The 55361-nt window shown below is 62.8% G+C and carries 53 protein-coding genes and 1 pseudogene (2 of these 54 cut by a window edge); 23 read left to right on the top strand and 31 right to left on the bottom strand.

The window, feature by feature from the left end:
* From AC1RCO_RS28130 to minC, 5 genes are all read right to left on the bottom strand, one after another.
* Window positions 1-251, bottom strand: the 5' end (the start) of a protein-coding gene (locus AC1RCO_RS28130; protein ID WP_041119454.1) for a M18 family aminopeptidase. 1039 nt of this gene lie to the left of the window's left edge; the window shows 251 of its 1290 coding nt (coding positions 1-251); it begins with the start codon at window positions 249-251; the stop codon falls past the left edge of the window.
* Window positions 252-375: 124 nt separating this feature from the next.
* Complete coding sequence (locus AC1RCO_RS28125) at window positions 376-1011, bottom strand: RluA family pseudouridine synthase (protein WP_492618255.1); 636 nt, start codon at window positions 1009-1011, stop codon at window positions 376-378.
* Between the two features lie 92 nt (window positions 1012-1103).
* Window positions 1104-1358: a cell division topological specificity factor MinE gene (gene minE, locus AC1RCO_RS28120; RefSeq protein WP_007898843.1), complete on the bottom strand. Its 255-nt coding sequence runs from the start codon at window positions 1356-1358 to the stop codon at window positions 1104-1106.
* Window positions 1358-2170, bottom strand: a complete 813-nt coding sequence (gene minD / locus AC1RCO_RS28115) for a septum site-determining protein MinD (RefSeq protein ID WP_011062650.1) — start codon at window positions 2168-2170, stop codon at window positions 1358-1360. The genes minE and minD overlap by 1 nt, the downstream gene beginning before the upstream one ends.
* Window positions 2171-2370: 200 nt before the next feature.
* Complete coding sequence (minC, locus tag AC1RCO_RS28110; protein WP_011062649.1) at window positions 2371-3105, bottom strand: septum site-determining protein MinC; 735 nt, start codon at window positions 3103-3105, stop codon at window positions 2371-2373.
* A gap of 122 nt (window positions 3106-3227) precedes the next feature.
* Between minC and AC1RCO_RS28105 the strand changes: the two genes are divergently transcribed.
* The 3 genes from AC1RCO_RS28105 (at window position 3228) to AC1RCO_RS28095 (ending at window position 8823) form a co-directional block, all read left to right on the top strand.
* Window positions 3228-4160 carry a lipid A biosynthesis lauroyl acyltransferase gene (locus tag AC1RCO_RS28105; protein WP_492618254.1) on the top strand — a complete coding sequence of 311 codons (933 nt, stop codon included), beginning with the start codon at window positions 3228-3230 and terminating at the stop codon, window positions 4158-4160.
* Between the two features lie 50 nt (window positions 4161-4210).
* A complete protein-coding gene (locus AC1RCO_RS28100) occupies window positions 4211-5377 on the top strand; it encodes a patatin-like phospholipase family protein (protein ID WP_103289471.1) in 1167 nt (388 codons plus the stop codon).
* 254 nt (window positions 5378-5631) lie between these two features.
* Window positions 5632-8823 carry an autotransporter family protein gene (locus AC1RCO_RS28095; RefSeq protein ID WP_492618253.1) on the top strand — a complete coding sequence of 1064 codons (3192 nt, stop codon included), beginning with the start codon at window positions 5632-5634 and terminating at the stop codon, window positions 8821-8823.
* A gap of 76 nt (window positions 8824-8899) precedes the next feature.
* On the opposite strand, the gene denD is transcribed toward AC1RCO_RS28095, so the two are convergent.
* Both denD and AC1RCO_RS28085 read right to left on the bottom strand, forming a co-directional pair.
* Window positions 8900-9874, bottom strand: coding sequence for a D-erythronate dehydrogenase (gene denD, locus AC1RCO_RS28090; RefSeq protein ID WP_011062645.1), 975 nt, complete (start codon window positions 9872-9874; stop codon window positions 8900-8902).
* A 15-nt stretch (window positions 9875-9889) separates the two neighbouring features.
* Complete coding sequence (locus tag AC1RCO_RS28085) at window positions 9890-11200, bottom strand: MFS transporter (protein ID WP_401334550.1); 1311 nt, start codon at window positions 11198-11200, stop codon at window positions 9890-9892.
* A gap of 160 nt (window positions 11201-11360) precedes the next feature.
* On the opposite strand from AC1RCO_RS28085, the gene AC1RCO_RS28080 reads away from it, so the two are divergent.
* Window positions 11361-12146, top strand: coding sequence for a FadR/GntR family transcriptional regulator (locus tag AC1RCO_RS28080; RefSeq protein ID WP_019093447.1), 786 nt, complete (start codon window positions 11361-11363; stop codon window positions 12144-12146).
* Window positions 12147-12202: 56 nt separating this feature from the next.
* Here AC1RCO_RS28080 and AC1RCO_RS28075 read toward each other — a convergent pair whose 3' ends face one another.
* The 7 genes and pseudogenes from AC1RCO_RS28075 to puuE form a co-directional block, all read right to left on the bottom strand.
* Window positions 12203-12988 carry an outer membrane protein OmpK gene (locus tag AC1RCO_RS28075; RefSeq protein WP_011062642.1) on the bottom strand — a complete coding sequence of 262 codons (786 nt, stop codon included), beginning with the start codon at window positions 12986-12988 and terminating at the stop codon, window positions 12203-12205.
* Window positions 12989-13594: 606 nt separating this feature from the next.
* Window positions 13595-14985 (bottom strand): annotated as a pseudogene (locus AC1RCO_RS28070) (nucleobase:cation symporter-2 family protein).
* Between the two features lie 168 nt (window positions 14986-15153).
* Entirely contained in the window at window positions 15154-16482 is a 1329-nt protein-coding gene (locus AC1RCO_RS28065) for a urate hydroxylase PuuD (RefSeq protein WP_019093449.1), read from the bottom strand.
* Window positions 16483-16533: 51 nt separating this feature from the next.
* Complete coding sequence (locus AC1RCO_RS28060) at window positions 16534-17037, bottom strand: ureidoglycolate lyase (RefSeq protein ID WP_492618252.1); 504 nt, start codon at window positions 17035-17037, stop codon at window positions 16534-16536.
* Window positions 17038-17120: 83 nt separating this feature from the next.
* Window positions 17121-18116 carry an allantoicase gene (gene alc, locus AC1RCO_RS28055; protein WP_492618251.1) on the bottom strand — a complete coding sequence of 332 codons (996 nt, stop codon included), beginning with the start codon at window positions 18114-18116 and terminating at the stop codon, window positions 17121-17123.
* A 95-nt stretch (window positions 18117-18211) separates the two neighbouring features.
* Window positions 18212-18727: a 2-oxo-4-hydroxy-4-carboxy-5-ureidoimidazoline decarboxylase gene (gene uraD, locus AC1RCO_RS28050; RefSeq protein WP_011062637.1), complete on the bottom strand. Its 516-nt coding sequence runs from the start codon at window positions 18725-18727 to the stop codon at window positions 18212-18214.
* The gene (gene puuE, locus AC1RCO_RS28045) at window positions 18724-19650 is read right to left on the bottom strand and encodes an allantoinase PuuE (protein ID WP_011062636.1); all 927 of its coding nucleotides are present in this window, start codon (window positions 19648-19650) and stop codon (window positions 18724-18726) included. Before puuE ends, uraD begins: the two co-directional genes overlap by 4 nt.
* A 423-nt stretch (window positions 19651-20073) precedes the next feature.
* On the opposite strand from puuE, the gene uraH reads away from it, so the two are divergent.
* The gene (gene uraH, locus AC1RCO_RS28040; protein ID WP_011062635.1) at window positions 20074-20427 is read left to right on the top strand and encodes a hydroxyisourate hydrolase; all 354 of its coding nucleotides are present in this window, start codon (window positions 20074-20076) and stop codon (window positions 20425-20427) included.
* Between the two features lie 237 nt (window positions 20428-20664).
* Here uraH and AC1RCO_RS28035 read toward each other — a convergent pair whose 3' ends face one another.
* Together AC1RCO_RS28035 and AC1RCO_RS28030 are read right to left on the bottom strand one after the other, a co-directional pair.
* The gene (locus tag AC1RCO_RS28035; RefSeq protein ID WP_207239741.1) at window positions 20665-22014 is read right to left on the bottom strand and encodes an NCS2 family permease; all 1350 of its coding nucleotides are present in this window, start codon (window positions 22012-22014) and stop codon (window positions 20665-20667) included.
* Window positions 22015-22301: 287 nt separating this feature from the next.
* Complete coding sequence (locus tag AC1RCO_RS28030; RefSeq protein WP_011062633.1) at window positions 22302-22745, bottom strand: MarR family transcriptional regulator; 444 nt, start codon at window positions 22743-22745, stop codon at window positions 22302-22304.
* 82 nt (window positions 22746-22827) lie between these two features.
* Between AC1RCO_RS28030 and AC1RCO_RS28025 the strand changes: the two genes are divergently transcribed.
* Window positions 22828-23994, top strand: coding sequence for an aminotransferase-like domain-containing protein (locus AC1RCO_RS28025; protein ID WP_103289607.1), 1167 nt, complete (start codon window positions 22828-22830; stop codon window positions 23992-23994).
* Window positions 23995-24004: 10 nt separating this feature from the next.
* Entirely contained in the window at window positions 24005-24607 is a 603-nt protein-coding gene (locus AC1RCO_RS28020) for a glutathione S-transferase family protein (protein ID WP_011062631.1), read from the top strand.
* Between the two features lie 60 nt (window positions 24608-24667).
* On the opposite strand, the gene AC1RCO_RS28015 is transcribed toward AC1RCO_RS28020, so the two are convergent.
* A complete protein-coding gene (locus AC1RCO_RS28015) occupies window positions 24668-25561 on the bottom strand; it encodes a LysR family transcriptional regulator (protein ID WP_125062987.1) in 894 nt (297 codons plus the stop codon).
* Window positions 25562-25692: 131 nt separating this feature from the next.
* Between AC1RCO_RS28015 and AC1RCO_RS28010 the strand changes: the two genes are divergently transcribed.
* The 3 genes from AC1RCO_RS28010 to AC1RCO_RS28000 are packed head-to-tail and all read left to right on the top strand — an operon-like array spanning window position 25693 to window position 28671.
* Complete coding sequence (locus AC1RCO_RS28010; protein ID WP_011062629.1) at window positions 25693-26988, top strand: CitMHS family transporter; 1296 nt, start codon at window positions 25693-25695, stop codon at window positions 26986-26988.
* Window position 26989: 1 nt separating this feature from the next.
* Window positions 26990-28348, top strand: a complete 1359-nt coding sequence (locus tag AC1RCO_RS28005; protein ID WP_207239742.1) for an acyclic terpene utilization AtuA family protein — start codon at window positions 26990-26992, stop codon at window positions 28346-28348.
* A complete protein-coding gene (locus AC1RCO_RS28000) occupies window positions 28345-28671 on the top strand; it encodes an AtuA-related protein (RefSeq protein ID WP_011062627.1) in 327 nt (108 codons plus the stop codon). The genes AC1RCO_RS28005 and AC1RCO_RS28000 overlap by 4 nt, the downstream gene beginning before the upstream one ends.
* 18 nt (window positions 28672-28689) lie before the next feature.
* Here the strand turns inward: AC1RCO_RS28000 and AC1RCO_RS27995 are convergent, their stop codons facing one another.
* The 5 genes from AC1RCO_RS27995 to AC1RCO_RS27975 form a co-directional block, all read right to left on the bottom strand.
* Window positions 28690-29061, bottom strand: coding sequence for a glutathione S-transferase N-terminal domain-containing protein (locus AC1RCO_RS27995; protein WP_011062626.1), 372 nt, complete (start codon window positions 29059-29061; stop codon window positions 28690-28692).
* A 103-nt stretch (window positions 29062-29164) separates the two neighbouring features.
* On the bottom strand, window positions 29165-29710 hold the full coding sequence (gene folE, locus AC1RCO_RS27990; protein ID WP_011062625.1) for a GTP cyclohydrolase I FolE: 546 nt from the start codon (window positions 29708-29710) through the stop codon (window positions 29165-29167).
* A gap of 77 nt (window positions 29711-29787) precedes the next feature.
* Window positions 29788-30345, bottom strand: a complete 558-nt coding sequence (locus tag AC1RCO_RS27985) for a Smr/MutS family protein (RefSeq protein ID WP_011062624.1) — start codon at window positions 30343-30345, stop codon at window positions 29788-29790.
* 75 nt (window positions 30346-30420) lie between these two features.
* Entirely contained in the window at window positions 30421-30741 is a 321-nt protein-coding gene (locus AC1RCO_RS27980; RefSeq protein WP_011062623.1) for a hypothetical protein, read from the bottom strand.
* Between the two features lie 129 nt (window positions 30742-30870).
* Window positions 30871-31461, bottom strand: coding sequence for a cysteine hydrolase family protein (locus AC1RCO_RS27975; protein ID WP_011062622.1), 591 nt, complete (start codon window positions 31459-31461; stop codon window positions 30871-30873).
* A gap of 240 nt (window positions 31462-31701) precedes the next feature.
* On the opposite strand from AC1RCO_RS27975, the gene prmB reads away from it, so the two are divergent.
* Window positions 31702-32610, top strand: coding sequence for a 50S ribosomal protein L3 N(5)-glutamine methyltransferase (prmB, locus tag AC1RCO_RS27970; RefSeq protein ID WP_041119437.1), 909 nt, complete (start codon window positions 31702-31704; stop codon window positions 32608-32610).
* A 51-nt stretch (window positions 32611-32661) separates the two neighbouring features.
* On the opposite strand, the gene AC1RCO_RS27965 is transcribed toward prmB, so the two are convergent.
* Window positions 32662-33453: a hypothetical protein gene (locus tag AC1RCO_RS27965; RefSeq protein ID WP_065365443.1), complete on the bottom strand. Its 792-nt coding sequence runs from the start codon at window positions 33451-33453 to the stop codon at window positions 32662-32664.
* Between the two features lie 99 nt (window positions 33454-33552).
* Window positions 33553-34506 carry an alpha/beta hydrolase gene (locus AC1RCO_RS27960; RefSeq protein ID WP_015636592.1) on the bottom strand — a complete coding sequence of 318 codons (954 nt, stop codon included), beginning with the start codon at window positions 34504-34506 and terminating at the stop codon, window positions 33553-33555.
* A gap of 141 nt (window positions 34507-34647) precedes the next feature.
* Between AC1RCO_RS27960 and aroC the strand changes: the two genes are divergently transcribed.
* From aroC to AC1RCO_RS27945, 3 genes are read left to right on the top strand one after another with little or no spacing between them, the layout of a single operon-like run.
* Window positions 34648-35739 (top strand): chorismate synthase, encoded by a 1092-nt coding sequence (aroC, locus tag AC1RCO_RS27955; RefSeq protein ID WP_065365444.1) that lies wholly within the window; start codon window positions 34648-34650, stop codon window positions 35737-35739.
* Between the two features lie 34 nt (window positions 35740-35773).
* Window positions 35774-36922, top strand: coding sequence for an MFS transporter (locus AC1RCO_RS27950; protein ID WP_207239743.1), 1149 nt, complete (start codon window positions 35774-35776; stop codon window positions 36920-36922).
* A complete protein-coding gene (locus AC1RCO_RS27945) occupies window positions 36922-37467 on the top strand; it encodes a 1,2-dihydroxy-3-keto-5-methylthiopentene dioxygenase (protein WP_065365446.1) in 546 nt (181 codons plus the stop codon). Before AC1RCO_RS27950 ends, AC1RCO_RS27945 begins: the two co-directional genes overlap by 1 nt.
* 73 nt (window positions 37468-37540) lie before the next feature.
* On the opposite strand, the gene AC1RCO_RS27940 is transcribed toward AC1RCO_RS27945, so the two are convergent.
* Window positions 37541-37819 (bottom strand): DUF3509 domain-containing protein, encoded by a 279-nt coding sequence (locus AC1RCO_RS27940; protein ID WP_019093389.1) that lies wholly within the window; start codon window positions 37817-37819, stop codon window positions 37541-37543.
* A 681-nt stretch (window positions 37820-38500) separates the two neighbouring features.
* Here AC1RCO_RS27940 and AC1RCO_RS27935 point away from each other — a divergent pair.
* The 5 genes from AC1RCO_RS27935 to AC1RCO_RS27915 all read left to right on the top strand — a co-directional run bounded on the left by AC1RCO_RS27935 (window position 38501) and on the right by AC1RCO_RS27915 (window position 44277).
* Entirely contained in the window at window positions 38501-40339 is a 1839-nt protein-coding gene (locus AC1RCO_RS27935; protein WP_207239744.1) for a long-chain-acyl-CoA synthetase, read from the top strand.
* Between the two features lie 97 nt (window positions 40340-40436).
* Window positions 40437-40955 carry an ankyrin repeat domain-containing protein gene (locus AC1RCO_RS27930; RefSeq protein WP_011062613.1) on the top strand — a complete coding sequence of 173 codons (519 nt, stop codon included), beginning with the start codon at window positions 40437-40439 and terminating at the stop codon, window positions 40953-40955.
* Window positions 40956-41064: 109 nt separating this feature from the next.
* Window positions 41065-41595, top strand: coding sequence for a hypothetical protein (locus AC1RCO_RS27925; protein ID WP_015636586.1), 531 nt, complete (start codon window positions 41065-41067; stop codon window positions 41593-41595).
* Window positions 41596-41680: 85 nt separating this feature from the next.
* Window positions 41681-41872, top strand: a complete 192-nt coding sequence (locus AC1RCO_RS27920) for a PLDc N-terminal domain-containing protein (RefSeq protein ID WP_011062611.1) — start codon at window positions 41681-41683, stop codon at window positions 41870-41872.
* Between the two features lie 317 nt (window positions 41873-42189).
* Window positions 42190-44277 (top strand): LTA synthase family protein, encoded by a 2088-nt coding sequence (locus AC1RCO_RS27915; protein ID WP_011062610.1) that lies wholly within the window; start codon window positions 42190-42192, stop codon window positions 44275-44277.
* Window positions 44278-44439: 162 nt separating this feature from the next.
* On the opposite strand, the gene AC1RCO_RS27910 is transcribed toward AC1RCO_RS27915, so the two are convergent.
* A complete protein-coding gene (locus AC1RCO_RS27910) occupies window positions 44440-44592 on the bottom strand; it encodes a DUF3309 family protein (RefSeq protein WP_007945780.1) in 153 nt (50 codons plus the stop codon).
* A 307-nt stretch (window positions 44593-44899) separates the two neighbouring features.
* Between AC1RCO_RS27910 and AC1RCO_RS27905 the strand changes: the two genes are divergently transcribed.
* Window positions 44900-45715: an SDR family oxidoreductase gene (locus tag AC1RCO_RS27905; RefSeq protein WP_011062608.1), complete on the top strand. Its 816-nt coding sequence runs from the start codon at window positions 44900-44902 to the stop codon at window positions 45713-45715.
* 65 nt (window positions 45716-45780) lie between these two features.
* A complete protein-coding gene (locus AC1RCO_RS27900; RefSeq protein WP_011062607.1) occupies window positions 45781-46113 on the top strand; it encodes a YnfA family protein in 333 nt (110 codons plus the stop codon).
* 36 nt (window positions 46114-46149) lie between these two features.
* Here the strand turns inward: AC1RCO_RS27900 and AC1RCO_RS27895 are convergent, their stop codons facing one another.
* From AC1RCO_RS27895 to mnmC, 5 genes are all read right to left on the bottom strand, one after another.
* Window positions 46150-46377 (bottom strand): YheU family protein, encoded by a 228-nt coding sequence (locus AC1RCO_RS27895; RefSeq protein WP_207239745.1) that lies wholly within the window; start codon window positions 46375-46377, stop codon window positions 46150-46152.
* 84 nt (window positions 46378-46461) lie between these two features.
* A complete protein-coding gene (locus AC1RCO_RS27890; protein ID WP_207239746.1) occupies window positions 46462-47646 on the bottom strand; it encodes an osmoprotectant NAGGN system M42 family peptidase in 1185 nt (394 codons plus the stop codon).
* A gap of 125 nt (window positions 47647-47771) precedes the next feature.
* Window positions 47772-49517: an N-acetylglutaminylglutamine synthetase gene (gene ngg, locus AC1RCO_RS27885; RefSeq protein ID WP_492618250.1), complete on the bottom strand. Its 1746-nt coding sequence runs from the start codon at window positions 49515-49517 to the stop codon at window positions 47772-47774.
* Window positions 49518-49520: 3 nt separating this feature from the next.
* Window positions 49521-51293, bottom strand: a complete 1773-nt coding sequence (locus tag AC1RCO_RS27880) for an N-acetylglutaminylglutamine amidotransferase (protein WP_207239748.1) — start codon at window positions 51291-51293, stop codon at window positions 49521-49523.
* Between the two features lie 203 nt (window positions 51294-51496).
* Window positions 51497-53473, bottom strand: coding sequence for a bifunctional tRNA (5-methylaminomethyl-2-thiouridine)(34)-methyltransferase MnmC2/FAD-dependent 5-carboxymethylaminomethyl-2-thiouridine(34) oxidoreductase MnmC1 (mnmC, locus tag AC1RCO_RS27875; protein ID WP_207239749.1), 1977 nt, complete (start codon window positions 53471-53473; stop codon window positions 51497-51499).
* A 148-nt stretch (window positions 53474-53621) separates the two neighbouring features.
* Here mnmC and pap point away from each other — a divergent pair, with 148 nt between their 5' ends.
* On the top strand, window positions 53622-55136 hold the full coding sequence (gene pap, locus AC1RCO_RS27870; protein WP_011062601.1) for a polyphosphate:AMP phosphotransferase: 1515 nt from the start codon (window positions 53622-53624) through the stop codon (window positions 55134-55136).
* Between the two features lie 102 nt (window positions 55137-55238).
* Window positions 55239-55361, top strand: the 5' portion of a protein-coding gene (locus AC1RCO_RS27865) for a thiolase family protein (protein ID WP_207239750.1). It continues 1062 nt past the right edge of the window; only the first 123 of its 1185 coding nucleotides appear in the window; the start codon lies at window positions 55239-55241; its stop codon lies off the right edge, out of view.

The raw sequence follows: 55361 nt of genomic DNA, 5'->3' as shown, positions 1-55361 counted from the left end.
TCGGTGTGGGCGCCTACCAGGCGGATGCCGCCTTGCAGGGGCGAATGCCGGCCCAGTTTGAAGGCGACGATGGAGGAGTCGTTACGGGTGACGTAGTAGCGGCCGTTGGCTTCGGTGGTCCATGGCTCGCGCTCGTCGAGGCGCTGGTAACCCGCCGCTTCCAGGCGTTGAACGAGGCTGGCAGTGGCATGGAAAGGGGTAGGGGAGGCCTTGAGAAAGTCGATCAGGCCTTGGTTCAACTCTTCGCGCATAAGTAGCTCCAGACAGCAGTGGCGCGAGTTTAACGTATAGGAGTGCCTTGTAGGAGCCGGCTTGCCGGCGAACAAGGGCCGCTGGGGCGGCCTTTGCCCGCAAGCCGGCTTGGGCGGCGTGCGCTCAGAACGGCGCGGGGCAGTCGAAGCGCAGGCGCTCGCCGGTCTGGGGGTGGGTGAAGCTGAGCATGCTGGCGTGCAGGCACAGGCGTGGCCAGGCCGCCAGCGCCTGGGGATGGGCGTACAGGCCATCGCCCAGCAGCGGGTGGCCGATAGACAGCATGTGTACCCGCAACTGATGGGAGCGGCCGGTGATGGGGGTCAATTCGACCCGGCACCAATCGCCGCAGCGTTCCAGGACGCGCCAGAAGGTCAGGGCATGCTTGCCGAATTCGTGGTCCACCACGTGCCGGGGCTTGGTGGGCGGGTCGTAGCGCAGGGGCAGGTCAATGCTGCCGCTGTCCAGTTCCGGCTGGCCCCAGCAGAGTGCGGCGTAGGCTTTTTCCGTTTCGCGGTCATGAAACTGTCGGGACAGTTCGCGATGAGTGTCTGCGTCCCGAGCCAGCAGAATGATCCCCGAGGTTTCCCAGTCCAGGCGGTGGACGATGCGGGCTTCCGGGTAGCCGTTTTCCTGCAGGCGGGTAATCAGGCAATCCTTGTTGTCGTCGGCGCGGCCGGGGACGGAGAGCAGCAGGGTGGGTTTGTTCACCACCAGGACGGCGGCGTCCTGATGCAGGATGTGGATATTCGACAACGGCATTGAAACAGCCTCGTAACAAACGCCAACGGCGGCTCGCCGACCTCGATGCAATGCATGAGGCCCGCGAGCCGCCGTGGCTCCCGTCGGATCAATCAGCGATCAGGCAGGGTGATATTGAGTTCCAGGATCGAGCAGCTGCCCTGGTTTTCCAGAGCGACGTGCACGTCGTCGGACCCGATATTGACGTACTTGCGGATCACTTCCACCAGTTCCTTCTGCAAGGCGGGCAAGTAATCAGGGGTGCTGCGCTGGCCGCGTTCATGCGCCACGATGATCTGTAGACGCTCTTTCGCTACCGACGCGGTGCTGACCTTTTTGCTGGCACGAAAGAAGTCAAAAAGATTCATTATCTACCTCCAAACAGGCGCTCGAAGAATCCCTTCTTCTCGACATCAAGGAACCGGTGCTCCACGGTTTTGCCCAGCAGGCGGTCAACCGCATCGCTGTAGGCCTGGCCAGCATCACTCTGGTCGTCGAGAATCACCGGCACGCCCTGGTTGGAAGCCTTGAGCACTGCCTGGGATTCCGGAATGACGCCGAGCAGGGTCACTGCCAGAATTTCTTTGACGTCTTCAACACCGAGCATTTCGCCATTGCTGACACGCTCCGGGTTGTAGCGGGTCAACAGCAGGTGTTCCTTGATCGCGTCCTCGCCCTTTTCGGCGCGACGGGATTTGCTGGCCAGCAGGCCGAGCATACGGTCGGAGTCACGCACCGAAGACACTTCAGGGTTGGTCACGACAATCGCTTCGTCGGCGAAGTACATGGCCAGGTGCGCGCCTTTCTCGATACCGGCCGGGGAGTCGCAGACCACGAACTCGAAGGTTTCCTTGAGTTCCATCAGGACCTTTTCCACGCCTTCCAGGGTCAGCGCGTCTTTGTCGCGGGTCTGGCTGGCGGCCAGTACGTAGAGGTTTTCCAGGCGCTTGTCTTTGATCAGGGCTTGCTGCAGGTTGGCTTCGCCGTTGACCACGTTGACGAAGTCATACACCACGCGACGCTCGCAGCCCATGATCAGGTCGAGGTTACGCAGGCCGACGTCGAAGTCGACGATCACTGTTTTGTGGCCGCGCAGAGCGAGGCCGGTACCGATAGCGGCGCTGGTGGTGGTTTTACCCACACCACCCTTGCCGGATGTAACCACGAGAATCTTGGCCAAGGTGTTTCACCCCTAAGGAAAAAGGACTTTTAGCCCCTGAAAAACATCTCTTGAAAACTACTGCAGTCGGACAGCCTTGGCTGGAGCTCGGTCAGCGGCAGGGTTTATCGTCGATAAACACTGCTGATTGCCAATTTCCTACTTCGTTTGAGCCGTTTTCGCTACGTTTTAGAGATGCTTGGAAAATGCGGCAGTATCCGTTAAAGACGTGTGATGTTCAACACGTCACCCGACAGGCTGACCTGGACTCCGGAGCCCCACAGCGGGTCGCGTCGCAGGTCCTCGGAAACCTTGTACTGGCCTGCGATGGAGATCAGTTCAGCGCTCAATTGCTGACAGAAAATCCGCGCCTTGGTGTCACCCTTGACTCCGGCCAGGGCGCGACCGCGCATGGGGCCGTATACATGGATATTGCCATCGGCGAGAAGTTCCGCACCGGGGCTGACCGAGGACACCACTACCAGATCGCCACCCTGGGCATAGATCTGCTGCCCGCCGCGTACGGGCGAGGTGATGATGCGAGTGGGTTTGATGGTGGGTTCCGGCGGTTTTTCCGGCTTCTTGATTTCACTTTCCGGTGGCTCCAGCGGCCGCTCCCGGGCGCCGGAAGGCGGCAGCACCGGCAGGTCGACGGCAATCGCCGCGGCAATGTCTTCGATGCGGCTGGCGCGGATCGCCAGGGTCCGCAGGCCGTGCTGGCGGCAGACGCGCATCAGCCCGGGCAGATCCACCGAGCCTTCGCCAGCAGGCAGCTTGTCCAGGGCCAGTACCAGCGGGGCGTTGCTGAAGAAGTTCGGCGCCTGGGCGACTTTCGCGGCCAGTTGGCGATCGAGGCCTTCGAGGTCGTTGCGGGCCAGTTCCAGCACGGTGATGGCGAGCATGCTGCCCTTTAACTGGAACACAGGATCTTGGTCTAGCGATTCGGTTTGGCTCATGGTCTGCAGAAGGCGGCTTGTCACTAAAAGTGCCGAGACTTATAACGAGATCGCCCGCGCCCCGCAAGCCAGGTCGAACCGATGTAGAATGCGCGACCTTGTTGTCTGTCCCGGAATCTGTAATGGATCGCCCGCGTTTTCGAGCTGCATTCTTGTCTCCACGTTTCTGGCCGCTGTGGCTGGGGCTTGGTGTGTTATGGCTGATCGTCCAGTTGCCCTATGCCGCACTGCTGCTCATCGGTCGCGCCCTCGGGGCGCTGATGTACCGGGTGGCCGGTGAGCGCCGGCGGATTGCCAAGCGCAACCTGGAACTGTGTTTCCCGGAAAAATCCGCCGCGGAACGCAAACGCCTGCTCAAGGAGAACTTCGCCTCCACCGGGATCGCCTTCTTCGAGATGGCCATGAGCTGGTGGTGGTCCAAGCCGCGGCTGGCTCGGCTGGCCCATGTCGAAGGGCTGGACTATCTCAAGCAGGCCCAGCGCGACGGTCATGGGGTGATTCTCATGGCCCTGCACTTCACCACCCTGGAGATCGGCGCGGCGCTGCTGGGCCAGCAACACACCATCGATGGCATGTACCGCGAACACAAGAACCCACTGTTCGACTTCATCCAGCGCCGCGGGCGCGAGCGCCACAACCTCGATTCCCTGGCCGTGGAGCGCGACGACGTGCGCGGCATGCTCAAGCTGCTGCGGTCCGGGCGGGCGATCTGGTATGCGCCGGACCAGGACTATGGCGCCAAGCAGAGCGTTTTCGTGCCGCTGTTCGGTATCCAGGCCGCGACGGTCACCGCTACCAGCAAGTTCGCCCGCCTGGGCAAGGCGCTGGTGGTGCCTTTCACCCAGGAACGCCTGGCCGATGGCAGTGGGTACCGTCTGGTGATCCATGCCCCCCTGACGGATTTTCCCGGCGCCACCGAAGAGGAGGATTGCCTGCGGATCAATCAGTGGGTGGAAACTGCCTTGCGCGCCTGCCCCGAGCAGTACCTCTGGGCTCACCGTCGCTTCAAGAGCCGGCCGCCAGGCGAGCCCAAGCTCTATAAGAAGCGCGGTTGACCCTCTGGCCTTGATGAGCGGCCCTGGTACGCCATGGATGGAGTGAAGCAATGAGTGCTGGACCGGTAACAGGTTTGATTCTTTCCGGCGGTGGTGCCCGGGCCGCTTATCAAGTCGGCGTGCTGGCGGCGATTGCCGAGTTGCTGGGCCCGGGGGCGCGCAACCCGTTCCCGGTGATCGTCGGCACTTCAGCGGGGGCCATCAATGCCGTCAGCCTGGCCAGTGGCGCCGTGGACTTTTCTGCGGCGATCCAGCGCCTCACGGCGTTCTGGCGCAACTTTCGCAGTGATCAGGTAATGCGCAGCGACTGGCCCGGGGTCATTCGCCAGGCCAGCCGCTTTGTCGGCCACAGCCTGCTGGGGCTGGGTGCCCAGGTGCCGGTGGCGCTGATCAACAACTCGCCGCTGCGCGAGCTGCTCAACGAACACATGCACCTGTCGGGCATCAACGACGCGATTGCCCAGGGCCAATTGCACGCTGTGGCGGTAACCGCGTTCGGCTACGAATCCGGCCAGGCGGTGACCTTCTATCAAGGGGGCGGGGTGATCGATCCCTGGCTGCGGCATCGACGGATCGGCATTCCCACCCATCTGACGGTGGATCACTTGCTGGCCAGTTCGGCGATCCCCTTGCTGTTCGCGCCGGTGAAGCTCGACCAGGAGTATTTCGGCGATGGGGCGGTGCGCCAGTCGGCGCCCATCAGCCCGGCCCTGCACCTGGGGGCCAGCCGTGTGCTGGTGGTGGGCGTCAGCGGCAACCCGCGGGGCAACGATCCGGAGAGCGCCGGGCAGCGGACCTACACCGGTCAGGAGCCGACCCTGGCGCAGATTGGCGGGCACATGCTCAACAGCACCTTCATTGACAGCCTGGAAAGCGATATCGAATTGCTGGAGCGGCTCAATCATTTCAGCCGGTTGCTGCCCGGCAGCGCGGCCGACCGCGCCCTGGGCATTGCTCCAGTGGAAGTACTGGTGATTGCCCCCAGCCAGCCCATCGACGAGATTGCCGCTCGTCATCGGCATGAGCTGCCGGCAGCGTTGCGTGTATTCCTGCGTGGGCCCGGGGCGACCCGCACCAGCGGCGCAGGGGTCTTGAGCTATCTGCTGTTCGAAGCGGCCTACTGCAACGAGCTGATCGAGCTGGGACGCAGTGACGCCCTGGCCAAGCGCGAGGAGCTGGCGCGCTTCCTTGGGCTGGCGCGCGCGCCACGGGCCTGAATCCGCTTGGGAGCATGCACGCGCCTGCGTGCGGAACAATGCGCGCAGCCCTTCCTGCTCTCTATTGCCGGCGCTGCCGAGTGCCGGTGCAGTCTTTTAAGATCAATCTGATTACAAAGGTTCGGGATCGCTTGGATGATGGTGGAGATCAATGTCGATCATCATCGCGGTTCCTCCTGCTTTCTACGGCCATTTGCTGTCAATTGTGGACATTGTCTTGAGGAGCCTGCGACGCAAATGTGGTAGGTAGTCTCATGCAACGATTGGTCCGCTCGACGCTGTCGGGCCTTTTTACGATGTCCCTCGTGGCTGTGTCGATCCAGGCGCGAGCTGCTGAGTACGGCCAGATTGATCTCTCCAATCCGGCTGGCGGTGATTCGATGAACCTGCATCCGGGCGACTCCGTGATCTATGACGGCCCGGGGGCGGCGATCAACATTTCGGCCAAGGGCAATAACCTGAATGCCGAAGGGGTTGATATCCAGGCCGGTTCCCCGGGCGGCAACTTCACGGTCGGGGTCAGCGCCAGCGATGGTGGACACGTGACTCTGGTGGATAGCCAGGTACTGAGCCACCGCACTTACGCGCTCGAGGCCCGTGGTCCTGGCAGTGAAATCGTCGCCACCGGCACCTCGCTCACTTCCCGGCAATCATTTGGTGCCTACGCGTACGGTGGGGGCCGTATCACGCTTGACGGTGGCAGCATTACCACCCTCGGCATCTATGGCCATGGCGTGGTCGCCTCGGGTGCGGGAACGGCTCTGGACGCTCGTAACCTGAGCATCTCTACCAGTAATGCCAGCGGATATGGCGCCGAGGTGTCCCAGCGCGCCTCAATGACGCTGGAGGCGGTCACCATCAATACGGCGGGCGAGGACGCTTCGGTTCTGTATGTCAGGGGGGCCGGGTCAAGCCTGGCCTTCATCGACAGCCATGGCACTTCTGCCAGTTACTCCGGCGCCCGACTTTATGGTGGCAAATTCTCGATGCTTGGCGGCAGCCTCACCGCCCACGAGGACGCAGTATTTCTGGGGTACGACTTCGACGGCGTTGGCTCGTCAGCCGATATTCGCGATGCAACGCTGAGCTCCAGCAATGGCTATGGGCTCAACCTCAATGGCGACGCCGCCAGCGCCACGTTGAATAACGTCCGCATCAGCTCCTCTGGAGCTCAAGCAGGCGGAATATGGATGTTCATGCCCGAGACGAAGCTGGTGGCCGATCGCTTCAGCATCGACACCTACGGCGCCCAGTCTGCCCACGGGCTGGATAACCGGGCCGGCCAGGCGACGCTGAGCAACGGCAGCATCACCACTCACGGTGCGAATTCGCTGGGTTTGTACCTGTACAACCAGTTCGACAGCGATGCCAGCATTGAGGCGAGCAATATCAGGATTGAAACCTTCGGCGCCGGATCCTTCGGCGCCCTGGCACAAACTACGGGAGCCGACCTGCGCCTGGCACAGTCTGAGGTCGTCACCCATGGGCAAGCGGCCCATGGCCTGTACGTGCGGGCGGACGATGTACGTCTGGCCGCCAGTAGCACCGAGGTCATCACCAACGGCAACGGTGCGTTCGCCCTGGCACTGGGCAATGGTGCGGTGGCAACTTTGGAGAACTCCCGGCTGGCCACTCACGGGGACCTGGCGTCTGGCGTCTGGAGTTATGTCAACAGCGGGACGGCGAGCAATAGCCTTTCGCTGACCGGCAGTCAGATCAGTACCCAGGATGGCGCAGGCTTGCTGGCCAGTGGCGGCGATCATCAGTTCACCCTGATGAACTCGAGCATTGTTGCGCGTGCCGATGGGCAGGAGGCCCGGGGCATCTTTCTGCAGACCCGCCAGGCAATGTTGAACAATGTTCCCGTCGATACCGGCCAGGTCAGTGTCGAGGCCAGCGGCTCGACGCTGGTGGGCGATGTCCTTGCCCAGAACGGCAGTGTGGACCTGAGCCTCAGCGCCGGCTCGGAATTGACGGGGGCTCTGCGGGCCGAGAGCGGGGGGCGGATCAACAGCCTGCTGCTCGATGACAGCAGCCGCTGGAACATACGCAGTGACTCGACACTGGGCACCTTGACCAACAACGGTACGCTGGTGTTCGGCGCAGCCGGTTTCCAGACCCTGACCGTTAACGACTACATCGGTAATGGCACGATGGTATTCAACACCCACCTGGGCGGAGACACGTCCCCCAGCGACCGGCTGGTCATCGATAGTGGAACGGCCAGTGGCCGAACCGCAGTGCGAGTGCTCAACGCTGGCGGTAAGGGGGGGCTGACGCAGGAGGGGATCCCCCTGGTGCAGGCGATCAATGGCGGAACCATCGCAGCCGACGCCTTCTACCTGGACACGGGCTCCAGCGGTTATCGTTGGAGCGTCGGCAGCCTTTCGATCAATGGCTATGAGTACAGCCTGGTGCAAGGTGGCATCTCGGGCAACACGAATGACTGGTACCTGACCTCAGAAGCCAGCCAGGTGGCACCGGAAGGCGGGGCATATATCGGCACGCAGCAGGCCACCAGGACAATGTTCGACCATGGCCTGCAGGACCGTGCAAGCAAGCGCAGCCTGGGGGCCGACCGCCAGGATTCGGGACTCTGGATGCGGGCCCAGGGGCGGCATGACAAGGGCATGCGCATGGCCGAAGGCAAGGTCGATATCGATTCCAGCAGCGATGTGGTGCAGATGGGCGGGGCGTTGCTGCGCCGGCCGGTGGGCGCGCAAGGCGCGCTCTATGCCGGGCTCATGGCGGGCTATGGCGACGCGCGCATCGACTCGACCTCCACATTGATGCGCCGCGACACCAATACTGCTGTTCGCGCGAAGGCCCATGGCAAGGTCTCGGGTTATTCGGCGGGCGTGTATGGCACTTTCTATGCGGATGACGTGAACCGGCTGGGCGCCTATGTCGACACCTGGTTGCAGTACGGTCGCTATACCAACCGGCTGAGCAGTGAACTGGGGTCCGCCGATTATGATTCGAACCTATGGTCGGCCTCCCTGGAGTCCGGGTATGCATTGGCGCCATTTGCCGCTGATTCTCCCTTCCGGGCCTGGGTGGTGGAGCCTCGCGGGCAGCTGATCTATAGCCGTTATACCGCCAGCGCCGCAGACTTGCGGGATACGCGGTTGCGCAATGGCACTGCCGATGCCTGGCGTTCCAGTATTGGCGTGCGGCTCTACCAGCAGCCTGGTCAGGCAGCCGATGAATCGGTGCTGCGACCCTTTGTCGAAACCAACTGGCTGCATAGCGAGGCGGTGCCGTCGGTACGGATGGGGAGCAACAGCTTCGATGCCAGGCCATCGCGGGATGCTCTGGAATTGAAGGTAGGAGCCCAGGTGCGGGTCGCTCGGGATGTGGAGCTATCCAGTCATCTATTCGGCCATTCGGGAAGCGCCAGCGAGCACGGTTACGGCGGGCAGTTGAACCTGAGCTACAGCTGGTAGTGCTTGCAGGTCTTGTGGCAAACCCAGCGAGGACGGCCTCCAGCTCAAGGAGGCCATCCTGGGGGCGGTCCGTTGTTCAACGATGCAGATAATCCCTGATGAACTGTCGGATCACGCTGGCAAAGTCCGGGTCCGCGGTGAAGCCCAGTTGGTTTGCATAAGGTGTGCTGAACGCTCCCGGCCAAGAGCCGACGATGCGCTCGATGGCTGCATCCGGCCGCAATTGAACCTGCCGGGCCACTGCGTCACCGGCCACCTCGCGCAGCGCATCGATCATCTGCTCCACTGTCTGTGACAAACCGGGCATGTTGATCACTCGGCCCTGGTTCAAGCGCTCGGCGGCCAGCTCATGACCGTGAACCAGGTTGGCAATGGCCTGTGCCGGTGACATCAGCCATAGCCGGGTGTTCAAGGGCACCGGGCAGACACTGGCCTGACCGTTGAGGGGCTCACGGATGATGCCGCTGGCAAAGCTTGATGCCGCCAGATTCGGCTTGCCCGGGCGCACGACGATGGTGGGCATGCGCAGGCTGCGGCCATCGACGAAGCCGCGCCGGCTATAGTCGGCCAGCAGCAGGTCGTTCATGGCTTTCTGGGTGCCATAGGAACTCTGGGGTGACCAGACTTGATCATCGCCGACGGTGTCCGGCAGTTGTCCACCGAAGACGGCCACCGAGCTGGTCATCACCCACTTCGGGCAAGTACCCAACTGTCGCGCGCGTTCCAGCAGTCCCTGGGTGGCGCTGAAGTTGACGCGCATGCCCAGATCGAAATCGCTTTCTGCCTGGCTGGAGACCACTGCGGCCAGGTGAAAGATGCCCTGGGTGTTGGCGTCGATCAGGTTCGCCAGGACCTGGGGATCGGTGATATCCCCACCCTTGACCTGGACCCGAGGGTCGTCGAGGCCTTGCACGGGGTCGCGGTCGAACGCGGTAATCCGCTGAATGGGGTGCAACTGGCCGTGACGGTCGGTGAGTGAGCCGCGCTCGAGCAGGGCCTGGATCAGGCGGCGTCCGAGAAACCCGGCGGCGCCGGTGACAAGAATATTCATGAGTGACTCCAACTATCAGCGATTGACCAGTTTTCCGGGGATCTTGAAGACCAGCAGGGCTCCGACGAACAGCGCACTGGCCATCACGTACATGCCGATGGTGGTGCTCTGGGTCAGGTCCTTGAGAAAGCCCATCAGGTAGGGTGAAACGAACCCGGCGAGGTTGCCCCAGGAGTTGATCAGGGCAATCCCGGCTGCCGCTGCGGTGCCGCCGAGAAAGGCAGTGGGCAGGCTCCAGAACAGTGGCAGGGTGCTGAAGGCGCCCATGGCCCCCAGGGTCAGGCCGATCATCGACACTGTGAAGTTGTCGCTCCAGGTGGCGGAAATCATCAGCCCCACCCCACCCAGAACCGCGGTCAGCGCCAGGTGCCAGCGACGTTCGCGCAGGCGGTCGGCACTGCGGGATATCAGCACCATGGTCAGCGCCGCTGCGGCATAGGGAATCGCGGTGAGCATGCCGACCTGGAAGACGTCGCTGACGCCTGCCTGGCGAATCAAGGAGGGCAGCCAGAAACCGACGGTGTAGAAGCCGGCGATCATGCAGAAGTAGATGGCGGTCAGCAGCCAGATCCGCGGCTGCCCGAACACTTGGCGCACGCTGTGTACCTGGTGGCCGTCGGTTTCGGCCTCGATCCTGCTCTGCAGCAGGGTCTTCTGTTCCCGGGTCAGCCAGCCGGCGTCGGCGATCCGGTCGCTGAGGCAGTAGATCACCAGGCCGCCCACCAGAATCGAGGGCAAGCCTTCGAGAAAGAACATCCACTGCCAGCCGGCGAATCCCTGATGGCCATTGAGGGCGCTCATGATCCAGCCGGATAGCGGTGCGCCGATCAGCCCCGAAAGCGGCACGGCGGTAGCGAACAATGCGTACATCTTGCCGCGGCGGTTGGAGGGGAACCAGTACGACAGGTAGAGGATCACCCCCGGGTAGAACCCGGCCTCGGCGATGCCCAGCAGAAAGCGCATGACATAGAAGGAAGTGGGGGTGCTGACGAAGGCCATGCACGAGGAAATGAGGCCCCAGCTGATCATGATGCGCGCGATCCACAGCCGCGCGCCGACTCGATGCAGGATCAGGTTGCTGGGGATCTCCACCAGAAAGTAGGCAATGAAGAAGATCCCGGCGCCCAGGCCATAGACCGCTTCGGAAAACTGCAGGTCTTCGGACATCTGCAGCTTGGCGAAGCCGACGTTGACCCGGTCCAGATAGGCCACCAGGTAGCACAGCAACAATAGCGGCAGGATGCGCCAGGCGACTTTACGGTAGGCCAGGTCCTCGAAGGAGGCGGTGACCGGGGCCGAGGCGGTTTGCGACAGTGATTCAGGCATGTCTTTACCCATCCTTGTTTCTTGTATTTGGGTGATTTTGTTTTTATCGGACTTGCTGACATGGCTTAGATAACATAATACATCATACGAATTCAATGGCAGGCTTCGGGCAGGACGGCGTGCCTGAAATGCAGTACCGTTAGCCAATTTGACTACCGAGATGCCCATGTCCAAGCCTGATAACGCTTTCCCCGCCGCCGATTCCCTGGCGACGCTCAAGGATTCGGCCAAGGGCACGCTGGCGGACCAGGTGACTGCGGCGCTCAAGGCACACATCGCCAATGGCGAAGTCCTGCCGGGAGCGCGCCTGCCCACCGAACCGGTTCTGTGCGAGCGTTTCGGCGTCAGCCGCACTGTCATCCGCGAGGCCATATCGCGCTTGAAGTCGGCGGGCCTGGTGGAGGTGCGCCAAGGCAGCGGCACCGTGGTGTGCGAGGGCGCCCATATCAAGGCGTTCACTATCGACCTGGACGTACGTGGCTCGATCGAGGCGGTGCTCAGGGTCACCGAACTGCGTCGTGGTATCGAAGGCGAGGCGGCGGCCCTGGCGGCCCAGCGCCATACCCCTTCGCAGTTAGAGGCGATTCATCAGGCGCTGCTGGCTATCGATAGCGCCGAGCAGGCGGGTCAGGATGGGGTGGAGCAGGACCTGGCGTTCCATCTGTCGATTTCCCAGGCCACCGGTAATCCGCTGTACCCCTCCCTGCATGAATTCATTGCGCAATTCATCAAGGAAGCGATTCGTATCACCCGCTCCAATGAGGAGCGGCGCAAGGATCTGGCGCGCACGGTGCGTGCCGAGCATCTGGCGGTCTATCGGGCGATTGCGGCGCGGGATGTCGAAGGGGCGAGGCAAGCGGCGCTGAGCCACATCCACAACGCGGTGGAGCGGCTCAAGAGTGCCGATCCGGCATTCTGGCGGGATTCCGGTTCACGCATTGCCTGATGGCAAATACCGCCTGCGCCCCTCCATGGAGGGGCGCAGGCGGCATCAGCCAAGCATCAGAAGTGGTACTTGACCAGCAGGCTGGCGGTGTCCTGGTTGGTCTCGAAGTTGCGCGAGTCCTCGATACCGTACTTGTTCTTCCAGTAGTCGTATTCGAAGCCGACGTACAGCTGCTTGGCGCCCCAATTCAGCGCCTTGCCCAGGTCGTACTTGATCTGCGGGTTGAAGTGCAGGTTGGCGTGGTAGGTACCCTTGGCGTTCTGGTCGTTGTCCACCACCCAGTCCATGTAGCCGTCGATCAGGATGTCCGAACGGCCCACGGGAATGGTGTAGGACCACACTGGCGTGATCTGCCAGACGTTGTCGCCCGGGCGGCTGCCCTCGGTGTGGCGCTGGTAGAAGTTCAGCTGGAAATAGTCGAAGCCAGGGACTGCCAGGTCGAAGCCCGGGCCGATCAGGTAGGACTCGTTGTCGCCTTCGCCAAACTCGTAGGTGAACGCCAGGAGCACGTCCTTGATCGGGCCGAATTCAAGTTTCTGGTCGAAGATCTTGCCGAACGACAGGCGTGGCGTGAACTCGCCGTAGTAAGTGTCCGGGCCGACGTTGCCGTCTTCCTTTCCGTTATAGAAGATGCGGTCGAGGAAGAAAAAGTTATCCCCGTACTTCCAGGCATCGGCATGTTCGAAAGTGACCGTCTGTTGAATCTGCGGGTTAACTTCGAAGTTCTTGCCATACAAGTAAGTCAGGCTGTTGTTCTGCCATTGCAACAGGTCGCCAGCCACGGCCTGCCCCCCGGCCAGCAAGCTGGCGGCCAACATCAGGCTCTTGCACATCGGTTTCATTCGGTTGCTCCCAAGTAGGTAGTTCCACGTTTTTTTGGCTTGGCGCTCTGGTTTGGCGCCTTTTTTCGTTGCTGCAAAAAACCATCCGATCGGTCAGCTTTGTTGCTGTTAGCAAGAGCTGAGCCAAGGCCGAAAAAAAGCAAAAAACTCCCGTCCGGCTGTAGCGATACCGCCGGGCGAGAGTGTTTTTCGCGATGTTTTCTTGCGCCTTGTTACCTGTCCAGGCCGGGATAAGTTGGCTCTTGGGTCAGGTTTTTCATCCGGGCTTTTTTTTAGACCAGACTTGCGCGGCCGCGGAGAATACTGGCTCTCACGGCAGGGCTCAAGTGCTCCGCAACGGCGCACTTGCAACCACTTTGGGGCGGGTATGCGGGCCATCTCAGGCAAGCATCCGCATTGAAGGGCAATAGAGTGCCAATGACTGGCGGCCGTCAGGGGGATTGCATGGCGCTAATGGCCGTCCAGCGACCACCGCCAGGAAAGCCTGGGCAGGCTGCATAGGTGTTGCTCCCTGTTTGTTCTTATTTTCAAGGCGCAGCGTCTAATGGGTAGCGCTCGATCCTGAGTGGGCGAGCGCTGCGGTCAAGCATGAACGGTGAAGCAAGGTCAGGGCGCCGAACCGGCACCCTGCTGGTGACTCAGTGCTGATGGGCGTGATCCGCATTGCTGGCCGCGCGCTCGCTCCCCCCGAGAATGTTGAACAGCAGGTTCAGCACCAGCGCACTCAAGGTCGCCATGGCGATGCCACTGTGGGTGATGGGGCTCATCCACAGGGGCAGGTGGGCGAAGAACTCGGGGCGCACCACGGGAATCAGGCCCATGCCGATGCTCACGGCCACCAGCAACTGATTGCGCCGGTCGGCGATGTCGGCTTCCTGGAGGATCTTGATCCCGGTCGCAGCCACCATGCCGAACATGGCGATGGCCGCGCCCCCCAGCACCGCCGGTGGAATCGACGCCACCAGGAACGCCGCCTTGGGCAGCAGGCTGAGGACGATCAGCAGGCCGCCGGCGACCATGGTCACGGAACGGCAGCGCACGCCGGTCATCTGCACCAGGCCGATGTTCTGGGCAAAGGAGGAGTGGGTGAAGGTGTTGAGGAAGCCAGCGAAGAACGATGCCCCGGCATCACACAGCAAGCCGCGACGCAGCATGCGTGGGGTGACCTCCTGGCCGGTGATCTTGCCCAGGGCCAGGAACATCCCGGTGGACTCGACGAAGATGATCACCACCACCAGGCACATGGAGAGGATCGGGGCCAGGTGGAACTGCGGCATGCCGAAGTGCAGCGGTGTGACTACCTGCAGCCAGGGCGCCTGGGCCATGCCGCTGAGGTCGACCATACCGATCAGGCCGCAGAGGATGTAGCCCAGGCCCATGCCGATCAGTACCGAGATGTTCACCCAGAAGCCGCGCATGAAGCGGTGGATCAGCAGGATGGTACCCAGCACCAGGGCGGCGATGGTCAGGTAGATGGGCGAGCCGAACTGGGCTGCGCTGCTGCCTCCGCCTGCCCAGTTCACCGCCACGGGAAACAGCGAGAGACCGATCGAGGTGATGACCGTGCCAGTGACCAGCGGCGGGAAGAAGCGCACCACCTTGGACATGAACGGCGCGATCAGCATGCCGAAGAAACCGGCGGCGATGGTTGCGCCGAAAATTCCCTGCATGCCGATGCCGGGCATGCCGGCCATGGCCACCATGCTGCCCACCGCGGCGAAGCTGGCCCCCATCATCACCGGCATGCGAATGCCCATGGGGCCGATGCCCATTGACTGGACGATGGTGGCGATCCCGGCAACCAGCAGGTCGGCATTGATCAGGAAGGCGATTTCTTCACGACTCAGGCCAGCGGCCTGTCCGATGATCAGCGGTACCGCGATTGCACCGCCATACATCAGCAGGACGTGCTGCAGGCCGACCAGGATCAGTTGCAGGAAGGGCAAGCGCTGAATGGCGGGCGCATCGGGGACGCACTGTTCGGATGAATCGGACATGCAACACCTCGGATCTTTTTATTCTTGTGATTTAACCGCTGCGTCTTTACGCGCAACGTGTTTGCAACAGGCGAATCTTCTGACTGATGGCAAGAAAGCCCGCTCCTACAGACAATTGCGGTTCTGTAGGAGCGAGCTTGCTCGCGAATCAGCCGGGTACCAGGCTGATCAGTTGGTCTGGGCTCCCTGGGTAATCCAGGCACCGACCAGCTCGCGTTCCTGCTGGGTCATCTGGGTGATGTTGCCCAGCGGCATGATCTGGCTGGCGACGGCCTGGGCCTGGATCCGCGCGGCTTGCAGGCGGATCTGCTCAGGAGTGTCGAACATCACCCCGGCAGGTGCTGCGCTGAACAGGGGGCTGGTGGGCTTGGCCGAATGGCAGACCGCGCAACGCTCCTGGATCACGCTATGCACCTTGTCGAAGGACGGGCCGGCATTGGCCGCCTGCGCCGGGGCGCTGGCCGGAGCCGTTGCCGCAGCGGCTGGAGCGGCCGGTGCCGGTGCCTCTGTCGCAGCCGAGGTTGCCGGCTTGCCGCCCAGGGCGGTTTCCGGCAATGGCTGGTACTGGGTCTGGGCCTTGGCCACTTCCGGAGCGCTTGGCGCTGGGGTCGGGCCGGTCACGTAGGCCAGGCAGATCATGCCCAGTGCCGCGACGGGCAGGGTCCAGGCGAACTTGTGGCTGTCATGACGGGTGTTGAAGTAATGACGCACCAATACCGCCAGGACCGCGATCCCGGCCAGGATCAACCAGTTGTACTGGCTGCCGTAGGTGCTCGGGAAGTGGTTGCTGATCATGATGAACAGCACGGGCAGGGTGAAGTAGTTGTTGTGACGCGAGCGCAGCAGGCCCTTGGCCGGCAGGGTCGGGTCGGGGGTGCGGTTTTCCGCGATCGCTGCCACCAGCGCGCGCTGGGCCGGCATGATGATGCGGAACACGTTGCCCACCATGATGGTGCCGATGATGGCGCCCACATGCAGGTACGCGCCACGGCCACTGAACACCTTGCTGAAGCCATAGGCAGCGCCGATCAGCAGGAGGAACAGGATGAAGCCGAGCAGGGCGGGTTTCTTGCCCAGTGGCGAATCGCAGAGGAAGTCATAGACGAACCAGCCGGCGATCAACGCACCGATACCGATGGCCACGCCTTCAGGGCCGGTCAGGCCGCTGCCGGGGGCAACCAGGTAGAGCATCGGGTTGAAGTAGAACACCAGGCACAGCAGGGCAATCCCGGACATCCAGGTGAAGTAGGCTTCCCATTTGAACCAGTGCAGGTTCTCCGGCATCGAGGGCGGTGCCAGCTTGTATTTTTCCAGGTGATAGATACCACCGCCGTGAATCGCCCAGAGGTCGCCGGACAGGCCGTCCTTGGGGTTGACGCGGTTGAGGTTGTTCTCCAGCCAGACGAAATAGAACGATGCGCCGATCCAGGCCACACCAGTGATCATATGTACCCAACGCACGCTCAGGTTGAGCCATTCCAACAGATGTGCTTCCACAGTCTTTACCTCTTGCCTGCCACCCTTGTTGTCGGGTGATCAGACCTTCTCTTATTGGTGGGGGGCGAGGATCAAACGCTCATCCTCTTTGAAGAAATGCTCATCGCAGTTATTGCCAGTGCCACTGCGATCAACCACCAGGAAGTCATCCCGCTTTTCGATCGTCAGCACCGGGTGGTGCCAGACGCCGCGATGGTAATTAATGCCCTGCCTGCCATTACTGACAAAGGCACGGACCAAGCCCGATACAGGTTCATCGCCAAGTGGCGCGACCACGATCAGAAAGGGATTGCCGAGCAGCGGGATGAAAGCCTGGCTGCCCAGCGGATGGCGTTCCAGCATGCGGATGGTCAGCGGCATGTCCAGCGCGTCGGCGCTGAAGATGCTGATGATGGCCTGGTCTTCCGGCTGAGCGGTCTCGACCGTTGCCAGGCGGTGGAAGCGCATGGTCGAACCGTTGTTGATCATGAAGTGATCGCTGCCGTCGGTCTCGATTACGTCACCGAAAGGGGCGAAGGCTTCTTTGCTCAGGGGCTCAATCACTAATGTGCGCATGCTGTTCTTCTTATCTCGAGTTCGTTGTTGTCTGGTCCGTGGCTACTGCGGGCAAACCGGTCGCCCGCGCGCTGCGCGACCCTTTATTTTTTGACCTTGCCCAGCAGCCGCAGGCGGCTGACGCCACCGTCCGGGAATACATTCAGGCGCACGTGGGTAATAGCCCCCAGTGCCCTGATCTGTTCGACGAAGCTGTGTTCGGCGTGCATTTCCAATTTCTGGCTGGGTAGCAGTTCACGCCAGAACAGGCTCTGGGTTTCGATCTGGCTGTCGGTGCCACCCTTGACGAAGGCGCCCTGGATCGAACAGCTGTCGGGGTAGTTGCCCTTGAAGTGCAGGGTGTCGACGATGATCTTTTCGATTTCACCGGTATGGCCCAGGGCGATGATCACCCAGTCGTTGCCGGGAGTACGGCGCCGGGCGGTTTCCCAACCGTCACCCATGTTGATGCCGCGGCCGGGGTTGAGGAGGTTGCCCATGCGCCCGAAGTGCTCGTCGGAGCAGGCCAGGGCGCGGCCGCCGTTGAGGGCGGCAGCCAGGTCGACCTGTTCGTCGTCGCCGATGGCCGACCAGTCGCGGTAGGGAATGCCGTAGACCCGCAGCCGTGCTACGCCGCCATCGGGGTAGATGTTGAAGCGCAGGTGGCTGAACGGCTGGTGGTTGTGGATCTCGTGGTAGTGGTGGCTGTTGCCCTGCAACTCCACCGCCGGCAGCACTTCGGTCCACTGGGTGCTTTCATCCGGTTCGCCTGCGGCCAGGAAGCAGGCTTCCAGGGAGGCCGAGGGCGGGAAGTTGCCGGTGAAGAATGAAGTGTCGATGTCCACGCCCTTGATCGAGCCGGCCACGCCGAGGCGAATGACCGCACTGTCGTAGCCTTCGAAGCGCTTGCGGCGTGATTCCCAGCCATCCATCCACTTGCCGTTGTCATCGAATACGCCTTCCTTCCACACCGCCGGAGTCGGTTGGAACAGGCGGTTGGCGTCGGCGAACCAGTCATCGGTGACCGAGATGATCTTGGTCCCCAGCCGGGCATCGGCCAGGTTGACGAACTTCTCGAAAGCTACGGCGTTGGTTTTCATTCTTCTTGTCTGCCTTGAATTCAGTGGCCGGGGTGCTCGCGAGGCCCTGGGAAATGCATCGATGCAGATGCTTTCTCGGGCCAGGCGGGCAATCGCTACAGGGTCAGCAAGCGGAACAGGGCGATCTTGTTGATTTCAGCCAGTGCGCATTTGAACTCGGTGTCCACCGAGTTGTGGATGCGGGTTTCGAATGCGGCGAGGATCTGGTGCCGATTGCTGCCCTTCACCGCCATGATGAAGGGAAACTTGAACTTGGCCTTGTAGGCGTCGTTGAGCTCGGTGAAGCGCTGGAACTCTTCGGCGGTGCATTGGTGAATACCAGCGCCGGCCTGCTCATTGGTACTGGCTTCGGTCAACTGGCCCTGGACGGCGGCTTTGCCGGCCAGGTCCGGGTGAGCGTTGATCAGTGCCAGCTGGCTGGCGTGATCGGCGCTCAACAGGATGTCGCTCATGCGCTGGTGCAGGGTCTCGATCTGGTCGACGGAGGCGTCGAGCCCCAGTTCGTAGGCCTTTTCGGCAACCCACGGCGAGTGTTCGTAGATGTCGGCGAAGGCCTTGACGAAATCTTCGCGGCTCAGGGTCGAGGGCTTGAGGCTCTGGAAGGCAGTCATTTCGCCGCTCCCTGGTAAGGGTGGGTCTGTTGCCAGTGACGGGCGATGTCCACCCGGCGGCTGAACCACACCTGCTCGTGGCCCTTGACGTATTCGAGGAAGCGCTTGAGCGAGGCCAGGCGCGCCGGGCGGCCTATCAGGCGGCAGTGCAGGCCGATGGAAAGCATCTTCGGCGCTTCGGCACCTTCGGCGTAGAGCACGTCGAAGGCGTCCTTCAGGTACTGGAAGAAGTCGTCGCCCTTGTTGAAGCCCTGCACCTGGGTAAAGCGCATGTCGTTGGTGTCCAGGGTGTAGGGGATCACCAGGTGCGGCTTGCCGGTGGGGTTGTTGGGTTCCCAGTAGGGCAGGTCGTCGTCGTAGGTGTCGCAGTCATAGAGGAAGCCGCCTTCCTCCATCACCAGGCGCCGGGTGTTCGGGCCGGTGCGGCCGGTGTACCAGCCCAGTGGGCGTTCGCCGGTGATTTCGGTGAGGATGCGGATCGCTTCGAGCATGTGCTCGCGTTCCTGGGCCTCGTCCATGTACTGGTAGTCGATCCAGCGGTAGCCGTGGCTGCAGATCTCGTGGCCGGCTTCGACCATGGCGCGGATCACGTCCGGGTGACGCTGGGCGGCCATGGCCACGGCGAAGATGGTCAGTGGAATGTCGAATTCCTTGAACAGCTTGAGAATCCGCCAGACGCCGGCACGGCTGCCATACTCGTACAGCGATTCCATGCTCATGTTGCGCTCGCCCTGCAGCGGTTGCGCCGAGACCATTTCCGAGAGGAAGGCTTCCGATTCCTTGTCGCCATGAAGGATGTTGCGCTCGCCGCCCTCTTCGTAATTGAGCACGAAGGACAGGGCGACGCGGGCATTGCCCGGCCAGTGAGGGTGAGGAGGGTTGGAGCCGTAACCGATCAGGTCGCGAGGGTAGTCAGCGCTCACTGCAGTCTTCCTTCTTATTCGTGATAACGGTGGCGTGGCGGAACCTGAAGCCGGAAAGCCAGGTGGGCGTCACTGCGATGGAATGATTGTATACAAGTTTGTCTTCACTTTGTAAGCCTGATTTTTTGCATTTTTCCGCTTTTATCGCTATGGCTGTCACCTGCAAGAAACTTGCCTGGATGGTCAGCTAATGGATGACAAGTCGTCTGTCGCTATGGCGTTCAGGCAAATCCGCTGATGCATTCGAAGCGTCGCGGGGCCGGGAATATTTGCGATTATTATTGTGTACAATTTTTTTGAAAAATGTCTTAATCTTGCTCTCGCCGCAGCTTTTCACCGGTCGAAACGCTGCGGTCTCCTTCAATTACTGACTCCGGGAGGCGCGAGGCCTGAACGCTTGAAGGCGCCAGGCACGCAGAATCAATGGGACGTTTGACTACACACGTTTTGGATGCCGCACATGGCTGCCCTGGCAGCGCTATCAAGGTCGAGTTGTATCGAGTGGAAGGGGCCCAGCTGGAATTGGTCGCCAGCACCCTGACCAACAGCGATGGCCGTTGCGATGCGCCGCTGCTGCAGGGTGATGACTACCGTTCCGGGGTGTACCAGCTGCACTTCCATGCCGGTGACTACTACCGTGCCCGTGGTGTGCAACTGCCGCAGCCGGCGTTCCTGGATGTGGTGGTACTGCGGTTCGGCATCAGCGCCGAGCAGGACCACTATCACGTACCGCTACTGATCTCGCCTTACAGCTATTCGACCTACAGAGGAAGCTAGGACTTTCCCCCCAAGAATCCTGCGCAAATAGCTTCTTTGGTCCTTGCCCGCCCACACTGCGGGCTTTTTTTCGTCTGGCATAAAGCCTTCACTGGTCGTCGGCTCCACTAGATCCCGCTGGACCCGGCTCGCCGCCGAAAGGGCCCTGTGACCGCCCCGGACCTGCTGGCCACAGCCGATCATCGGCAATGAAAAAGCCCCATCCAGCGGGATGGGGCCTGTGTGGAGCAGGGCGTCCTAGAGGAAAATGAACTTGGCGATGAAAATCGCGCACAGCACATACAGGCTGATGGAGATTTCCCTGTACTTGCCGGTGCCGGCCTTCAGCACCACATAGGTGATGAAGCCCAGGGCAATGCCATCGGCGACGGAAAAGGTCAGGGGCATCATGATCGCGGTGACGATGGCCGGAATGCTGTCGGTGGCCTCGTCCCAGTTGATGTGGGCCATGCCGCCCATCATCAGCATCGCCACATAGATCAGCGCGCCGGCGGTGGCATAGGCGGGGATCATGCCTGCCAGGGGAGCGAAGAACATTGCGGCAATGAACAGCACGCCCACGGTGACCGCGGTCAGCCCGGTGCGGCCACCAGCGGCGACCCCGGCGGCACTTTCCACATAGCTGGTGACTGGTGGTACACCGACCACGGCACCGAACACGCTGGAGGCACTGTCCGCCTTGAGTGCGCGGGAGAGGTTCTCGATCTTGCCATCGGCGTTCACCAGGCCGGCGCGCTGGGCCACGCCCATCAGGGTGCCGGCGGTGTCGAACATGTGCACGAAGAGGAACGCCAGGACCACGCTGATCATGCTGACGTTGAACACGCCGGCAATGTCCATGGCCATCCAGGTCGGAGCCAGGCTCGGCGGAGTGGACATGATCCCGTTGTAGTGCACCAGGTCCAGGCCCCAGCCGGCCAGGGTCACGGCGATGATACTGATGAGAATCGCGCCGAAGACCCGATGATAGCTGAGCACTGCGATCATCAAGAAGCAGACGGCCGCCAGCAGTGGGCCGGGGTCTCGCAGGTTGCCGAGCTTGATCAGGGTGGCCGGGCTGTCGACGATGATGTTGGCCGTCTTCAGGCCGATCAGGCCGAGAAACAGCCCGACCCCGGCACCCATGGCGAATCGCAGGCTCACCGGAATGCTGTTGAGCAGCCATTCACGTACCCGCGACAGGGTCAGGATCATGAACAGCACACCGGAAATGAACACCGCGCCAAGGGCGGTTTCCCAGTGGTAGCCCATGGTGCCGACCACGGTGTAGGTGAAGAAGGCGTTGAGCCCCATGCCCGGTGCGAGGCCCACCGGCCAGTTGGCGTACAGGCCCATCAACAGGCAGCCCAGGGCGGCGGCGATGCAGGTGGCGACGAAGGCTGCGCCGTGATCGATGCCGGCGTCGGCCATGATGTTGGGGTTGACGAAGATGATGTAGGCCATGGTGATGAAGGTTGTCAGACCGGCAATCAACTCGGTCTTCACCGTGGTGCCATGCAACCTGAGTTTGAAGATGCGCTCCAGCCAGCCGCTGTTCAGCGACGGCGAGAGATCGAGCGTAGAGGCTTCGGATTTGCGGCTTTCCACAGCGAGTACTCCTCAAGAGTTTTATTGTTTTTTCCAGAGCCGGACACGCAAGGGTGGGCAGCGGCTCTTTGAGGCAGGTAAGGCGTGCGGGTTTTGTTGACCTGTGGGTCAAGAACTCGTCGGGCGAATTATGCGTTTGTATACAAAGAAAGCAAATAATGTTTTTGGGGTTGTGTGCGAAAAATCCGCGAACATGGCTATATCGCGGCCCCGACGTTGCGCCGGGGTGTGCAAGGGTTTGGGGCAAGGCCGGGGCCGGCGCACCAATGAATGGCGCCCGCAGGGGCTCAGTCTTCGACGGGTTTGCCGGCCAGCGCCTGGTTCACCGCCAGCCAGCCATTGACCGCACTCTCGCCAGCTTCGCTGAAGGCCCGTTGCAGGAGTTTGACCTGCTCGCGGCGCAGGGATTGCTCGAAGCCTGTGCCATCGGCGGTCAACTGCAACAGGCGCTTACGCTTGTCGCTGTCCGGGGCGACGCTGTCCACCAGATGCATTTCCATCAATTGGCGCAACGGTGTGTTCAATGCCTGCTTGCTCACCCCCAGCAGATTGAGCAGTTCCTTGACGCTGAGCCCGGGATAGCGGGCGATGAAAAACACGATGCGCTGGTGCACCCGGCTCAGGCCCCGGCGTTCGAGCATTTCGTCGGCCTTGGCGGTAAACGCCTGATAGCCGAAGAAGAAAGCTTCCATGGCCGCTTGCTGCGAAGCCTGGTTTTTAAGGTCAAGCATATTGACGTATCTGCAAAGGTCGGCGTAATTTCGGTCAAGCAGTTTGACGTATTTTCCTCAGCCTTCGCTAGCGGTGATCTCCATGGCCTTCTCCGAACGTGTATCGCGTCTCAAAAGCTCTCTGATCCGTGAAATCCTTGCCGCGGCCCAGCGCCCGGAAGTGATGTCGTTCGCCGGGGGCCTGCCGGCCGAAGTGATGCTGCCCAAGGTGCAATGGCAGGACATGCCATTGGCCATGGGCCAATACGGCATGAGCGAAGGCGAGCCGCAATTGCGTGAAGCCCTGGCGGCCCAGGCGCGCCAGCTCGGGGTGCCTTGCGAGGCGAGCCAGGTGCTGGTGGTCAGTGGTTCCCAGCAGACCCTCGATCTGGCAGCCAAGCTGTACATCGACAAGGGCACCCAGATCATGCTGGAAGCGCCGACCTACCTGGCCGCCCTGCAGATTTTCCAGCTGTTCGGCGCCGACTGCCTGACCGTACCGCTGCAGGCCGATGGCCCGGACCTGGTGCAGATGCGCGCGCGCCTGGAGCAGCACCGGCCGGCGTTCATCTACCTGATTCCGACGTTCCAGAACCCCTCGGCGGTGCGCTACAGCGAAGCCAAGCGTGATGCCGTGGCGGCTTTGCTGGACGAGTTCGGCGTGACCCTGATCGAGGACGAGCCCTACCGTGAGCTGACGTTCGATGGTGGCAGTGCCACGCCTATTGTCGGCCGCCTGGAAAAAGCCAGTTGGATCTACACCGGCACCGTGTCTAAAACCCTGTTGCCGGGCCTGCGGGTGGGTTACCTGATTGCCAGCCCGGACCTGTTTCCGCACCTGGTGCGGCTGAAGCAGTCGGCGGACCTGCACACCAATCGGGTTGGCCAGTGGCAGGCCATGCAGTGGATCGGCAGCGAGCAGTATCAGGCGCACCTGGATCAGTTGCGCAGTTTCTATCGCCAGCGCCGGGATGAATTCCAGGGCGCCTTGCTCACCCATTTCGCCGATCTGGCGGATTGGCAGGTGCCCCAGGGCGGATTGTTTTTCTGGCTAAGCTTGAAACAGCCCCTGGATACCCGCACTTTGCTCAAGTCGGCGTTGGAGCACGACGTCACATTCATGCCCGGTGAGCCGTTCTTTGCCGATCCGGAACGCAACCCTGGGCATCTGCGGTTGAATTTCAGCCATATCGATCCGGCGCGGCTGGACGAAGGCCTCAAGCGGCTGGCCACCGTGATACGTCAAGCACAGGCTGCACAGGCAGCCTAAGGGGAGGGCCATGTACAAGGTTTATGGCGATTACCGTTCGGGCAACTGCTACAAGATCAAGTTGATGCTCAATCTGCTGGGGCTGCCTTATGAATGGCAGGCGGTGGATATTCTCGGGGGCGATACCCAGACCGAGGCCTTCCTGGCAAAGAACCCCAACGGCAAGATTCCGGTTCTGGAACTGGAAGACGGCACCTGCCTGTGGGAGTCCAACGCGATTCTCAACTTCCTCGCCGACGGCAGTCAGTTCCTGCCCAGCGAACCGCGCTTGCGCACCCAGGTTCTGCAATGGCAGTTCTTCGAGCAGTACAGCCATGAGCCCTACATCGCGGTGGCGCGTTTCATCCAGCTTTACGAGGGGCTGCCCGAGGAGCGCCGCGAGGAATACCTGAAGTTGCACAAGCGTGGCTACAAGGCGCTGGACGTGATGGAGAAACAATTGAGCCGCACCCCGTACCTGGTGGGCGAGCACTATTCGATCGCCGATATTGCGCTCTATGCCTACACCCACGTGGCCGATGAGGGCGGTTTCGACCTGAGCCGCTACCCGGGCATCCAGGCCTGGATGCAGCGAGTGCAAAGCCATCCGCGACACGTGCCGATGCTCGACTGAGCGGGTGCTTTTATCCCCACTGGACCGGCCTTGTGCCGGTTCGGTGCGTTGTGGGGCCCGCTAACGATGTTCGCCGGCCAGGTTCTGGCGCAGCAACTCATAACAGCGCTGCGCCGCTGGGCTCAGTTGCTGGCCACTGCGGCGGATCAGGCCGATCTCGCGGCTGACCCCCGGGTGTTTGATGGCAATCCGGCGCAGGCCCTCACGGCCGTCATCGGCGGATTCCGGCAGCAGGGTAATGCCCAGCCCCTGGCGTACCAGCGCCAGCACCGTGCTCATGTAGTTGGCTTCCATGGCTGGAAGCAGGGACAGTCGGCTGTCGTCGAACAGCGCTTCGACCTGCTCGCGCACGCTGCTGTCGCGGCCGGTGAGAATGATCGGCTGGCGGGCCAGGTCCTTCAGCGTCACTGACTGGCGCTGGGCCAGGGGATGATCGGTGGCCACGAACAGGCACAGGCGATCCTCCAGCAGAGGTTGGAAATCCAGCCCGTGGCTGAGCCGGGCGCGCCCGCCGATACCGAAATCCACCTCGCCGGCCCGGACCTGGGCATGAATGCGGTGAGCCACCAGGTCCTGCAGGCGTACCTCGATTCCGGCAAATTGCTCGCGAAACTGGCGCAAGGCCGGCGGCAGCACCCCGGCGCAGACCGACGGCAGCGCGGCGAGGGTGACCACGCCCCGACGCAGGGCGGCCAGGTCCCGGGAGCCACTGACGATGTTGTCCAGGTCCAGCAGCAGTTTCTCCATCGGTCCCCGGGCCTGCAGCCCAGCAGCGGTCAGGCTGACATGGCGCGGGCTGCGATCGAGCAGGGCGACCCCCAGCCATTCCTCCAGTTGCTGGACCTGCACGGTAAGGGCTGATGGCGACAGGTGCAGCTCGGCGGCGGCTTTGCTGAAGTTGCCGCTGCGGGCCACGGCGAGGAAGGCCTGGATATGCTGGATCGAGTTCTTCATTTTGTTTTTCCGAATGCAAGGCGCCGAATATTCCAATTTACAAAGACTAGCGCGATTTCAATACTCCAGAAAAACAATAACCGTCCGCCTTCCGGCCCCGGCTTGAAGAGGCGGCACACTGGAGTTGCTCCATGCTCGCCACCCTGGGTGTCATCACCATTCTCTGCCTGCTCGCGGCCGTCATGAGCAAGCGCCTGTCGCCTCTGGTCGCGCTGATTGCGCTGCCGATCATCGCCGCGCTGATCGGCGGCTTCGGTCTGCAGACCAGCGCCTTCATCGTCACCGGCATCAAGAACGTCGCCCCCGTGGTAGGCATGTTCGTGTTCGCTATCCTGTTCTTCGGCATCATGACCGACGCCGGCATGCTCGACCCGATCATCGACCGCATCCTGCGCACCGTCGGCACCCGGCCGACGCGGATCGTGGTCGGTACGGCGCTTCTAGCGCTGCTGGTGCACCTGGACGGTTCCGGCGCGGTGACCTTCCTGGTGACGGTGCCGGCAATGCTGCCGCTGTATACCCGGCTGGGCATCGATCGACGGATTCTGGCCTGTGTCGCGGCGATGGCCGCGGGGGTCAATTTCCTGCCCTGGACCGGCCCGGTACTGCGCTCATCAGCGGCCCTGCATGTGCCGGTGGCGGATCTGTTCCAGCCGCTGATCCCGGTGCAGATCGTCGGCCTGCTGTTCGTCTTCGCCAGCGCCTGGTGGCTCGGCCGCCGGGAGGAGCGCCGCCTGGGGCTCGGTGCCGATGCCACGGCCGGTGCAGGCATCCCGACCCGGGTATTGAGCCCCGCCGAAGAGGCGCTGCGCCGTCCCGGGCGCTTCTGGATCAACCTGCTGCTCACGGTGCTGGTGATGCTGGTGATGATTGCCGGCTGGGTCGATCCGGTGGTGATGTTCATGGTCGGCACGGTGCTGGCGCTGTGCATCAACTATCCGGATGTCGAGGCCCAGCGGGCACGCATCGATGCTCATGCCAAGACGGCCCTGACCATGGCCAGCATTCTCCTGGCGGCCGGCGTGTTCACCGGCATCATGCAGGGCAGCGGCATGCTCAAGGCGATTGCCGAAGTGGCGGTGGCGCAGATTCCTGCCGGTCACGGCAAGCTGATTCCGACTGTGGTGGGGTTCCTGTCCATGCCCCTGAGCATGCTGTTCGACCCTGACTCCTACTACTTTGGGGTGATGCCGGTGATTGCCGAAGTGGGCAAGGCCCTGGGTGTCGACCCGCTGCAAGTGGCCCAGGCTTCGTTGCTCGGCGTGCACACCACCGGTTTCCCGGTAAGCCCGCTGACCCCGGCGACCTTCCTGCTGGTGGGCCTGTGCAAGATCGAACTGGCCGACCACCAGCGTTTCACCATCCCCTTTCTATTCGCTGCGTCAGTGTTGATGACCCTGACCGCGCTGCTGCTGGGAGTTTTTTAAGATGAAAAGCCTACGTATCGGCTCCGGCGCCGGTTACTCCGGTGACCGTATCGAGCCCGCCATCGAGTTGGCGCAACAGGGCGACCTGGATTACCTGGTGTTCGAATGCCTGGCCGAGCGCACCATCGCCCTGGCGCAGCAGGCGCGCCTGGCCGACCCGCACAGCGGCTACGATCCGTTGCTGGGGGCACGGATGCGCGGGGTGCTGCCCTTTGTCGGCGCCACGGCCTCGGGGCGGCGTTTGCGCATCATCAGCAACATGGGGGCGGCCAATCCGTTGGCGGCGGTGGCCGAGGTGCAACGGATCGCGGCCGAGCTGGGCTTGCCAGGGCTCAAGGTGATCGCGGTGCTGGGGGACGATGTGCTCGAGAATCTGCGGGCCCGGCCGGAGTGGGTGCTGGACAACGGGCAGACCCTGGGCTCGCTGGGGCAGCGGCTGATTTCCGCCAATGCCTACCTGGGCGCCCAGGGCATCGTCGAGGCGCTGCAGGCCGATGCCGATGTAGTGATCACTGGGCGGGTGGCCGACCCCTCGTTGTTCCTGGCGCCGCAGATCTTCGAGTTCGGCTGGGCCGAGGATGACTGGCTGCGCCTGGGGCGCGGGACCCTGGTGGGGCATCTGCTGGAGTGCGCAGGGCAGGTCAGCGGCGGCTACTTTGCCGATCCGGGGGTCAAGAATGTGGCCGGTCTGGCGCGCCTGGGGTTCCCCCTGGCCGAAGTGGATGCACAGGGCGCGGCGCTGATCACCAAGGTCAAGGGCTCCGGGGGGCAGGTCAGCACCGCTACCTGTACCGAGCAGTTGATCTACGAAGTGCATGACCCGGCGGCCTACCTGACGCCGGATGTCTGTGCCGACTTTTCCGCAGTGGGCTTTGTCGAGGAGGCACCGGACCGGGTGCGGCTGCAAGGGGCGGCAGGCAGCCCACGGCCTGAGCGGCTCAAGGTCAGCGTCGGCTACCTGGATGGCTGGATCGGCGAAGGGCAGATTTCCTATGGCGGCCCTGGGGCTGTGGCCAGGGCGCGGCTGGCCCGGGACATCGTGCTCGAACGCCTGGCCCTGACCGGGGTACAGATGCAGGAAGTGCGCGCGGAACTGATCGGCATCGATGCCTTGCACGGTGTTGAACTGGGCCAGCGAGTGCTTGCCGAACCCTGGGAAGTGCGCCTGCGGGTGGCGGCTCGCTGCACGGACAAGGCCGAAGCGGTGCGCGTCGGCAATGAGGTGGAAACCCTCTATACCAATGGGCCCGCTGGTGGCGGCGGGGCCAGTAAAAGCCTGCGGCAGGTGGTGGCGGTGGCTTCGCTGTTACTGCCCCGGGAGGCCGTCAGGGTCACCTTGCATCAGGAGGTACGGGCATGAATGAGGTCAAATTGCGTGACTTGGCGCACTCGCGTACGGGGGACAAGGGCGACACTTCGAATATTTCGGTGATTGCCTACCGCGCTGAGGACTTTGCCTTTCTTTGCGAGCAGCTTACCGCCGAGCGCGTGGCGCAATATTTCGCCGGCTTGCTGGGGAGCGATGCGGCGCCGGTACAGCGCTATGTCCTGGAGAATGTGCGGGCCTTGAACTTTGTCTTGCCGGGCATCCTGCGCGGCGGAGTGACCCGCTCCCTGGCGCTGGATGCCCACGGCAAGTGCCTGGGCGCGGCCTTGCTTGACTTGCAGTTGGCTCGGGGCTGAAGAGCGCCGGGGAGGGCGTCAGACGGTCGCGAAGCGCTGGTTCAGGTAATCGATGATCACCTTGGATTCATACATCCAGGTGGTCTGGCCGTTGTCTTCGATGCGCAGGCACGGCACCTTGATCTTGCCGCCCTGCTCCAACAGGGCCTGGCGGTCCTGCTCGTTGTTTTTTGCGTCGCGCAGGGCCACCGGCACATTCAGGCGATGCAGGGTACGGCGGGTCTTCACGCAGAACGGGCAGGCGTGAAACTGGTACAGGGTCAGGCCCTTGGCGGCTTCCACGACTTGCGCCTGAGCGGCGGCGTCCCGCTGCTGCTTGCGTGGGCGGGTGATGAAGTCGATGAAAATGATGAGTTGGCCCAGGCCGACTCGCAGCGCTTTGACGATCACGGTTATTGCCTCTTGCCCATGAATGAAGGGGCGGCAGCTTACCTGATTTTTCCCGGGCGAAAAAAAACCGGCGATCAACGCCGGTTTTTTCGCCTGCAGCCTGTTACTTGATCAGGCTGAGGAATTCGCTGCGGGTCGCGGCATTCTCGCGGAACTCGCCCAGCATCACCGAGGTGATCATCGACGAATTCTGTTTCTCCACACCGCGCATCATCATGCACATGTGCTTGGCCTCGATCACCACGGCCACCCCGAGGGCGCCGGTCACTTGTTGGACGGCGTCGGCGATCTGCCGGCTGAGGTTTTCCTGGATCTGCAGGCGGCGGGCATACATATCGACGATGCGCGCGACTTTCGACAGCCCCAGGACCTTGCCGCTGGGAATGTAGGCGACATGGGCCTTGCCGATGAACGGCAGCAGGTGGTGTTCGCACAACGAGTAGAGCTCGATGTCCTTGACCAGGACCATTTCGCTGTTGTCGGAGCTGAACAAGGCACCGTTGGTGACCTCTTCCAGGGTTTGGGCATAACCGCGGCAGAGGTACTGCATGGCTTTGGCGGCACGCTTGGGCGTGTCGAGCAGGCCCTCGCGGGAGACGTCCTCGCCCAGTTGGCCGAGGATCGCGGTGTAATTCTGTTCCAGGGACATGAAACTACCTGTGGGATTTTACGCAAAGGGCAAGGGTACGGTGGCGGACACGACGCTGCAAGCGTGATGCAGCGGCTTTATTCGTCACGGCCTTCCATCATGGTGCGCTTGAGCATGACGTACAGCGCCCCGGTACCGCCATGCCTGGCCTGGCAGGAAGTGAAGCCCAGCACCTGCGGATGCTGGCGCAGCCAGGTGTTGACGTGGCTCTTGATCATCGGTCGCTTGCCGTCCAGGCGCACGGCCTTGCCGTGGGTGACGCGCACGCAGCGGATTTCGAACTGGGTGGCTTCAGCGAGAAAGGCCCAGAGGGTTTCCCGGGCCTTTTCCACGGTCATGCCATGCAGGTCGAGGCTGCCTTCAAAGGGGATCTGGCCGATCTTCAGCTTGCGCATCTGGCTTTCCTGGACCCCGTCGCGGGCCCACATCAGCTCATCTTCCGGCCCCACGTCGATGACGAACTGGTCGGACAGCCCGTCCACCGTGGTGGTCTCGCTGCGTACGGTGGCCGCCTGGCGCAACTTGGCGATCTGCGCCCGGTCGCTCTTGGGTTTGCCTGTATCGGCACGATCGTGCTTGATCGGCTTGACGCCGCGGATCTCGTTTTTGAACAGGGAAAAATCGTCGTCTTGCATGTCAGCCTCCGCGAAGGGCGGCTAGTTTACCCAACTCGGAACACCTTAAGGCGCGCAAATCGCGCCTCGGGAATGTCAGTCGTGTTTTTTCATCAGGTGCGGCGCCATGTTCAGCGCCAGGGGCTGGCGCATGCGCCGCCGGCAGCGCCGCCACAAGCGTACGCCGACATACAGCAGCAACAGGCCGACCACCAGGATCACCGCCGAGCCCGCCGGGCTGGCATTCATTTCCCCCAGCGCCGGGGCACGACCCAGCAGGCTCGCAGTACCGGCCATCGCCAGCAGCACGCCAAATGTCGCCAGTAGCGCGGAGAATCCCGCACCCAGGCGCAACCGCCAGTTTCGCGGGCTTTTGGGCCGCAATCGGCGTGCGTCAAAACCATCGGATATCTTCATTCCGACCTTCCTCAATGGGTATCGGCCCTTCGACCGGAAGTTGACCGGGTGGTTCCTGAGGCTAAGGCAATTGCTGCAAAGGCGAGGGGTTTATGGATGAGCGGCCCGCCAGCCGCTCACCAGGGCTGATCAGATCAGGCTTGCGGTCTGGGCGAGGGTGGCGAAGTTGTCGGCCATGATTGCCATTTCGGTTTGCTGAACGTGCTCGGCGCTGAGGATGCCACCCTTGTAGGGCAGGTCGCGGGTGGCGCAGGCGTCTTCTACCAGGGTGCAGCGAAAGCCCAGGTTCTTGGCCGCGCGCACGGTGGTGCTGACGCTGGAGTGGCTCATGAAACCGGCGACGATCAGGTCCAGGGAACCTAGGTCCTGCAGGCGCTTTTCCAGTTCGGTGCCGTGGAACGCGCTGGGCAGCAGTTTGCCGATGATGGTTTCGTCGCCTTGGGGTTCAAGGCCGGGAATGAATTCGCCGCGCTCGCCTTGTGGGTCGAACAGGCCGCCGACGGTACCGAGGTGGCGTACGTGCACCACTGGGCGACCGGCAGCCCGGGCCGCGGCCAGCAGTTGGCGGATGTTGGCCACTGCCGCGTCCATGCCGGACAGGGCCAGCGGGCCGCTGAGGTATTCTTTCTGGGCGTCGATGATCACAAGGGTCGCGTGGCTCAAATTGGCCGCTGCATAACCACGACCGCTGAGTTGAAACATCGTCTTTGGAACGGACATTCTGGGGCTCCTGTGAGTGGGGCTTTTGCGCCATTGTCCTCTGGCGGAGCGCTTCTGTGAATCGCTACTAACGTAAGGTGCGCCGTTGCTGGCCTGCAGCCTTGTCAAGTGGGGCAAGGTATGCAGCCTTCCCGAGCAAAAAAACGCTTGAACACTCTTGCCCGTCGCTGGTTTTTCATTCGTCGTCGGCAAGCGTTTTGGCTGTTAGAATCGCCGGTCGTTTTGTCAGGAGTCTGTCCCGTGATCACTTCCCGCCTGCGCACCTTGCGCGACCATATCCGCTGGGCCGTCAGCCGCTTTCATGGGGAGGATCTGTTCTTCGGCCATGGTACCGATAATGCCTGGGACGAGGCCCGTCAACTGGTGCTCGGCGCCTTGCACCTGCCTTGGGAAATTGCCGACAGCTACCTTGATTGCGCGTTGGAAGACGACGAGCTGGTCCATGTGCAGCACCTGCTCAAGCGTCGTATCCAGGAGCGCGTGCCTACCGCCTACCTGCTGGGCGAGGCCTGGTTCTGCGGCATGTCGTTCATTGTCGATGAGCGCGTGCTGATTCCCCGTTCGCCGATTGGCGAGCTGATCGAAAAACGTTTCGAGCCCTGGCTGGGCAGCGAGCCGGCACGGATTCTCGACCTGTGTACCGGTTCCGGCTGCATCGGTATCGCTTGTGCCTATGAATTCCGTGATGCCGAGGTGGTGTTGGCGGACCTGTCCTTCGAAGCCCTCGAAGTGGCCAACCAGAACATCGAGCGCCATGGCGTCGATGAGCGGGTGTTCACGGTCCAGGGCGACGGCTTCGATGGCCTGCCCGGGCAGCGCTTCGACCTGATCGTGTCCAACCCGCCCTATGTCGATGCCGAAGACTTCGCCGACATGCCGGATGAATACCAGCATGAGCCCGAGCTGGGCCTGGCCTGTGGCGAGGATGGCCTGAACCTGGTGCGGCGGATGCTGGCCGAGGCGGCGGACCACCTGACCGAGAAGGGCTTGCTGATTGTCGAGGTGGGCAACAGCCAGGTGCATGTCGAGGCGCTGTACCCGGAGGTCGACTTCGCCTGGCTGGACTTCGAGCGCGGTGGCCACGGTGTGTTCATGCTGACCGCGGAGCAGTGCCGCGACCATCAGGCGTTGTTCGCGTCCCGGGTCTGAGCCGATTGCCGGCCCGCGCAACGCGGGCCTCTGGCGGTCAGGCGTTGCGGCTCAGCGATGAGTCGCAATCCAGATCAGCAGCCCGGCCTGGAACACCGCAAAGGCCACCAGGCAGGTGATGGTGAAGCGCAGACCGGTGTCCTCGCGCTTGTACTTGGTGACTTTCTCTTCCTGCTTGCGCAGCTTCACTTCCAGTTCTTCAAGATTCTGTTCGGCCTGCTGGAGCATCTGCGCCGCTTCCAGAATCTCCACGAACTGCAGCTTTTCGCTGTTCCACTGGCCCAGCAGTTCACCCACCTGGACATCCTTGACGCTGCCCTTGAGGTGCTGGGCATCGGCATACACCACATCGAAACCCTGGGTGCGCAGCACGTGGTCGCGACGCAGGCGCGTGTCTTCGTTGAGGGCATCCTTGTTCGCCAGGTCGAAGCCGTCGACCCGGTAGTGCGGCCACTTCTTCTGGGCCCACTGCGCTGCCTGGGCCAGCAGGAAACGGCCGATTCCGCGGTTCAACGGTTCGACCTGCAGGCCGCCTTCGGGCTCGAAGTGCACCCGGCGAGTGTCGTGCTCGACCCACACATCCAGGTGATTCTGTTCCTTACGCACCCGTTGGCCGGGGAGGCTGATGGTCATGCGCAGCAGGCTGCGCTCTTTGTTGTTGCGTTCGGCATAACCGAACTCGACAAAGCGCAGAGGCCGTCCGCCCGTGGCGCGATCGGTCTGCAAGGGGGCCAGGCGCAGCATCTTGTGGTGCTCGGCCTGCACATCGGCCCACGGCAGCGGCGGCGCTTCCGGGGCGGCGGCTTCCTGCTCGGTGGCGGGTGAGTTCGGGGTATCAGTCATAACGGCGAGATCCTGTCCAATCGCTGCGCGCCGACAGCAATTGAACGGCCGGCAAAGGCTTATCGGCCGTTTTTTTCAGGACTGGAGGGCAAAAACAGCCTAACGGGTGTGAAGTCCGTCAATAAAATCGATGATCGCGCTGCCCAGTTCCGCTGCCAGGGGCAATTGCGGGTCCTTGTAGGAGGCCAGCTGGCGCTTGAGGTCATTGGGCACGATGCGCATCACATGGTTCATGCCTTCGATCAGGGCCAGTTGCGCATCCGGTTTGGCGGCCTTGAGGACCCTGGCGTCATCGACGCTGACCTGGATGTCGTTGCTGCCCTGGATGATCAGCGCCGGCATCTTCAGGCGGGCGAAGGCCGCCGCCGGGTCTTCGCGAAACAGGGTGATCAGGTAAGGCTGCACGCTGGGGCGAAAGATGACTTGCAGGGCAGGGGGCACATCCGGGTCGACCTTGCCGGCCTTGAGGCTGTCCAGCAGCTCATTGCTACGCAGCATCAGCGCCGGTGGCAGGCGGTAGCTCAACTGCTGGCGCAGGATCTGGTCCACCGGGCGGGCGGTTCCGGAGATCGAGATAACGCCTGCGGCATTCAGTTGCGGTGCCGCCAGCGTGGCGATCAGTGCGCCTTCGCTATGCCCCAGGACTATCAGTTGGCCCAGGCGTGGATCGGCCTTGAGCTTGTTGCCCCAGGCCACGGCATCCGCCACATAGGCGTCCAGGGTCAGGTTGCGTTCGTCCGGGGTCGCGGCGAGGCTGGCGGCCACGCCGCGCTTGTCATAACGCACGCTGGCGATGTTGTGCTTGGCCAGTACCCAGGCCAGGCGCTTGAGGCTGTCGTTGCGCCCGCCATCGGGGTTGTTGCCGTCGCGGTCAGTGGGGCCGGAGCCGGAAATGATCAGCACCACCGGCACCGGCTGCTCGGACTTGGGTAGCAGCAGCGAGCCGTACAGCTCACCGTGCCCGGTGTCCAGGCTCACGGGGCGTTGCAGGACGGCCGCATGAACCAGGCCGGTGAACAGGGAAAGGCTCAAGAGAAGAACTCGCAGCATCATCGCGCCATCATGGATAAGGTGCCGGTTTGACTCGGTAACAGGCAGAAGGTTCGAGGATGAACTAGTTGGGTAGCCTGCGTATACTGGCGCACGCGCTAATCCAGATTGAGTTATTTCGGCTGATTTCACGGAGCTCCCTGCATGTCCGGCAATACCTACGGCAAGCTGTTCACTGTCACCACCGCGGGCGAAAGCCATGGTCCGGCGTTGGTCGCCATTGTCGACGGCTGCCCGCCGGGCCTGGAACTGACGCTGGAGGACTTGCAGCGTGACCTGGACCGGCGCAAGCCTGGCACCAGCCGCCACACCACCCAGCGCCAGGAACCCGACGAGGTCGAGATCCTCTCCGGGGTGTTCGAAGGCAAGACCACCGGGTGTTCCATCGGCTTGTTGATCCGCAACACCGATCAGAAGTCCAAGGACTATTCGGCGATCAAGGACCTGTTCCGCCCGGCTCACGCCGACTACAGCTACCACCACAAGTACGGCATCCGCGACTACCGTGGTGGCGGCCGCAGCTCGGCCCGGGAAACCGCCATGCGCGTGGCGGCCGGGGCCATTGCCAAGAAGTACCTGGCCAGCCAGGGCATCGTGATTCGCGGCTACATGAGCCAGCTGGGCCCGATCGAGATTCCCTTCAAGACCTGGGATTCGGTAGACAACAACGCCTTCTTCAGCCCTGATCCGGACAAGGTTGCGGAACTGGAAGCCTATATGGACCAGTTGCGTCGAGACCAGGATTCGGTCGGAGCGAAGATCACCGTGGTGGCCGAAGGGGTGATGCCGGGCCTGGGCGAGCCGATTTTCGATCGCCTGGACGCCGAGCTGGCCCATGCGCTGATGAGCATCAACGCGGTCAAGGGCGTGGAGATCGGCGCCGGTTTCGCCTGCGTTGCCCAGCGCGGCACCGAGCACCGTGACGAACTGACCCCGCAAGGTTTCCTCAGCAATAACGCCGGCGGCATTCTGGGCGGCATCTCCTCGGGGCAGCCGATCGTCGCTCACCTGGCGCTCAAGCCGACCTCCAGCATTACCACCCCCGGGCGCTCCATCGATATCGACGGCAACCCGGTGGACGTGATCACCAAGGGGCGCCACGACCCGTGCGTGGGCATTCGCGCCACGCCGATCGCCGAGGCGATGATGGCCATCGTGCTGATGGATCACCTGCTGCGCCACCGCGGCCAGAATGCCGACGTGCGCGTCAGCACGCCGGTGCTGGGCCAGCTGTAATGCCGGTCCTGCCAGTCGCCACGGTCTGAAGGCCGTGGCGGCACTTCCCTACTGGCGGCTTTCCAGTTTCTACCTGTTCTATTTCGCGCTGCTGGGCTCGACCGCGCCATTCCTGGCGCTGTATTTCGATCACCTGGGGTTCTCCAGTGCGCGCATCGGCGAACTGGTGGCCATTCCCATGCTCATGCGCTGCGTGGCGCCCAACCTTTGGGGCTGGCTGGGGGACTACACCGGGCGGCGCCTGGCGATCGTGCGTTTTGGTGCGTTCTGCACCCTGGTCTGTTTCTCCCTGATCTTCGTCGACAAGAGCTATGCCTGGCTGGCGATGGTCATGGCCCTGCATGCTTTTTTCTGGCACGCGGTGCTGCCGCAGTTCGAAGTGATCACCCTGGCGCACCTGCAAGGCCAGGCTTCGCGCTACAGCCAGATCCGCCTCTGGGGCTCCATCGGCTTCATTCTTACCGTGGTGGCCCTGGGGCGTTTGTTCGAGTGGTTGAGCCTGGACATCTACCCGGTAGCGCTGGTGGTGATCATGGCGGGCATCGTCCTCAGCAGCCTGTGGGTGCCTAACGCCCAGCCGCGGGTGCAGGGGCCGCGGCACGCCGGGGAAGGCTTTGTCAGGCAACTGCGCAGCCCCGGTATGCTGGCCTTCTACCTGTGCGTGGCACTGATGCAGATGAGCCACGGCCCCTATTACACCTTCCTGACTCTGCACCTGGAGCGCCTGGGCTATACCCGCGGGGTGATCGGCATGCTCTGGGCCCTGGGTGTGGTGGCCGAAGTGTTGATGTTTCTGGCGATGAGCTGGCTCCTGGCGCGCTTTTCCGTGCGGCGGGTGCTGCTGGCGAGCTTCCTGCTGGCGGCTCTGCGCTGGTTGCTGCTGGGCAGCCTGGCGGAACACCTCGGGGTGCTGTTGTTGGCTCAGGTGCTGCACGCGGCGACCTTCGGCAGTTTCCACGCCGCCGCCATTCATTTTGTGCAGCGCAGTTTCGGTGCCCGCCAGCAAGGCCAGGGCCAGGCGTTGTACGCGGCCCTGGCGGGAACCGGGGGCGCCCTGGGGGCCCTGTATTCGGGTTATAGCTGGAATGCCCTGGGCCCCACATTGACCTTTAGTATTGCCAGCGTCGCAGCCTTGGCCGCAGCCGTTATCATTGCCACCCGCATGCAAGAGGAGTTGCCGTAATGAGCAGCCTGTCCGTCTACCACGTATCCAGTCCGGATCTGCCGAACAAGGTCCTGACCCACTTCGACGATATCGCTGCAACCCTGGCCGAGCAGGGGATTCGTTTCGATCGCTGGCCTGCCACCACGCGTGTTGCACCGGGCACCGGCCAGCAAGAAGTGATAAGCGCCTATCAGGAGCAGGTCGATCGCCTGATGACCGAGGGTGGCTACGCCAGCGTGGATGTCATCAGCCTCGATGAAGACCATCCGCAGAAGGCCGAGCTGCGCGCCAGCTTTCTCGATGAGCACCGCCACAGTGAGGATGAAGTACGTTTCTTCGTTGCGGGCCGGGGCCTGTTCAACCTGCACATCGATGACTATGTGTACGCCGTACTGTGCGAAAGGAATGACCTGATCTCGGTGCCGGCGGGCACCGCCCATTGGTTCGACATGGGCGAGCGGCCGAACCTGGTGGCCATCCGCATGTTCAACAACCCCCAGGGCTGGAACGCCAGCCTGACCGGCGACGCGATCGCCAGCCAGTTCCCGCGCCTGGACGATTGAGCGGGGAGCACAACGTCAACGGGCCGGACCCACGCAAGGTGGGGCCGGCCCGGACAGGTGCAGCGCAAGCGGCTTACGCGGAGTGGTAAGTCGGCAGGGCAAAGCGGTTCTGGCTTTGCAGCATGGAGATCTGTGGCAACTCACTGGCCTGTTCGGCCAAGTCCCGACGAATTGCGCTGATGACCCACGACAGTTGGTCGGCGGCGTGCAACTGTGCGTAGGAGATCGAACGCTTGAACTGTTTGCCTTCGCTGTTGCGCAGGGTCAACAGGATGCCACCGTCAGGGCGTGGCTGGGTGGTCACTTCGAAGTTGGAGAACAGGGAAGAAAATTTTTCTTGGATCAGGCTCATGTCTATCAGCTCCGTTAGCTCTTGAAGGGCAAGCGTGGAGTGATAGGTGCAGCGATTGTGCCAGTATTGTTTTTTTAAAATATCCTTTAAAAACAACAACTTATAAAAATCAAAAAAGCGCCTGTTCGTGCAAATTGCATGAATGGCCATCGTGCATCCTGCATTTTGCAGGTCCGCAGGGGGTGTTGGCGTGTGCCGTGGCAGTGTTGTGACCTCGGGCCAGGGTGGAAAATTCAATCGTTGAAGCGGGGACAAGTACGCTGCGTGGGGAGACCGAGGGTAGATACAAAAGTTTGCAAAAACCCCGTGTACAGCGTCGCGAGAGCTGACGTATTTTCCAGCCAGTCACGTTGGTTCAACCTGGCCTCGGCGGCCCCGCGAAAGCGGCTTGAACGGCGTTTCTGCGACATGGAATGTGTTGTGGCGCGATCTTGCGATCCCGCCCGACCAATAATAAGAACATAGGACGCTCTCCATGAACCTTTCCTGCGCCTCATCGCCGGTGCTCTTTGCAGCCCTGCGCTTGTCCTGCCTTCATCCCTTTGCGAGAGATATCCACAGCTCCCGCGTGCCGCTCGCCGCACCCTGGATCGCTACCCCCGGTTGAGCCTTGCGCCGCTGTTGCCAACGCCCGGCCGGCCAGGCCCGGGCCCAGATCCTTGCTGTGCAACCGGAGCAACCATGAACAAGCACAAGAGCGACATGATCACCTGGGGCATGATGCTGCGTAAGGTGCCCTCCATTGCCAGGGCACTGCCGCGGGTGGTGCGGGGCATGAAGGCGGGCAATATCGACAACCCGGACCAGCCCTGCGGCCTGGGCTGGAGCTTTGAGCAGGCGACCCTGCGCAACCCCGAGGGGCCGGCCTTGCTGTACGGTGATCGGGTGCTCAGTTATGCCCAGGTCAATCAATGGGCCAACCGCATTGCTGCCTACCTGCAGGAGCAGGGCATCGGCAAGGGTGATGTGCTGGCGATCTTCATCGAGAACCGCCCGGAATTGCTGGTCACGGTGCTGGCGGTGGCCAAGCTTGGAGGCATTTGCGCGATGCTCAACACCGCGCAGACCCAGGGCGTGCTGGCGCACAGCCTGGCGTTGGTGAAACCGGCGGCGATCATCCTCGGCGGCGAGCTGCAGGCCGCTTACTCGGCGGTACGCGAGCAGGTGGGCATCGATCCGCAGCGCACCTGGTTCGTGGCCGATCAGGACACCTTTGCCGACCCCGGGCCGACCCCCGAGGGAATGCGCAACCTGATGGCCGAGAGCGCCGGTTACCCATCGGACAACCTGGCGCAGACCCAGCGCATCTTCCTCAACGACCCTTGCTTCTACATCTACACCTCCGGCACCACGGGGCTCCCCAAGGCCGGGATCTTCAAGCATGGTCGCTGGATGCGCACCTCTGCCGGCTTCGGCACCATCGCCCTGGATATGCAGCCCGGCGACGTGGTGTATTGCACCTTGCCGCTGTACCACGCCACCGGTCTGTGCGTGTGCTGGGGTTCGGCGATTACCGGCGCCTCGGGCTTTGCCATCCGCCGCAAATTCAGCGCCAGCCAGTTCTGGGATGACGTGCGCCGCTACAAGGCCACGACCGTGGGTTATGTCGGGGAGTTGTGCCGCTACCTGATCGACCAGCCGGCTTGCGCACGGGATACCGAGCACGGGGTCTCGAAGATGATCGGCAACGGGCTGCGCCCGGGCGTCTGGAGCGAGTTCAAGCAACGTTTCGGCGTCGGTCATATCTGTGAGTTGTATGCCGCCAGCGACGGCAATATCGGTTTCAGCAACATCCTCAACTTCGACAATACCGTGGGCTTTTCCCTGATCCCCTGGGCGCTGGTGGAATACGCCCACGATACCGGTGCGCCACTACGCAACAGCCAGGGCTTCATGCAGAAGGTAGCCAAGGGTGGCCAGGGGCTGCTGCTGGCGAAGATCGACGACAAGGCGCCCCTGGATGGCTACACCGACCCGGAAAAGAACCTCAAGGTGATTCTCAAGGACGTATTCGAGAAGGGCGACTGCTACTTCAACACCGGCGATCTGCTGCGCGATATCGGCTTTGGCCATGTGCAGTTCGTCGACCGGCTGGGAGATACCTATCGCTGGAAGGGAGAGAACGTTTCCACCACCGAGGTGGAGAACGTCCTGCTGGGGCACCCGCAGGTTGCCGAGGTGGTGGCCTATGGTGTCGAGATCCACAACACCAACGGTCGGGCCGGGATGGTGGCGATCACTCCGGCAGAATCCCTGGCGACCCTGGATTTCAGCGAGTTGCTGCAGTTCGCCCGGCAGCAGTTGCCGGCCTACGCAGTGCCGCTGTTCCTGCGGATCAAAGTGAAGATGGACACCACCGGCACCTTCAAGTACCAGAAGAGTCGCCTCAAGGAGCAGGCATTCGATCTGCAGCAAATCGGTGACGAGCCGGTGTATGCCTGGTTGCCGGGCTCGGATACCTACGTGCGGCTGACCCCGCGGATTCTCGCGGACATTCAGGGTGGGCGCCTGCGTTATTGATTCTGCCTATGGTGGCTCTCGGGAAAAAAGGGATGACAGGCTGGCGCCGGCTTGGGGAAACTAGCGCCTTTCCGAATTGCCGAACCTGGAGTTTCCGATGACCGACAAAAGCCGCCAGATGACTGAAGAAGAGGCCGCCCAGTTTGTCGAACAGGTGTTCAACGTGGCCCGCCAGGGCGACGCACAGATGCTCGACAAACTGGCTGCCAGTGGCCTGCCGGTCAACCTGCGCAATCACAAGGGCGACACGCTGCTGATGCTCGCCGCCTATCACGGCCATGTGGACGCGGTGCAGGTGCTGCTCAAGCACCAGGCCGACCCCGAGATCCGCAACGACAACGGCCAGAGCCCGATTGCCGGGGCTGCCTTCAAGGGCGACCTGGCGGTGGTCAAGGCGCTGGTGGAGGGGGGCGCCCAGGTGGAAGGCTCGTCCTTCGACGGACGTACCGCGCTGATGATGGCGGCGATGTTCAACCGCACGGAAATCGTCACCTACCTGATCAGCCAGGGCGCCGACCCCAAGGCCCGCGACAGCAATGGCGTGAGTGCCCTGGAAGCGGCCAAGACCATGGGCGCCATGGATACCACGGCGCAGCTGGAAAAACTCCTGGCCTGAGCCGGCGATGATCGGGGCGTGCAGGCGTCAGGTACTGCCTGGCGTGATAGCTCGGGCACTTTAGGCTATTCTTCGCGCCCCTTGATTTCCTCGCTTCCAGGATGTGCCCATGAAAACCGCCCTTATCGAACTCATTAGCAAGATCAGCTCCGGGTGCATGGGCGATGCCGAGATCCAGCAGATCGCCGAGGAGGCGAGCCAGGCCTACGCCGACCCTCAGGGATTCCTGGCAGCCAACCCGGATATCAACTACGACGACAGCTTCCCCATTCCCCTGGGGGAATGGGTGGTGGTCGGCAGCCTGCCGGAAACCGTGTTGTTTCAGGCCGATACCTATGTCGACCTGTTCGCCCAGATCGTCGCCTCGTTCGGCAAGGACGTGGCTTTCAACATCAAGCCCAAGCAGTTGGCCAAGATCGAAGCCCTGACGGCCTTGAACCGCATCCAGATCCAGATGGGCAGCATGAACCCGGAAAACGGCGGCTATGTGTTGATGAACTTCAGCCAGTTGCTGGATGACGAGTTGCAGATGGTACTGGTCTACGGCAACGACGTGCCGCGGGTGCTGGAGCTGTGTGCCGAGGTCGGGATCGCCGCAGCGCCGGCCCTGGAGGCCTTGAAGATCGCCGTTCATGTCTGAAGCCCGAGCGGCTGTGGAATAAAACGGAACCCTGATCCAGCACGGCTATCCTAAAGAGGCACGCCATCATTTAGGGAGCGACACCATGGGTTCCACCTTCAATGGCCTGGTTGGCCTGATCATTCTGGCCCTGGATATCTGGGCCATCATCAACGTACTCAAAAGCGGCGCCGAAACCGGGATGAAGATCCTCTGGGTGCTCTTGATCATTCTCCTGCCGGTGCTGGGGCTGATCATCTGGGCGATCGCCGGGCCGCGAGGCAATGTGCGGCTCTGAAGCGGGAGACGCAGGTTGCACAGGGAAAAGGGCCGTCAGGCCCTTTTTTGTGTGACTAAACATGCGTTGAACGAAATTTTCACAAACGCTCTAAGACAATTCGCCGGCGCTTTTTCCCCGGTATAACTCTCTGCAATCTCTTGTCCCAGAGCCGTTGGCAGTGGGTTTTTCGGTGCTGCCCACTAATCAATGGCAATGCCTTGAGTGATCGTGCAACATTTGCGCACCGCGAATTCCCCCGTCGCCCTGGCGGCAACAAGAGGGCAGAACGCAGCTTTATCTTTGCAACTTAAACTTCCAATGGGTCCTAAAACCACATGGCAAACTCGGATGCCCTGAGTCAGCAGCGATCCTCGAATCGCCTGCTGCAACCGACCGTTAAATCCCATCTGGCCTACACGCTGTTGTGCGCCCTGGTCATGATGGTGATGCTTTCCCTGTTGCGCGTCGCGCTGCTGATCTACAACCGCGAGATGATTCTCGACACTCCGGCCTCGACCTTCCTCGAAGCGTTTGCCAACGGGCTGCGTTTTGACCTGCGGCTGGTGGTCTACCTCAGCGTACCGCTGCTGCTGGCGCTGTTCAGCGCCCGGGCCATGGCGGCTCGCGGGGTGTTGCGCTTCTGGCTGACAGTCACCTCCAGCATCGCGCTGTTCCTCGGCCTGATGGAGATGGACTTCTACCGAGAGTTCCACCAGCGCCTCAACGGCCTGGTCTTCCAGTATGTGAAGGAAGATCCGAAAACCGTGATGAGCATGCTCTGGTACGGCTTCCCGGTGGTCCGCTACCTGCTGGCCTGGGCCGTGGGCACCTGGATCCTGAGCCTGGCATTCAAGGGGGCCGACCGCGCCACCCGGCCCCGCGGCCCGTTCAGCGGCGGCAATGTCGGCACCCGGCAGATTGCCCCCTGGTATGCGCGCATTGCGGTGTTCGTGGTGTGTCTGCTGATCTGCGTGGTTGCAGCCCGTGGCACTCTGCGCCAGGGCCCGCCGATGCGTTGGGGTGACGTCTACACCACCGAATCCAACTTCGCCAACCAGTTGGGCCTCAATGGCACGCTGCAACTGATGGCGGCGGCCAAGGATCGTCTGTCCGAGGACCGCACCAATATCTGGAAGGCCACCTTGCCTCAGCCTCTGGCGCAGCAGACCGTGCGCGACATGCTGCTGGTGCCGAGTGACAAGCTGGTGGATGCCGACATCGCCGCTGTACGCCGCACCTACACGCCGGATGGGGAAAAGACCCTGCCGATCAAGAACGTCGTGGTGATCCTGATGGAAAGCTTCGCCGGGCATTCGGTGGGCGCCCTGGGACGTCCGGGGGAGATCACTCCGTACTTCGACAAACTGTCCAAGGAAGGCCTGCTGTTCGACCGCTTCTTCTCCAACGGCACCCACACCCACCAGGGCATGTTCGCCACCATGGCGTGCTTCCCCAACCTGCCTGGCTTCGAATACCTGATGCAGACCCCGGAAGGCAGCCACAAGCTGTCCGGCCTGCCGCAACTGCTCAGTGCTCGCAACTACGATGACGTGTATGTCTACAACGGCGATTTCGCCTGGGACAACCAGTCGGGGTTCTTCAGCAACCAGGGCATGACCAACTTCATCGGCCGTAACGACTTCGTCAATCCGGTGTTCTCCGACCCGACCTGGGGCGTGTCCGACCAGGACATGTTCAACCGCGGCCTGGAAGAGTTGAAGGCCCGGGAAGGCAAGGGGCCGTTCTATGCCCTGCTGCAGACCCTGTCCAACCACACGCCGTATGCCCTGCCCACGCCTTTGCCGGTGGACAAGGTGACCGACCGCGGCAGCCTCAACGAACACCTGACGGCCATGCGCTACTCCGACTGGGCCCTGGGCCAGTTCTTCGAGAAAGCGCGCAAGGAGCCTTACTTCAAGGAAACCCTGTTCGTGGTAGTGGGCGACCATGGCTTCGGCAACGAGCAGCAGATCACCGAAATGGACCTGGGGCGCTTCAACGTGCCCATGTTGATGATCGCTCCGGGCATCCAGGAAAAGTTCGGCCAGCGTGACCACACCGTGGGCACCCAGATCGACATCGTGCCCACCATCATGGGCCGCCTGGGTGGCGACGTACTGCACCAGTGCTGGGGGCGCGACCTGCTCAACCTGCCGGAAGGCGACAAGGGCTTCGGCGTGATCAAGCCTTCGGGCAGTGACCAGACCGTAGCGCTGCTGACGGCGGACCGGGTGCTGGTACTGCCCAAGGAAATGCCGCCACGGCTGTACAAGTACGAACTGGGTTCGGCACCGGGGGGCGAACTGATCCCGGATTCTGCCGATGAGGCGCAGCTCAAGCAGAAGCTGGAATCCTTCCTGCAGACGGCGACCAAGAGCTTGCTCGACAACACCGCAGGCGTGGTCAACGGGAAACCGGACTAAACGCTGTAGCGCCGGCCCTGTCATGCGGGGTTGGCGCAAGTTGCCCGCGTGAATAAAACACTCCACAAGTGGGGTGTTTTTTATTCAGGCTTATAAAAAGGCGCCGGTGAAGACCGGCGCCTTTTTACGTGCAAACATACTCTGGGGCGAGCAATAAGGGCGTTATATCCTGCCCAGCAGCAAGAGTACCAACAGCACCACCAGCACGACGCCAATGATTCCTGAAGGCCCATAACCCCAGCTTCTGGAGTGCGGGAATACTGGCAGGCCGCCAATCAGCAGCAGAATCAGAATAACGATCAGAATGGTGCCCATGGCTGTTTCCTTATTGGAATAGAGTTGAACAACGCAGTTATTCAAGGACAAGTTCGTTTTAGGGATAAAGCGAACCGCTTAATAAATCCGACTCTGCGCCCTTCCAGAAAATTCCAAGTATTTTTAAAGCTTTCTGCTTTCGGTCTTATTTCCTTTGCGCCTGCCCGGAGCAGGGGGGCGGATGACAGGTCGGGGGCACCGGGCCGGCGGTTTGCCCGGGGCATTCAGCACCCTGATGGTGCGTGGGTGGCGCAGGGGCCTTCGCTACACTGCGGCTCATCTTCCCCGGAACAACAAGGCAACTCTTATGCAAAATCGCATGATGATCACTGGCGCCGGCTCCGGCCTGGGTCGCGAAATCGCTTTGCGCTGGGCCCGCGAGGGCTGGCGGCTGGCCTTGTCCGATGTCAGCGAGGCGGGCCTGCAGGAAACCCTGAAACTGGTGCGTGCAGCCGGTGGTGACGGTTTTGTGCAGCGTTGCGATGTGCGTGACTACAGCCAGTTGACCGCCTTCGCTCAGGCCTGCGAGGTGAAGTTCGGCGGCATCGACATCATCGTCAACAACGCCGGCGTGGCCTCTGGCGGGTTCTTCAGCGAACTGTCGCTGGAGGATTGGGACTGGCAGATCGCGATCAACCTGATGGGGGTGGTCAAGGGCTGCAAGGCCTTCCTGCCGCTGCTGGAGCAGAGCAAGGGCAAGATCATCAATATCGCTTCCATGGCGGCCTTGATGCAGGGCCCGGCCATGAGCAACTACAACGTGGCCAAGGCCGGAGTGGTGGCGCTTTCCGAGAGCCTGTTGATCGAGCTCGCGCAGCAGGAAATCGGCGTGCATGTGGTCTGCCCGTCGTTCTTCCAGACCAACCTGCTGGACTCCTTCCGGGGGCCGACCCCGGCCATGAAGGCCCAGGTGGGCAAGTTGCTGGAAAACTCGCCGATCACCGCCGCCGAGATCGCCGACTACATCCATGCCCAGGTCGATGCCGGTCAGTTCATGATCCTGCCCCATGAGCAGGGCCGTATGGCCTGGGCCCTGAAGCAGAAAAATCCCCAGGCGCTGTACGACGAAATGACCCTGATGGCCGACAAGATGCGCGCCAAGGCCAAGCAAAGCGCCAGTTGAGCTTGCCCAATCCCCCTGGGCGTCGTTAGGGTTGCCGGCATCCGACAATCCTGACGAGTTCCTGCATGCTCAATTACCTGTGGTTCTTCCTCGCCGCGCTGTTTGAAATCGCCGGCTGCTATGCGTTCTGGATGTGGCTGCGTCAGGGCAAGAGTGCCTTGTGGGTGATTCCCGCGCTGGTCAGCCTGACCCTGTTCGCCCTGTTGCTGACCAAGGTCGAGGCCACCTACGCCGGGCGCGCCTATGCCGCCTACGGAGGCATCTATATCGTCGCTTCGATTGGCTGGCTGGCAGTGGTGGAGCGGGTACGGCCCCTGGGTTCGGATTGGCTGGGGCTGGCGCTGTGCGTGATCGGGGCCAGTGTGATTCTGTTCGGCCCGCGCTTTTCCAATGGCTGAATAACCCGGCCCAGAGAAGCTGGGCCGGGGGTAGGGTCAGTCGAACAGATCCTTGGGCACATCGTGCTTGAGCATCAGTTGGCACTGTTCGCTGTCCGGATCGAAGACGATTACCGCCTGGCCCTTGGTCAAGGCCTGGCGCACCCGCAGCACACGGGTCTCCAGGGGCGTTTCATCACCGTTGTCGGTGCCCTCGCGGGTTACGAAGTCCTCGATCAGGCGGGTCAGGGTGTCGACTTCAAGTTGGTCGTGGGGAATCAGCATGGGGGCCTCCGGCAAACAATCCGGGATCCTACTGCGCCCGGGGCCGTGCCGCCAGCCAGGGCGTGCACAAACTCCGGGGCGGGTTCAGGATTTCTGCCCCACCAGGCTGTCCACCGAGGGCACCCGGGTATCGCTTTCCATTTGTGCATCGTGCTCCAGTTGATGGCTGAAGCGGTCCAGTGAGCCCTGGGCCGGTTGCGCGTCGCTGGCAAATACCGGCGGGCTGAGGATGTAGGCCCCCAGCAGGCGGCTGAGTGCCGCCAGGCTGTCGATATGAGTGCGCTCATAGCCGTGGGTGGCGTCGCAACCGAAGGCCAGCAGCGCAGTGCGGATGTCGTGGCCGGCGGTGACCGCCGAATGGGCGTCGCTGAAGTAGTAGCGGAACAGGTCGCGACGTACCGGCAACTCGTGTTCGCCGGCCAGGCGCAGCAGGTGGCGGGACAAGTGATAGTCGTAGGGGCCACCGGAGTCCTGCATGGCCACGCTCACCGCATGTTCGCTGGAATGCTGGCCCGGGGCGACCGGGGCAATGTCGATGCCGACGAACTCGCTGACGTCCCAGGGCAGGGCCGCTGCCGCACCACTGCCGGTTTCTTCGGTGATGGTGAATAGCGGATGGCAGTCGATCATCAGCGGCTCGCCGCTGTCGACTATGGCCTTGAGCGCGGCCAGCAGCGCGGCGACACCGGCCTTGTCGTCCAGGTGCCGGGCGCTGATATGGCCGCTTTCGGTGAACTCGGGCAAGGGGTCGAAGGCAACAAAGTCACCCAAGCCTATCCCCAGGGATTCGCAGTCGGCGCGGGTGGTGCAGTAGGCATCCAGGCGCAGCTCGATGTGGTCCCAACTGATGGGCAGTTCGTCCACCGCGGTGTTGAAGGCGTGCCCGGAGGCCATCAGCGGCAGGACGCTGCCGCGCAACACGCCGTTGTCGGTGAACAGGCTGACCCGGCTGCCCTCGGCAAAGCGGCTGGACCAGCAGCCCACCGGGGCCAGGGTCAGGCGGCCGTTGTCCTTCACCGCGCGCACGCTGGCGCCAATGGTGTCCAGGTGCGCCGAGACGGCCCGATCCGGGCTGTTCTTCTGGCCCTTGAGGGTGGCGCGAATGGTGCCGCGACGGGTCAGCTCGAAGGGGATGCCCAGTTCTTCCAGGCGTTCGGCGACATAGCGCACGATGGTGTCGGTAAAGCCGGTGGGGCTGGGAATGGCGAGCATTTCCAGGAGGACTTTCTGCAGGTAGGCGAGGTCGGGTTCGGGAATCTTGCGGGTCATGGAAACTCCTGATGAGAAACGGCCATCGATGGTTTCGATGAGGGCATGGATGCAGGGCCTGGGGCGCCTTCGCTGCCAAGCCGGCTCCTACCAGTGAGGGTAGGAGCCGGCTTGCCGGCGAAGGATCACGGCGCCGGTTGGCTGTGGGGAAACAGCAGGTCGACAAAACGTTCGGCGGTGGGTTGCGGTTCGTGATTGGCCAACCCGGCGCGTTCGTTGGCTTCGATGAACACGTACTCGGGCTGATCCGCCGCCGGCACCATCAGGTCCAGGCCCACCACGGGAATGTCCAGGGCACGGGCTGCGCGGATGGCGGCGTCGGCCAGGGTCGGATGAAGGATGCCGGTGACGTCTTCCAGAGTGCCGCCGGTGTGCAGGTTGGCGGTGCGCCGTACAAACAGCCGCTCCCCGGTGGCCAGTACGCTGTTGTAGTCGTAGCCGGCGGCATGCAGGGTGCGCTGGGTCTCCTGGTCCAGGGGGATTTTGCTCTCGCCGCCGGTGGCCGCCTGGCGGCGACGGCTGCGGGCTTCGATCAGCGCGCCGATGGAGTGCTGACCATCACCGATGATTTCCGCGGGACGGCGGATAGCCGCTGCCACCACTTCAAAGCCGATCACCAGGATGCGCAGGTCCAGGCCTTCGTGGAAGCTTTCCAGCAATACCCGGCTGTCAAAGCGGCGGGCGTGGTCGATGGCCTTTTGCACCTCTTCGATGGTCCGCAGGTCCACCGCCACGCCTTGCCCCTGTTCGCCATCCAGGGGCTTGACCACCACCCGCTGGTGCTCGTCGAGAAAGCCCAGGTTGTCATCGGCGTTGCCCGCCAGTTGCTGCGCCGGCAGGTTCAAGCCAGCACCCTTGAGCACCTTGTGGGTCAGGCTCTTGTCCTGGCACAGGCTCATGCTGATGGCGCTGGTGAGATCGCTCAGCGATTCCCGGCAGCGTACCCGGCGACCGCCGTGGCTGAGGGTGAACAGCCCGGCGTCGGCGTCATCCACCTGAACATCGATGCCCCGGCGATGTGCTTCCTCGACGATGATCCGCGCATAGGGGTTGAACTCCGCCTGGGGGCCGGGGCCGAGGAACAGCGGCTGGTTGATGCCGTTCTTGCGCTTGATGGCGAAGGTCGACAGGGTGCGAAACCCGAGTTTGGCGTAGAGGTTCTTGGCCTGGCGGTTGTCGTGCAGCACCGACAGGTCGAGGTAGCTCAGGCCGCGGCTCATGAAGTGTTCGATCAGGTGGCGCACCAGCACTTCGCCGACGCCCGGGCGACTGCAGTCGGGGTCCACTGCCAGGCACCAGAGGCTGCTGCCGTGTTCCGGGTCCTGGTAGGCCTTGTGGTGATTGAGGCCCATGACGCTGCCGATCACCGCGCCGCTGTCTTCGTCCTCGGCCAGCCAGTACACCGGCCCGCCCTGATGGCGCGGGGTCAGCAGTTGCGGGTCGATGGGCAGCATGCCGCGGGCCTGGTACAGATGGTTGATGGCTTGCCAGTCGGCTTCGCTCTGGGCGCGACGGATGCGGAAGCCGCGAAATACCCGAGTGGCCTGGCGGTAATCGCTGAACCACAGGCGCAGGGTATCGGAAGGGTCGAGGAACAGTTGCGCCGGTTCCAGCCCGAGCACCTGTTGCGGCGCTGCCACATACAGAGCGATGTCGCGCTCGCCAGGTCGCTCGTTGAGCAACTCCCCGGCCAGGCTGGTGGGGTCGGGAAAGGTATGGCCGATCAGCAGGCGGCCCCAACCGCAATGTACCGCGATCGGTTCGCACCCGGGTTCGCTGCCGTCTTCGGCGAAGCGCGCCTGCAGGCGTTCATAGGTCGGCGCCTGGCCGCGCAGCAGGCGTTGGCTGTAAGCCGTGGCGTGAGCTTTCATCGGTCAGATTCCTTGTTCGCTGAGCCACAGGTTCAATGCCGCCAGTTGCCACAGCTTGGAGCCGCGCAAGGGCGTCAACTGGCCCTGGGGATCGGTCAGCAGGCGGTCGAGCATGGCCGGCTTGAACAGGCCGCGATCCTGGCTCGGGTCCAGCAGCAGTTCGCGTACCCAGTCCAGGGTCGCGCCCTGCAAGTGCTTGAGGCCCGGCACCGGGAAGTAGCCTTTCTTGCGGTCGATCACCTCGCTGGGGATCACCAGCCGCGCAGCTTCCTTGAGCACCTGCTTGCCGCCGTCCGGCAACTTGAAGCGCGCCGGCACCCGGGCCGAAAGCTCCACCAGGCGGTAGTCGAGGAACGGCGTGCGCGCCTCCAGGCCCCAGGCCATGGTCATGTTATCCACACGCTTGACCGGGTCATCCACCAGCATCACCGTGCTGTCCAGGCGCAGGGCCTTATCCACAGCGGCGTCGGCGCCGGGCTGGGCGAAATGCTCGCGGACAAAATCCCCGGCGGCATCGTTGGCGGTCATCCACTGCGGTTGTACGGTGGCCGCGTAGTCGTCGTAGTTGCGGTCGAAGAAGGCCGCACGGTAGGCCGCGTAGGGGTCGCTGGCGCCGTCCACCTGCGGGTACCAGTGGTAGCCGGCAAAGAGTTCGTCGGCGCCCTGGCCGCTTTGCACTACCTTGCAGTGTTTGGCCACTTCCCGGGACAGCAGGTAGAAAGCGATGCAGTCGTGGCTGACCATCGGCTCGCTCATGGCCCGAAAGGCCGCGGGCAACTGTTCGATGATTTCACGTTCATCGATGCGCAACTGGTGATGCCGGGTGCCGTAGTGCCGGGCAATCAGGTCGGAGTACTGGAACTCGTCGCCCCGCTCGCCACCGGCGTCCTCGAAGCCGATGGAGAAGGTCGACAGGTTGTCCACCCCGACCTCTCGCAGCAGGCCCACAAGCAAGCTGGAGTCGACACCGCCGGACAGCAGCACGCCCACATCCACCGCTGCCCGTTGGCGGATGGCCACCGCTTCACGGGTGCTGTCCAGCACCCGGTCACGCCAGTCTTCCAGAGTCAGGTTGGTTTCGTCGGCACGGGGGCCGTAGGGCAGGGTCCACCAGGTCTGCTGCTCGGTGCGGCCGTCGGCCTCGATACGCATCCAGGTGGCCGGCGGCAGTTTTTCGATGCCTGCCAGCAGGGTTCGCGGTGCTGGCACCACGGCATGGAAGTTCAGGTAGTGGTTGAGCGCCACGGGGTCGAGCAACGGGTTGATGTCGCCACCTTTGAGCAACGCCGGCAGGGCCGAGGCGAAGCGCAGGCGCTGGCCGGTGCGCGACAGGTACAGCGGCTTGACCCCGAGGCGGTCGCGGGCGATGAACAGGCGCTGGGCATCGCGCTCCCAGATGGCGAAGGCGAACATGCCGTTGAGCTTGGGCAGCAGGTCCGCGCCCCAGGCGTGGTAGCCCTTGAGCAACACTTCAGTGTCGCCGCCGGAATAGAAGGCATAACCCTTGGCTTCCAGTTCGGCGCGCAGTTCGGGGAAGTTGTAGATCGCGCCATTGAAGGCCAGGGACAGGCCCAGTTGGTTGTCGACCATGGGCTGCGCCGAGCCGTCCGAAAGGTCCATGATTTTCAACCGTCGATGGCCGAGGGCAATCGGGCCCTGGCTGTGAAAGCCCCAGGCGTCCGGGCCGCGAGGGGCCAGGTGGTGGGTGATTCGTTCAACCGCTGCCAGGTCGGCAGGTTGATGATCAAAGCGTAATTCGCCAGCTAGTCCGCACATAAGTCCTTACCGGTTTTTCCGTTGGGGAGAGTCAATCTGCCGCCGTCAAAAGGGCGGCTACCTGGAAACTGACCTGTGCGTAACTCGGGAGTTTTAGATCGATCGGTTATAAGCAGTTGAGTGGGGCCGGACGGTTGGATGTAGCGCTTGGTGCTGGCCAGCGGCCATTGGCGGCGCTGGAAAGTCAGTGCCGCCGCTCTGCTTCAGGCCTTGCCGCGAATCAGGCGACGCAGGGCAAAACGGTTCGGATGGCAGGCTTCGGCCACGCTTCTGGGCAGGGGCAGGGGCTCGTTTTCCAGCCAGGCGGCCAGCAGCTCGCCGGACAGCGGCGCGGTGATCAGCCCACGGGAACCGTGGCCACTGTTGATGTACAGGCCGTCGAGCCAGGGGCAGGGCAGGTCCGGCACCTGGCGCGCATCCTTGCCCAGGGCGGCGTAGGTTTCGGCAAAGGCAAGCGGGTCCGCCAGGGGGCCGACGATGGGCAGGTAGTCCGGGCTGGTGCAGCGGAAGGCCGCGCGGCCTTGCAGGCTGTCCAGGGGCAGTTGCTCGGCACCCAGGCGGTGCAGCAGGTCGCCGGAGATTTCACGCAGCATCTCCAGGTTGCCGGCATGCTCGGCGCTGGTGGGGGTCAGGTCCTGGCTCTTGAAGTCGAAACTGGCGCCCAGGGTGTGTTCCCCCAGGCGCGCGGGGGCGACGTAGCCTTCGGCGCAGACCACCGTGGCCAGGCTCTGGCTTTGTGCGGTCTGGGGCAGGCGGGTGATCTGCCCGCGAATGCGCTTGAGGGGCAGATCGGCGCTGGCCGGGAAGCGCTTGATCTCGGCCGCACCGGCGAGGATCACCACCGCGGCGCTGGCCAGCATCCGGTCGCCGTCCCAGGCTTGCCATTGCTCATCGACCCGGCGCAGTTCCAGGACTTCCCGGTGTGCCAGGACCTGGATCCGCGGGTGGCTGGCCTGCCATTGGCACAGGGCCGGCGGATGCACCCAGCCACCTTCGGGGTAGAACAGGCCTCCGTGCTCAAGGCCGATACCGGCCCGGGCCTGGGCTTGGGGTTGGTCCAGCAGGTGCAGCAGGTCGGCGGGAAAAGCCGCGGCCAGTTGGGCCTGGCGCTCGGCTTCCTTGGCATTGAAGGCCAGTTGCAGCACGCCGCAGCCATCCCAGTCCTGGCCGCGCTGCAAATGCTCCAGTTGGCGCCGGGTATAGCCGAAGCCGCTGAGGATCATCTGCGACAGGGCGGTGCCGTGGGCCGAGAGCTTGAGGTAGAGCACGCCCTGGGGATTGCCCGAGGCCTCCCGGGCCAGCTCTGCATGACGCTCCAGCAATTGCACCTGCCAGCCGCGGGCGGCCAGGCTGGCGGCGCTGGCACAACCGGCCAGCCCGCCGCCGATCACCAGGGCGGTCTTCTCTTGCCGCGGGGGGCGGGCGAACCAGGGCCTGGCCCTGGCCGGCGCCGGCGCATCCTCTGGCCAGCCGAGGAACTCGCCTCGCAGTACCTCCCATTTGTGGCCGATGCCCGGGGTGCGTTTCATCTTGAAGCCGGCACTGTTCAGCAGCCGGCGCACCCAGCCGGTGCTGGTGAAGGTACTGATAGTGGAACCTGGGGCGGCCAGGCGCGCCAGTTCGGCGAAGAGCTCGGCGGTCCACATGTCGGGGTTCTTGGCCGGTGCGAAACCGTCGAGAAACCAGGCATCGACCTGGGCGTCCAGTTGCGGCAGTTGCTCCAGGGCATCGCCGATCAGCAGGGTCAGGGTCACTCGCCCGCCCTCCAGCACGATGCGCTGGAAGCCGCCATGCACTGCCACGTACTGCTGCAGCAGCGGTGCAGAGAAGCTCGCCAGTTCCGGCCACAGGGCCAGGGCCCGTTGCAGGTCGGCAGGGCTCAAGGGGTACTTTTCCACACTGACGAAATGCAGCCGGGCACCGGTCGGGGCCTGTTGCTGGAACAACTGCCAGGCGCAGAGAAAGTTCAGCCCGGTGCCGAAGCCGGTTTCACCGATAACGAAGCGTTCGCCATCGGCCAGGGCGGCAAAGCGCTGGCCCAGGCGGTTCTGTTCGATGAACACGTGGCGGGTTTCATCCAGGCCCGATTCGCTGGAGAAGTACACATCGTCGAAGACCCGCGAGCGCGGGCGTCCTTGGTCGTCCCAGTCGAGCTGGGCGTGGGGCAGTTCAGGGATCATGTTCGGCTCATGTTGCGCAAGGCGGCCATTCTAGCCGATCGCGCCGGCGGCGCTTGATCCATGGCAAGGCGCTGCAGGTTCGGGGATTTGTTTTCCCTGGCCGAGGTCGATCCGCTAGTCTTGGAAAATTCTTGGAAGGGAGCCACCCATGTTCGAATCCGCTGAAATCGGTCACGCCATCGACAAAGAAACCTACGATGCCGAGGTGCCGGCGTTGCGCGAGGCCTTGCTCGAAGCCCAGTTCGAACTGCGCCAGAAGGCGAACTTTCCGGTGATCGTGCTGATCAACGGGATCGAGGGCGCGGGCAAGGGCGAGACGGTCAAGCTGCTCAACGAATGGATGGACCCGCGGCTGATCGAGGTGCGCACCTTCGACCAGCAGACCGACGAGGAACTGTCGCGGCCACCGGCCTGGCGCTACTGGCGGATGCTTCCGGCCAAGGGGCGCATGGGGGTGTTCTTCGGCAACTGGTACAGCCAGATGCTGCAGAGCCGGGTCCATGGCGAGATCAAGGATCCGCGCCTGGACCAGGCGATCAACGGCGCCGAGCGCCTGGAGAAGATGCTCTGCGATGAAGGCGCACTGATCTTCAAGTTCTGGTTCCACCTGTCCAAGAAACAGATGAAGGCCCGCCTCAAGGCGTTGCAGGACGACCCGCTGCACAGCTGGCGCATCAGCCCGCTGGACTGGCAGCAGTCAGAAACCTACGACAAGTTCGTCAAGTACGGCGAGCGCGTGCTGCGCCGCACCAGCCGCGACTATGCGCCCTGGCACGTGATCGAGGGCGTCGATCCGCATTACCGCAGCCTTACCGTGGGGCGGATTCTCCTGGAAGGGCTGCAAAGCGCGCTGAACCGCCAGCCCCTGCGAGCCACCCAGGTCAACGCGGCGCCGCTGCCTCCGGCGGTGGATCAGCTCAGCCTGCTGGACAGCCTGGACATGACCCAGCACCTGGACAAGGACGACTACGAAGAACAACTGATTACCGAGCAGGCGCGCCTGGCCGGCCTGCTGCGGGACAAGCGCATGCGCAAGCACGCCCTGGTGGCGGTGTTCGAAGGCAACGACGCGGCGGGCAAGGGCGGGGCCATCCGCCGGGTCGCGGCGGCCCTGGACCCGCGCCAGTACAGCATCGTGCCGATTGCCGCGCCCACGGAAGAGGAGCGCGCCCAGCCCTATCTCTGGCGTTTCTGGCGGCATATCCCGGCCCGGGGCAAGTTCACCATCTTCGATCGTTCCTGGTACGGCCGGGTGCTGGTGGAGCGCATCGAGGGCTTCTGCAGCCCCGCCGACTGGTTGCGGGCCTACAGCGAGATCAACGACTTCGAGGAGCAGTTGGCCGATGCCCGGGTGATCGTGGTCAAGTTCTGGCTGGCCATCGACAAGGACACCCAGCTGGAGCGCTTCCAGGCCCGGGAGGAGATTCCCTTCAAGCGTTTCAAGATCACCGAGGACGACTGGCGCAACCGCGACAAGTGGGACGATTACCGCGCTGCCGTCGGCGACATGGTCGACCGCACCAGCACCGAGGTGTCGCCCTGGACTCTGGTGGAGGCCAACGACAAGCGCTGGGCCCGGGTCAAGGTTCTGCGCACCATCAACCGCGCCCTGGAAGCCGCGTTCGAGCGCTCGGACAAGCACGACAAGAAAGACAAGAAGTAGGTCGATGGTCGCGCATACGCCCAGTGAATGATTGTCGCGGCGGGACAGGAGGGGGATCTATGCTCGATGCTCTTCCTGCCGCCAACAACAATGAGGTGCGTCATGCGTGAAGTGGTGATCGTCGACAGCGTACGGACTGGCCTGGCCAAGTCCTTTAGGGGCAAGTTCAACCAGACCCGTCCGGATGACATGGCCGCCCACTGCGTCAATGCGCTGCTCGCCCGC

The sequence above is a fragment of the Pseudomonas sp. GW823-FHT03E05 genome (genome assembly GCF_058796855.1).
The sequence above is the reverse complement of the archived record's forward strand: the minus strand, read 5'-3'. Positions and strand labels throughout refer to the sequence as shown.

Excerpts from the sequence above, each read along its gene's own strand:
- AC1RCO_RS27985 (WP_011062624.1), bottom strand. The coding sequence starts at position 30,345 with ATGCAAGACGACGATTTTTCCCTGTTCAAAAACGAGATCCGCGGCGTC.
- AC1RCO_RS28100 (WP_103289471.1), top strand. The coding sequence starts at position 4,211 with ATGAGTGCTGGACCGGTAACAGGTTTGATTCTTTCCGGCGGTGGTGCC.
- AC1RCO_RS27960 (WP_015636592.1), bottom strand. The coding sequence starts at position 34,506 with ATGATGCTGCGAGTTCTTCTCTTGAGCCTTTCCCTGTTCACCGGCCTG.
- AC1RCO_RS27945 (WP_065365446.1), top strand. The coding sequence starts at position 36,922 with ATGAGCAGCCTGTCCGTCTACCACGTATCCAGTCCGGATCTGCCGAAC.
- aroC (WP_065365444.1), top strand. The coding sequence starts at position 34,648 with ATGTCCGGCAATACCTACGGCAAGCTGTTCACTGTCACCACCGCGGGC.
- AC1RCO_RS28125 (WP_492618255.1), bottom strand. The coding sequence starts at position 1,011 with ATGCCGTTGTCGAATATCCACATCCTGCATCAGGACGCCGCCGTCCTG.
- AC1RCO_RS28030 (WP_011062633.1), bottom strand. The coding sequence starts at position 22,745 with ATGCTTGACCTTAAAAACCAGGCTTCGCAGCAAGCGGCCATGGAAGCT.
- alc (WP_492618251.1), bottom strand. The coding sequence starts at position 18,116 with ATGAAAACCAACGCCGTAGCTTTCGAGAAGTTCGTCAACCTGGCCGAT.
- AC1RCO_RS27880 (WP_207239748.1), bottom strand. The coding sequence starts at position 51,293 with ATGTGCGGACTAGCTGGCGAATTACGCTTTGATCATCAACCTGCCGAC.
- mnmC (WP_207239749.1), bottom strand. The coding sequence starts at position 53,473 with ATGATCCCTGAACTGCCCCACGCCCAGCTCGACTGGGACGACCAAGGA.
- AC1RCO_RS27910 (WP_007945780.1), bottom strand. The coding sequence starts at position 44,592 with ATGGGCACCATTCTGATCGTTATTCTGATTCTGCTGCTGATTGGCGGC.
- AC1RCO_RS28015 (WP_125062987.1), bottom strand. The coding sequence starts at position 25,561 with ATGAAGAACTCGATCCAGCATATCCAGGCCTTCCTCGCCGTGGCCCGC.
- AC1RCO_RS28020 (WP_011062631.1), top strand. The coding sequence starts at position 24,005 with ATGTACAAGGTTTATGGCGATTACCGTTCGGGCAACTGCTACAAGATC.
- folE (WP_011062625.1), bottom strand. The coding sequence starts at position 29,710 with ATGTCCCTGGAACAGAATTACACCGCGATCCTCGGCCAACTGGGCGAG.
- AC1RCO_RS28095 (WP_492618253.1), top strand. The coding sequence starts at position 5,632 with ATGCAACGATTGGTCCGCTCGACGCTGTCGGGCCTTTTTACGATGTCC.
- AC1RCO_RS27975 (WP_011062622.1), bottom strand. The coding sequence starts at position 31,461 with ATGTCCGTTCCAAAGACGATGTTTCAACTCAGCGGTCGTGGTTATGCA.
- AC1RCO_RS27900 (WP_011062607.1), top strand. The coding sequence starts at position 45,781 with ATGCTCAATTACCTGTGGTTCTTCCTCGCCGCGCTGTTTGAAATCGCC.
- AC1RCO_RS28105 (WP_492618254.1), top strand. The coding sequence starts at position 3,228 with ATGGATCGCCCGCGTTTTCGAGCTGCATTCTTGTCTCCACGTTTCTGG.
- AC1RCO_RS28075 (WP_011062642.1), bottom strand. The coding sequence starts at position 12,988 with ATGAAACCGATGTGCAAGAGCCTGATGTTGGCCGCCAGCTTGCTGGCC.
- AC1RCO_RS28085 (WP_401334550.1), bottom strand. The coding sequence starts at position 11,200 with ATGCCTGAATCACTGTCGCAAACCGCCTCGGCCCCGGTCACCGCCTCC.
- AC1RCO_RS27920 (WP_011062611.1), top strand. The coding sequence starts at position 41,681 with ATGGGTTCCACCTTCAATGGCCTGGTTGGCCTGATCATTCTGGCCCTG.
- ngg (WP_492618250.1), bottom strand. The coding sequence starts at position 49,517 with ATGAAAGCTCACGCCACGGCTTACAGCCAACGCCTGCTGCGCGGCCAG.
- AC1RCO_RS28025 (WP_103289607.1), top strand. The coding sequence starts at position 22,828 with ATGGCCTTCTCCGAACGTGTATCGCGTCTCAAAAGCTCTCTGATCCGT.
- AC1RCO_RS28000 (WP_011062627.1), top strand. The coding sequence starts at position 28,345 with ATGAATGAGGTCAAATTGCGTGACTTGGCGCACTCGCGTACGGGGGAC.
- uraH (WP_011062635.1), top strand. The coding sequence starts at position 20,074 with ATGGGACGTTTGACTACACACGTTTTGGATGCCGCACATGGCTGCCCT.
- AC1RCO_RS27915 (WP_011062610.1), top strand. The coding sequence starts at position 42,190 with ATGGCAAACTCGGATGCCCTGAGTCAGCAGCGATCCTCGAATCGCCTG.
- AC1RCO_RS27965 (WP_065365443.1), bottom strand. The coding sequence starts at position 33,453 with ATGACTGATACCCCGAACTCACCCGCCACCGAGCAGGAAGCCGCCGCC.
- uraD (WP_011062637.1), bottom strand. The coding sequence starts at position 18,727 with ATGACTGCCTTCCAGAGCCTCAAGCCCTCGACCCTGAGCCGCGAAGAT.
- AC1RCO_RS28080 (WP_019093447.1), top strand. The coding sequence starts at position 11,361 with ATGCCCATGTCCAAGCCTGATAACGCTTTCCCCGCCGCCGATTCCCTG.
- AC1RCO_RS27895 (WP_207239745.1), bottom strand. The coding sequence starts at position 46,377 with ATGCTGATTCCCCACGACCAACTTGAAGTCGACACCCTGACCCGCCTG.
- AC1RCO_RS27905 (WP_011062608.1), top strand. The coding sequence starts at position 44,900 with ATGCAAAATCGCATGATGATCACTGGCGCCGGCTCCGGCCTGGGTCGC.
- denD (WP_011062645.1), bottom strand. The coding sequence starts at position 9,874 with ATGAATATTCTTGTCACCGGCGCCGCCGGGTTTCTCGGACGCCGCCTG.
- AC1RCO_RS27890 (WP_207239746.1), bottom strand. The coding sequence starts at position 47,646 with ATGACCCGCAAGATTCCCGAACCCGACCTCGCCTACCTGCAGAAAGTC.
- minE (WP_007898843.1), bottom strand. The coding sequence starts at position 1,358 with ATGAATCTTTTTGACTTCTTTCGTGCCAGCAAAAAGGTCAGCACCGCG.
- AC1RCO_RS28060 (WP_492618252.1), bottom strand. The coding sequence starts at position 17,037 with ATGCGCACATTAGTGATTGAGCCCCTGAGCAAAGAAGCCTTCGCCCCT.
- AC1RCO_RS27930 (WP_011062613.1), top strand. The coding sequence starts at position 40,437 with ATGACCGACAAAAGCCGCCAGATGACTGAAGAAGAGGCCGCCCAGTTT.
- minC (WP_011062649.1), bottom strand. The coding sequence starts at position 3,105 with ATGAGCCAAACCGAATCGCTAGACCAAGATCCTGTGTTCCAGTTAAAG.
- AC1RCO_RS28010 (WP_011062629.1), top strand. The coding sequence starts at position 25,693 with ATGCTCGCCACCCTGGGTGTCATCACCATTCTCTGCCTGCTCGCGGCC.
- AC1RCO_RS27925 (WP_015636586.1), top strand. The coding sequence starts at position 41,065 with ATGAAAACCGCCCTTATCGAACTCATTAGCAAGATCAGCTCCGGGTGC.
- AC1RCO_RS27935 (WP_207239744.1), top strand. The coding sequence starts at position 38,501 with ATGAACAAGCACAAGAGCGACATGATCACCTGGGGCATGATGCTGCGT.
- AC1RCO_RS27980 (WP_011062623.1), bottom strand. The coding sequence starts at position 30,741 with ATGAAGATATCCGATGGTTTTGACGCACGCCGATTGCGGCCCAAAAGC.
- pap (WP_011062601.1), top strand. The coding sequence starts at position 53,622 with ATGTTCGAATCCGCTGAAATCGGTCACGCCATCGACAAAGAAACCTAC.
- AC1RCO_RS27940 (WP_019093389.1), bottom strand. The coding sequence starts at position 37,819 with ATGAGCCTGATCCAAGAAAAATTTTCTTCCCTGTTCTCCAACTTCGAA.
- AC1RCO_RS28005 (WP_207239742.1), top strand. The coding sequence starts at position 26,990 with ATGAAAAGCCTACGTATCGGCTCCGGCGCCGGTTACTCCGGTGACCGT.